At 36.4% G+C, this 57,671-nt stretch carries 54 protein-coding genes, 5 tRNA genes and 1 pseudogene (1 of these 60 only partly in view); 37 read left to right on the top strand and 23 right to left on the bottom strand.

Annotation, left to right across the window (positions count from 1 at the left end; translation table 11 throughout):
- The 3 genes from H9N25_RS03025 to H9N25_RS03035 form a co-directional block, all read left to right on the top strand.
- Positions 1–2,067, top strand: the 3' portion of a protein-coding gene (locus H9N25_RS03025; RefSeq protein ID WP_190327904.1) for a TonB-dependent receptor. The gene continues 717 nt to the left of window position 1, outside the view; 2,067 of the gene's 2,784 nt are visible here — the last part of the coding sequence; its start codon lies off the left edge, out of view; it ends in the stop codon at positions 2,065–2,067.
- 103 nt (positions 2,068–2,170) lie between these two features.
- A complete protein-coding gene (locus H9N25_RS03030; protein ID WP_190327905.1) occupies positions 2,171–3,553 on the top strand; it encodes a hypothetical protein in 1,383 nt (460 codons plus the stop codon).
- A 320-nt stretch (positions 3,554–3,873) separates the two neighbouring features.
- The gene (locus tag H9N25_RS03035; RefSeq protein ID WP_190327906.1) at positions 3,874–5,052 is read left to right on the top strand and encodes a M57 family metalloprotease; all 1,179 of its coding nucleotides are present in this window, start codon (positions 3,874–3,876) and stop codon (positions 5,050–5,052) included.
- A 137-nt stretch (positions 5,053–5,189) separates the two neighbouring features.
- On the opposite strand, the gene H9N25_RS03040 is transcribed toward H9N25_RS03035, so the two are convergent.
- Entirely contained in the window at positions 5,190–5,495 is a 306-nt protein-coding gene (locus tag H9N25_RS03040; RefSeq protein WP_190327907.1) for a hypothetical protein, read from the bottom strand.
- Positions 5,496–5,644: 149 nt separating this feature from the next.
- On the opposite strand from H9N25_RS03040, the gene H9N25_RS03045 reads away from it, so the two are divergent.
- A complete protein-coding gene (locus H9N25_RS03045) occupies positions 5,645–5,797 on the top strand; it encodes a hypothetical protein (RefSeq protein ID WP_190327908.1) in 153 nt (50 codons plus the stop codon).
- Here the strand turns inward: H9N25_RS03045 and H9N25_RS03050 are convergent.
- From H9N25_RS03050 to H9N25_RS03060, 3 genes are all read right to left on the bottom strand, one after another.
- Positions 5,794–6,069 carry a hypothetical protein gene (locus tag H9N25_RS03050; RefSeq protein ID WP_167293268.1) on the bottom strand — a complete coding sequence of 92 codons (276 nt, stop codon included), beginning with the start codon at positions 6,067–6,069 and terminating at the stop codon, positions 5,794–5,796. The two genes, H9N25_RS03045 and H9N25_RS03050, sit on opposite strands and share 4 nt — an antisense overlap.
- Before the next feature lie 134 nt (positions 6,070–6,203).
- The gene (locus H9N25_RS03055; RefSeq protein ID WP_223833561.1) at positions 6,204–7,400 is read right to left on the bottom strand and encodes a hypothetical protein; all 1,197 of its coding nucleotides are present in this window, start codon (positions 7,398–7,400) and stop codon (positions 6,204–6,206) included.
- Positions 7,401–7,737: 337 nt separating this feature from the next.
- The gene (locus tag H9N25_RS03060; RefSeq protein WP_167293269.1) at positions 7,738–9,489 is read right to left on the bottom strand and encodes a lysophospholipid acyltransferase family protein; all 1,752 of its coding nucleotides are present in this window, start codon (positions 9,487–9,489) and stop codon (positions 7,738–7,740) included.
- A 95-nt stretch (positions 9,490–9,584) separates the two neighbouring features.
- Here H9N25_RS03060 and H9N25_RS03065 point away from each other — a divergent pair, with 95 nt between their 5' ends.
- The 3 genes from H9N25_RS03065 to H9N25_RS03075 all read left to right on the top strand — a co-directional run bounded on the left by H9N25_RS03065 (position 9,585) and on the right by H9N25_RS03075 (position 12,922).
- On the top strand, positions 9,585–10,484 hold the full coding sequence (locus H9N25_RS03065) for a ComEA family DNA-binding protein (RefSeq protein WP_190327909.1): 900 nt from the start codon (positions 9,585–9,587) through the stop codon (positions 10,482–10,484).
- A gap of 839 nt (positions 10,485–11,323) precedes the next feature.
- Positions 11,324–12,478, top strand: a complete 1,155-nt coding sequence (locus tag H9N25_RS03070; RefSeq protein WP_190327910.1) for an acyl-CoA dehydrogenase — start codon at positions 11,324–11,326, stop codon at positions 12,476–12,478.
- Between the two features lie 270 nt (positions 12,479–12,748).
- The gene (locus tag H9N25_RS03075) at positions 12,749–12,922 is read left to right on the top strand and encodes a DUF6496 domain-containing protein (RefSeq protein ID WP_167343677.1); all 174 of its coding nucleotides are present in this window, start codon (positions 12,749–12,751) and stop codon (positions 12,920–12,922) included.
- Between the two features lie 75 nt (positions 12,923–12,997).
- On the opposite strand, the gene H9N25_RS03080 is transcribed toward H9N25_RS03075, so the two are convergent.
- The gene (locus tag H9N25_RS03080) at positions 12,998–13,384 is read right to left on the bottom strand and encodes a hypothetical protein (protein WP_167293273.1); all 387 of its coding nucleotides are present in this window, start codon (positions 13,382–13,384) and stop codon (positions 12,998–13,000) included.
- A 168-nt stretch (positions 13,385–13,552) separates the two neighbouring features.
- Here H9N25_RS03080 and rpsU point away from each other — a divergent pair, with 168 nt between their 5' ends.
- The 17 genes from rpsU to rpoC all read left to right on the top strand — a co-directional run bounded on the left by rpsU (position 13,553) and on the right by rpoC (position 29,470).
- Complete coding sequence (rpsU, locus tag H9N25_RS03085) at positions 13,553–13,747, top strand: 30S ribosomal protein S21 (RefSeq protein WP_086549247.1); 195 nt, start codon at positions 13,553–13,555, stop codon at positions 13,745–13,747.
- Positions 13,748–13,904: 157 nt separating this feature from the next.
- The gene (locus tag H9N25_RS03090) at positions 13,905–14,786 is read left to right on the top strand and encodes a tyrosine-type recombinase/integrase (protein WP_190327911.1); all 882 of its coding nucleotides are present in this window, start codon (positions 13,905–13,907) and stop codon (positions 14,784–14,786) included.
- Between the two features lie 14 nt (positions 14,787–14,800).
- Complete coding sequence (gene hpf / locus H9N25_RS03095) at positions 14,801–15,148, top strand: ribosome hibernation-promoting factor, HPF/YfiA family (RefSeq protein WP_025143266.1); 348 nt, start codon at positions 14,801–14,803, stop codon at positions 15,146–15,148.
- Between the two features lie 662 nt (positions 15,149–15,810).
- Positions 15,811–15,883 (top strand) — tRNA-Thr (locus H9N25_RS03100).
- A 39-nt stretch (positions 15,884–15,922) separates the two neighbouring features.
- Positions 15,923–16,005, top strand: a tRNA-Tyr gene (locus H9N25_RS03105).
- A gap of 81 nt (positions 16,006–16,086) precedes the next feature.
- A tRNA-Gly gene (locus H9N25_RS03110) sits at positions 16,087–16,162 on the top strand.
- Between the two features lie 81 nt (positions 16,163–16,243).
- A tRNA-Thr gene (locus H9N25_RS03115) sits at positions 16,244–16,315 on the top strand.
- 120 nt (positions 16,316–16,435) lie between these two features.
- Positions 16,436–17,623, top strand: coding sequence for an elongation factor Tu (gene tuf / locus H9N25_RS03120; RefSeq protein WP_086545150.1), 1,188 nt, complete (start codon positions 16,436–16,438; stop codon positions 17,621–17,623).
- Positions 17,624–17,708: 85 nt separating this feature from the next.
- Positions 17,709–17,779 (top strand) — tRNA-Trp (locus H9N25_RS03125).
- A 109-nt stretch (positions 17,780–17,888) separates the two neighbouring features.
- The gene (gene secE / locus H9N25_RS03130) at positions 17,889–18,086 is read left to right on the top strand and encodes a preprotein translocase subunit SecE (RefSeq protein ID WP_029279332.1); all 198 of its coding nucleotides are present in this window, start codon (positions 17,889–17,891) and stop codon (positions 18,084–18,086) included.
- Positions 18,087–18,095: 9 nt separating this feature from the next.
- Positions 18,096–18,635 (top strand): transcription termination/antitermination protein NusG, encoded by a 540-nt coding sequence (gene nusG / locus H9N25_RS03135; RefSeq protein WP_025143263.1) that lies wholly within the window; start codon positions 18,096–18,098, stop codon positions 18,633–18,635.
- A 369-nt stretch (positions 18,636–19,004) separates the two neighbouring features.
- Complete coding sequence (gene rplK, locus H9N25_RS03140) at positions 19,005–19,448, top strand: 50S ribosomal protein L11 (RefSeq protein ID WP_010601094.1); 444 nt, start codon at positions 19,005–19,007, stop codon at positions 19,446–19,448.
- A 20-nt stretch (positions 19,449–19,468) separates the two neighbouring features.
- Positions 19,469–20,167 (top strand): 50S ribosomal protein L1, encoded by a 699-nt coding sequence (gene rplA / locus H9N25_RS03145; RefSeq protein ID WP_025143259.1) that lies wholly within the window; start codon positions 19,469–19,471, stop codon positions 20,165–20,167.
- A gap of 49 nt (positions 20,168–20,216) precedes the next feature.
- Positions 20,217–20,690 carry a 50S ribosomal protein L10 gene (rplJ, locus tag H9N25_RS03150; RefSeq protein WP_190327912.1) on the top strand — a complete coding sequence of 158 codons (474 nt, stop codon included), beginning with the start codon at positions 20,217–20,219 and terminating at the stop codon, positions 20,688–20,690.
- Positions 20,691–20,756: 66 nt separating this feature from the next.
- A complete protein-coding gene (gene rplL / locus H9N25_RS03155) occupies positions 20,757–21,134 on the top strand; it encodes a 50S ribosomal protein L7/L12 (RefSeq protein ID WP_010601097.1) in 378 nt (125 codons plus the stop codon).
- Between the two features lie 157 nt (positions 21,135–21,291).
- Complete coding sequence (rpoB, locus tag H9N25_RS03160) at positions 21,292–25,095, top strand: DNA-directed RNA polymerase subunit beta (RefSeq protein ID WP_190327913.1); 3,804 nt, start codon at positions 21,292–21,294, stop codon at positions 25,093–25,095.
- 88 nt (positions 25,096–25,183) lie between these two features.
- On the top strand, positions 25,184–29,470 hold the full coding sequence (rpoC, locus tag H9N25_RS03165; protein ID WP_167293279.1) for a DNA-directed RNA polymerase subunit beta': 4,287 nt from the start codon (positions 25,184–25,186) through the stop codon (positions 29,468–29,470).
- 48 nt (positions 29,471–29,518) lie between these two features.
- Here rpoC and H9N25_RS03170 read toward each other — a convergent pair whose 3' ends face one another.
- Positions 29,519–30,430 (bottom strand): hypothetical protein, encoded by a 912-nt coding sequence (locus H9N25_RS03170; RefSeq protein ID WP_190327914.1) that lies wholly within the window; start codon positions 30,428–30,430, stop codon positions 29,519–29,521.
- Positions 30,431–30,564: 134 nt separating this feature from the next.
- Between H9N25_RS03170 and H9N25_RS03175 the strand changes: the two genes are divergently transcribed.
- From H9N25_RS03175 to H9N25_RS03190, 5 genes are all read left to right on the top strand, one after another.
- Positions 30,565–32,169 (top strand): sulfatase family protein, encoded by a 1,605-nt coding sequence (locus H9N25_RS03175; RefSeq protein ID WP_190327915.1) that lies wholly within the window; start codon positions 30,565–30,567, stop codon positions 32,167–32,169.
- A gap of 344 nt (positions 32,170–32,513) precedes the next feature.
- Positions 32,514–32,825 carry a DUF3467 domain-containing protein gene (locus H9N25_RS03180; RefSeq protein WP_167293280.1) on the top strand — a complete coding sequence of 104 codons (312 nt, stop codon included), beginning with the start codon at positions 32,514–32,516 and terminating at the stop codon, positions 32,823–32,825.
- 76 nt (positions 32,826–32,901) lie between these two features.
- On the top strand, positions 32,902–33,264 hold the full coding sequence (locus tag H9N25_RS24300) for an outer membrane protein transport protein (RefSeq protein WP_223833562.1): 363 nt from the start codon (positions 32,902–32,904) through the stop codon (positions 33,262–33,264).
- On the top strand, positions 33,198–34,124 hold the full coding sequence (locus H9N25_RS03185) for an OmpP1/FadL family transporter (RefSeq protein ID WP_223833563.1): 927 nt from the start codon (positions 33,198–33,200) through the stop codon (positions 34,122–34,124). Before H9N25_RS24300 ends, H9N25_RS03185 begins: the two co-directional genes overlap by 67 nt.
- An 11-nt stretch (positions 34,125–34,135) precedes the next feature.
- On the top strand, positions 34,136–35,428 hold the full coding sequence (locus H9N25_RS03190) for an SGNH/GDSL hydrolase family protein (RefSeq protein WP_190327916.1): 1,293 nt from the start codon (positions 34,136–34,138) through the stop codon (positions 35,426–35,428).
- A gap of 51 nt (positions 35,429–35,479) precedes the next feature.
- Here the strand turns inward: H9N25_RS03190 and miaA are convergent, their stop codons facing one another.
- The 4 genes from miaA to H9N25_RS03210 form a co-directional block, all read right to left on the bottom strand.
- A complete protein-coding gene (gene miaA / locus H9N25_RS03195) occupies positions 35,480–36,394 on the bottom strand; it encodes a tRNA (adenosine(37)-N6)-dimethylallyltransferase MiaA (RefSeq protein WP_190327917.1) in 915 nt (304 codons plus the stop codon).
- Between the two features lie 73 nt (positions 36,395–36,467).
- The gene (locus H9N25_RS03200; RefSeq protein WP_167293284.1) at positions 36,468–37,115 is read right to left on the bottom strand and encodes a plasmid pRiA4b ORF-3 family protein; all 648 of its coding nucleotides are present in this window, start codon (positions 37,113–37,115) and stop codon (positions 36,468–36,470) included.
- A 99-nt stretch (positions 37,116–37,214) separates the two neighbouring features.
- A complete protein-coding gene (locus tag H9N25_RS03205) occupies positions 37,215–38,669 on the bottom strand; it encodes a CCA tRNA nucleotidyltransferase (protein ID WP_190327918.1) in 1,455 nt (484 codons plus the stop codon).
- 91 nt (positions 38,670–38,760) lie between these two features.
- A complete protein-coding gene (locus H9N25_RS03210; protein ID WP_190327919.1) occupies positions 38,761–39,327 on the bottom strand; it encodes an L-threonylcarbamoyladenylate synthase in 567 nt (188 codons plus the stop codon).
- A gap of 208 nt (positions 39,328–39,535) precedes the next feature.
- Here H9N25_RS03210 and H9N25_RS03215 point away from each other — a divergent pair, with 208 nt between their 5' ends.
- Positions 39,536–39,907 carry a DUF4136 domain-containing protein gene (locus tag H9N25_RS03215; protein ID WP_190327920.1) on the top strand — a complete coding sequence of 124 codons (372 nt, stop codon included), beginning with the start codon at positions 39,536–39,538 and terminating at the stop codon, positions 39,905–39,907.
- Entirely contained in the window at positions 39,847–40,089 is a 243-nt protein-coding gene (locus H9N25_RS25400; protein ID WP_407947453.1) for a DUF4136 domain-containing protein, read from the top strand. Before H9N25_RS03215 ends, H9N25_RS25400 begins: the two co-directional genes overlap by 61 nt.
- Before the next feature lie 249 nt (positions 40,090–40,338).
- On the opposite strand, the gene H9N25_RS03220 is transcribed toward H9N25_RS25400, so the two are convergent.
- Together H9N25_RS03220 and H9N25_RS03225 are read right to left on the bottom strand one after the other, a co-directional pair.
- A complete protein-coding gene (locus H9N25_RS03220) occupies positions 40,339–41,448 on the bottom strand; it encodes a glycosyltransferase family 4 protein (RefSeq protein WP_190327921.1) in 1,110 nt (369 codons plus the stop codon).
- A 97-nt stretch (positions 41,449–41,545) separates the two neighbouring features.
- Complete coding sequence (locus H9N25_RS03225) at positions 41,546–42,364, bottom strand: 2,3,4,5-tetrahydropyridine-2,6-dicarboxylate N-succinyltransferase (RefSeq protein WP_184469604.1); 819 nt, start codon at positions 42,362–42,364, stop codon at positions 41,546–41,548.
- Positions 42,365–42,547: 183 nt separating this feature from the next.
- Between H9N25_RS03225 and H9N25_RS03230 the strand changes: the two genes are divergently transcribed.
- A complete protein-coding gene (locus H9N25_RS03230; RefSeq protein ID WP_167293289.1) occupies positions 42,548–42,949 on the top strand; it encodes an RNA-binding S4 domain-containing protein in 402 nt (133 codons plus the stop codon).
- On the opposite strand, the gene H9N25_RS03235 is transcribed toward H9N25_RS03230, so the two are convergent.
- Positions 42,950–43,723, bottom strand: a complete 774-nt coding sequence (locus H9N25_RS03235; protein ID WP_190327922.1) for an EcsC family protein — start codon at positions 43,721–43,723, stop codon at positions 42,950–42,952.
- Between the two features lie 109 nt (positions 43,724–43,832).
- On the opposite strand from H9N25_RS03235, the gene H9N25_RS03240 reads away from it, so the two are divergent.
- On the top strand, positions 43,833–45,758 hold the full coding sequence (locus tag H9N25_RS03240; protein WP_190327923.1) for a redoxin domain-containing protein: 1,926 nt from the start codon (positions 43,833–43,835) through the stop codon (positions 45,756–45,758).
- Between the two features lie 56 nt (positions 45,759–45,814).
- Here H9N25_RS03240 and H9N25_RS03245 read toward each other — a convergent pair whose 3' ends face one another.
- From H9N25_RS03245 to H9N25_RS03255, 3 genes are all read right to left on the bottom strand, one after another.
- Positions 45,815–46,297 carry a nucleoside deaminase gene (locus tag H9N25_RS03245; RefSeq protein ID WP_167295455.1) on the bottom strand — a complete coding sequence of 161 codons (483 nt, stop codon included), beginning with the start codon at positions 46,295–46,297 and terminating at the stop codon, positions 45,815–45,817.
- A 42-nt stretch (positions 46,298–46,339) separates the two neighbouring features.
- Positions 46,340–46,846, bottom strand: a complete 507-nt coding sequence (locus H9N25_RS03250; protein WP_190327924.1) for a hypothetical protein — start codon at positions 46,844–46,846, stop codon at positions 46,340–46,342.
- A gap of 110 nt (positions 46,847–46,956) precedes the next feature.
- Positions 46,957–47,556 carry an OmpH family outer membrane protein gene (locus tag H9N25_RS03255; RefSeq protein WP_167293293.1) on the bottom strand — a complete coding sequence of 200 codons (600 nt, stop codon included), beginning with the start codon at positions 47,554–47,556 and terminating at the stop codon, positions 46,957–46,959.
- A 718-nt stretch (positions 47,557–48,274) separates the two neighbouring features.
- On the opposite strand from H9N25_RS03255, the pseudogene gyrB reads away from it, so the two are divergent.
- From gyrB to H9N25_RS03275, 4 genes and pseudogenes are all read left to right on the top strand, one after another.
- A pseudogene (gene gyrB, locus H9N25_RS03260) lies at positions 48,275–50,232 on the top strand (DNA topoisomerase (ATP-hydrolyzing) subunit B).
- Between the two features lie 156 nt (positions 50,233–50,388).
- Entirely contained in the window at positions 50,389–50,727 is a 339-nt protein-coding gene (locus H9N25_RS03265) for a PadR family transcriptional regulator (RefSeq protein WP_167293295.1), read from the top strand.
- Complete coding sequence (locus H9N25_RS03270) at positions 50,727–50,972, top strand: hypothetical protein (RefSeq protein WP_190327925.1); 246 nt, start codon at positions 50,727–50,729, stop codon at positions 50,970–50,972. Before H9N25_RS03265 ends, H9N25_RS03270 begins: the two co-directional genes overlap by 1 nt.
- Positions 50,973–51,390: 418 nt before the next feature.
- Positions 51,391–52,071 (top strand): hypothetical protein, encoded by a 681-nt coding sequence (locus H9N25_RS03275; RefSeq protein ID WP_190327926.1) that lies wholly within the window; start codon positions 51,391–51,393, stop codon positions 52,069–52,071.
- Between the two features lie 220 nt (positions 52,072–52,291).
- On the opposite strand, the gene H9N25_RS03280 is transcribed toward H9N25_RS03275, so the two are convergent.
- From H9N25_RS03280 to H9N25_RS03310, 7 genes are all read right to left on the bottom strand, one after another.
- A complete protein-coding gene (locus H9N25_RS03280; protein ID WP_190327927.1) occupies positions 52,292–53,218 on the bottom strand; it encodes a bestrophin family protein in 927 nt (308 codons plus the stop codon).
- A gap of 24 nt (positions 53,219–53,242) precedes the next feature.
- The gene (locus H9N25_RS03285; RefSeq protein ID WP_190327928.1) at positions 53,243–53,740 is read right to left on the bottom strand and encodes a hypothetical protein; all 498 of its coding nucleotides are present in this window, start codon (positions 53,738–53,740) and stop codon (positions 53,243–53,245) included.
- 160 nt (positions 53,741–53,900) lie between these two features.
- Entirely contained in the window at positions 53,901–55,253 is a 1,353-nt protein-coding gene (locus tag H9N25_RS03290) for a sensor histidine kinase (protein ID WP_190327929.1), read from the bottom strand.
- The gene (locus H9N25_RS03295; protein ID WP_190327930.1) at positions 55,254–55,931 is read right to left on the bottom strand and encodes a response regulator transcription factor; all 678 of its coding nucleotides are present in this window, start codon (positions 55,929–55,931) and stop codon (positions 55,254–55,256) included.
- A 262-nt stretch (positions 55,932–56,193) separates the two neighbouring features.
- Entirely contained in the window at positions 56,194–56,730 is a 537-nt protein-coding gene (locus H9N25_RS03300) for an SRPBCC family protein (protein WP_190327931.1), read from the bottom strand.
- A 63-nt stretch (positions 56,731–56,793) separates the two neighbouring features.
- Complete coding sequence (locus H9N25_RS03305) at positions 56,794–57,189, bottom strand: group III truncated hemoglobin (RefSeq protein WP_190327932.1); 396 nt, start codon at positions 57,187–57,189, stop codon at positions 56,794–56,796.
- On the bottom strand, positions 57,170–57,613 hold the full coding sequence (locus H9N25_RS03310; RefSeq protein ID WP_190327933.1) for a hypothetical protein: 444 nt from the start codon (positions 57,611–57,613) through the stop codon (positions 57,170–57,172). Before H9N25_RS03310 ends, H9N25_RS03305 begins: the two co-directional genes overlap by 20 nt.
- Between the last annotated feature and the right edge of the window lie 58 nt (positions 57,614–57,671).

Consider the following 57,671-nt stretch of genomic DNA (forward strand, 5'->3'; position numbering starts at 1 on the left):
ACCACAAAAGATTTCCCTGTTAACACTTTTTTAAATGTCTCTCTAGGGACTTCTTATAACACACAGTCTACTTTTAAAGACTTTCTGTCATCCCCAAAAAGCGGCAATGAGGTTTTTGGATTCTATAATAAAGATCGGGATATCCCATCTGGATTTCCTTCAGCAAAGGGCTATCAGGCATTGGCTAATGGTGCTAACGAAACTTTTACCCTGTCCAGACTGTTCAAAAACAACTGGGGATATAAATCGGCTAAATCAACATTGGGCCCTAATTTTCAGTTAAATTACGGAACAAGTAAGGTTTTTGAGGATCAGTCTAAATTTGGTGCCGTTTTATCATTAACGTATAGGTACGATGAACGTTTAAAAACTAGCGATCAAAAAGCTTATGTTGGTCAGGCACTGGGAGATGTGTTTCATGATGATATGTATAATTTTAACACCAATATAGGTGCACTTGCTAATTTTGCGTATTCATGGGGCAATAATAAGATTTCATTTAAAAACTTATATAACAGGGTTTTAGAAAATCAGTTTACTTACCGTGTTGGTAAGGATGATGCTGGTGGTGAATTTATTAGAACGGGTGATTATTTACTCCAGAGATCATTAATGTCAAATCAGCTTACAGGTGAACATTTATTATCTACAGAAAGCAAGATTAAAATAGATTGGAACTTAAATTACGCTAATACGGATAGAAAAGAACCTGGATATAAACGAATGGATTATTCGAAAGACGGAATAGCTTCTGTTCAAACTGGTTCTGCTGTTGCAGGATTAGCAGGTAATTTTTCATCGGTACTTAATGAAAATGCATATGGTGGCGCTGTTAATTTAACTTTTCCTGTTAAGTTATTTAGAGATAATAATAAAATCAAGGCAGGTTATTTTGGTCAATACCGCGAACGCGACTTTAGTGCAAGGGTAATTGGTTTTATTAGAAATGGAAATTTCGATACATCGCTGTTGTCTCTGCCGCAAGATCAAATATTTTCTCCTGAGAACATCCGGGCCAATGGCTTTGTATTAAATGAAATTACAAATGGAAGTGATCAGTATCAAGCGAATTCTTTTTTAAATGCTGGATATGTAATGTTTGACGGTTATTTAACTGAGAAATTAAGATTAGGCATTGGTGCAAGATTAGAATCGTATAAGTTATCCTTAACAAGTGAGGATAATGGGAAACCTGTAAATATCGATTCAACTGCAACCAATTTACTACCTTCAGCAAATTTAATTTATAATTTAAATGATAAGCAAAACATCCGTTTATCTGGTTCTCAGACTATTGGTAGAGCCGAATTTAGAGAATTGGCACCATTTCCTTTTTATGATTTCAATAAAAATGTTAATGTTAGAGGGAATGCAGGACTAAAACAGTCTAAAACTACAAACATCGATTTAGGCTACGCTATATATCCTTCATCTGGCGAAACCTTTTCTATATCCACCTTTTATAAATATTTCGATTCTCCTATAGAGCAAACACTTCAATTGGGTACTTCTGGAAGATCTTTAAGTTATGCAAACTCTGCTTCAGCTACAGTTTATGGTGCAGAACTTGAAGTAAGGAAATCATTAAAATTTATAGGAGAAGGCTTTAAAAACTTCACCTTTAATGCAAATGGTTCATATATCAAATCAAAGGTGCAGGTATCTAGGTTAGTTAACGCACAAGGTACAAGACCTTTGCAGGGGCAATCACCTTATCTAATTAATGGAGGTATATCTTATGCATCAGCAGTAGAAAACTCTACTGGCGTAACCATATTATACAATAGGGTAGGACCAAGAATTTGGGCAATTGGAAACGTAGAAGATCCTGATATCTATGAATATTCGAGAAATATCCTAGATCTGCAAGTTTCACAAAAATTCGCAAAATCAAGAGGTGAAGTAAAGGTTAACTACAGCGATATTTTTAATAATAAAGCCTATTTCTATCAAAAAGTTAAAGGTTCTGATCCTAACGCTAGCTTCGATAAGAAAACTGATAATATTAATATAGCTGATCGATTTGGATCTACTATATCACTAACACTATCATATAAATTTAAATAGTTTAATAATTTTTTAACATTAAAGCTCTGTTTATTTAATGCTGAGTTGATTTTAGCGTAACCTACAGGGGATATATTTGTACAATTAATAAAAGATAAGGAAAATGAAAAACAAATTAAACTTGAGCTTATTAGCAATCTTAGTTGCAGGTGCTTCAGTAGTTTCTGGTTGTAAAAAAGATGGTACTCCTACCGAGGAACCACCAAAAACAGATTCTAACGAATCATTAGCAGATGCATTTTTTGATAAAGTATCATACAAAGGCGCATTTGGCTCTACAGATTGGACTGCAAGTTGGACTAATTTTACACCTAAAGTAACAGTATATGCAGAAGCAACTGAAACTTTACAAGGAACAATTGATGCGAACAGGACATTAGATGCGACTAAGGTTTATAAACTGGTTGGATTTGTTTACATTAAAGATGGTGTTACATTAACTATTCCTGCCGGAACAGTTATTCGTGGAGATAAAGATTCTAAAGGCACTCTAGTAGTAACCCGTGGTGGTAAATTAATTGCAGAAGGAACTGCCGCAAAACCAATTGTATTTACTTCAAATCAGGCAGTTGGTTCAAGAGCCCCTGGTGATTGGGGTGGAATTATTATTTTAGGTAAATCAACCAACAATATCCCTGGCGGTACAGGTTTAATTGAAGGTGGATTAACGTTGCCTGAAGGAAACCATGGTGGTAATATTCCTACTGATAACTCTGGTGTGCTTAAATATGTACGTGTAGAGTTCCCAGGTATTGCTTATGCAACCAACAACGAAATCAACGGTATTACTTTTGGATCGGTTGGTTCTGGTACCACCGTGGATTACGTACAGGTTTCATATTCAGGTGATGATTCATTCGAATGGTTTGGTGGTACTGTAAATGCTAAACATTTGGTTTCTATTGCAAACGTTGATGATGTTTTCGATTTTGATAACGGTTTCTCTGGTAAATTACAATTTTTAGTTGCTCAAAGAGATCCGGCTTTAGCTGATCAGGCTGGTCAATCTAACGGTATTGAATCAGACAACTCAGAAAAAGTATTCGATTCTAGTCCACGTACACGCCCTGTTATTTCAAACCTGACCTTAATTGGCCCAGGAAGCGTAGCTGTTGATGCTAAGCATGAGTATGCTAATTTATGGAGAAGAGGTTCGAAAATGATTTTGGCCAACTCAATCTTCATCGGCTTCAAATTTGGAATTGATATCCGTGATAAAGAAACTGGTGATGCTTTAACAGATGGAACTTCATTAATTAAAAACAATATTTATCAATCGTTTACTGCTGGTAAAGATGTTGTTGCTGATGGTGCTACACCTTCATTCGCAAGTTCAGATATATTAAAAACTTATTTAACAGGTAAAGGAAATACGATTATTGATGAAACTGCTGCTGCAGCTTTGTTAAATGCTCCTTTCAGTTTAACTGCTCCGAACTTCACAGTTAAAAGTGGTTCTTCAGCTGCTACTGGCGCAAGTTTTTAACAATCTATTTAATGATGGACTTATTTGAGTAAGCTATCATCATAAATTATAAAAGCCTCTATTAGTTTTTTACTAACAGAGGCTTTTTGGCTTTACCACATTTTAGGCTATGTTCAGAATTAAATTATTATAAGTTTCTTGTTAATAATGGCTGCTTCGAATTGACTTTTTTTAATTTATTTTATGTGTTTTTTTGTGTTTTTTAGTTTTTTAATATGACTTCTTTTTGCATTTTTTTTGTCTGTTTTATAGTATAAAAGTTGATGATTTGTTTATGTTGACTTAATAATTAGTTAGTTAAATTACATAAAAAACATCTCATGAAAAAAACATCTATTTTAATCTCATTATCAAGGATGATGTGTTTAACACTTGTACTGTTTACATTAACCATCTACTCATGTAAAAAATCAGAAAGCCCTGTAGTTGCGCCGGAAGCCAAAGTGGATATCGATCCTACTGCTGTTGCCAGAATAAAAGAAATGGGCTTTCAAACAGATGGCATTAAAGAATTTGGATCATATTATATCGTAGAAGGAGATATTCTGATTGCTAAGGAATCATTGGCTGCAACTAAAACTTCTGCAAAACTGACAGGTTCAGGTGGTAAAATAGCGCAGGCAAATACAAATAATTTACTTCAGGGAAATTTAACCAATGTGATCATTACAACGGAAGATTACGATATCAGATGGCACTATGCAATCAGGGAAGCAGTTGCTGCCTGGAATGCAGTTAGCAACTGTCGGATCAACCTTATCCATTCCTATAGTCAATTTTATCCTCCGTATACAAATTCGGTGACGCCTACAATTACTATAAAAAAATCGAATTTAGGAACTGGTGCTTTTGGACAGGGGCAATTTCCTACCACATCTGGTACTGCTGGAGCAATTCTGCTGGTAAACCCTTTTACAAATAATGTTAATAGTAATGGGCAAGATAATGGTATTCCTAGAAGCCACGAGCAAGATGTTTATATGTTAGTACACGAAATTGGCCACTGCCTTGGTTTTAGACATACAGATTGGAAGGCGGAAGGTACTGGTGGAAGTGCTGTAGGTGCAAATCCGATCCCAGGTACACCTAATAATGGAGATCCCGGCAACGACCCTAACTCAGTAATGAATTCAGGTAGGTTAGGTACATCAAACACGTGGTCGAGCTTCTCTTCTTATGATGTAATTGCTGCCCAATATTTATATCCACCAGTAACCACGCCATTTGTGAGCACATTTAAAAATGTAATCAATGGTCCATCTTCCAATTCAGCAGGTAGCGAAATGATCAGTACCGCCGGCGCCATGTACAATGGTGGTTATTATGAATGGAGAATGTTAGACCAAAGTTTAAATGTTGTATTGCCTGTAAGCAGTTTTAGTAATTCGGCACAACAGGAATGGTCGCACGGTACTCCTGGAACTTATTATTTAGAGTGCCGTTTGGTTGGTTTGGAATGTGTTGGAGAGTGGGCAAGACAAACCGTTACTTTTAATTAAGTACCAGCTGATCAAAATAGATCTGTTGAAAAAAAAGCAGGGTAATTTCCATTAGAAAATTATCCTGCTTTTTTATTTAAAACTGGTTATGCGCTAAAAAGCGATCTATTACCGTATGCAGTTAACTAAATTTTAATTTACTCAGTAACTGGCTCTTTTTTTACTGCCTTCTTTGCGGCAACAGGTTTTACTGTTTTTGTTTTTGGTGCAGTAATTGGTGTTTTTTCTTCTTTAATATATGGCGTTATAGAATCATCTTGAGTAGCGAAAGTAACTTTTTTGGTTAATTGCTTGGCAAATTTTTCGATTACTTTATCTGTTTTTTTGGCTTTGCCGTATTGGATAACCAATTCGTTAAATGCAAGGGCTAATTTCGATTCTAATTCTTTACGTAATTTTTTGCTTGTCGAATGATTTTTCGACTTGGATTTATTCTTTTTCATCTAGAACTTATGGGATTTTTTCAAAGATAAAAAAACAGGAAGTTAAATTAATATTATGATTATGTTAACAAAATGTTTCGTGCTTAACATATAAAATATTTCCTATAACTTAGTTTAAATCAAATAGGTTAGCATTTAATCCAACGAATATGAACTATCCAATATTGATCGGCGTTGCGGTTCTGGTTATTATTTTAATTGTTTACCTGATTAAAAGAAATCAAAAGGATAAAAAAACGTTTGAAGAAGAGGTAATCCAGTCAGAACTTCCACCTGAGAAAGACGATAAAGAAAACCTTTAAAAAGTATTTCCTGGGGCAATGTCGCCACCTAGATCTAACGTATTCTGGAAACCTTCCAGATATTGAAGTAAATGCCGCTCAGCATTTGCATAAGAGGTAAATGTAGATGCTGGTTCATGGGCATCAGCATCAGTTTTACTTTTGTAAAATGAACTGATTTTGAAAACGAAAACTTTGCTATCATTAATGGGCGACATAATTCTAGCCTTTATGGCGTGGCCGTTTACCTCAACAAAAAATTCTTTTAAAACGGTATAGATAAGGGCAGACATAAACAAGGTTTTAGATAAACTCAATATAAGAAATCTAAATTAACTTAAATAGCTCATGAATCAACTTGTTATTGATAAAATAATGATTTTTTAACATTAAATTAATGTGTGTTTTCCTGTTGAATTTGAAGTGACTATTTCTTAGCAGGCTCGTAAGCATAAACCACTTCGTATTTACTGTTCTTGAAATTTGAAGAAAGTTGTCCGATTTTTAGATTCTGAGCCTGGGGGGTAGGCTCACAATAAGAATATTTCTTGCCTTTATAAGTAACTGGTTCTCCGATTGGTTTATCAAACTGTACGGCAATTGTTAAATGTTTAGGGTAAAGCAGGGCAATCATCGGCAGGTTATATATTTCTTTTACCAGGTAAAAAAATAATGCAGCCCGGTCATCGCAATCGCTGTAGGTACTTAATAATGTCTGTTCTGGGGAGAAACGTTTTTCCATCCCGAAATTTTCACCGTCATCTTCATATAAAAAGCCATAACGGGTAAACCTCATCAGGTAATCAACACCTTTTTTCTGATCCATGCGTTTCAGGTTTTCTTTTAAGGTGGGAATAAGAGAGCTGTATGTTTCCCTGCTCAAAGGAATGTTAAAATAACTCTCAAAATCTACTACCGGATAGTTTTTGAAAATGGTTTGCACATCTTTATTAACTTTTAGCTTAAAATGATGGATTTTCTGACGGTAACTAAATTCGATATCTTTTTCCTGATAACTTTCCGGTTTGAAATCGGGCATTCTCGTTACCTTATAAGAAAATGGATTTTTAGCTTCTGGTATTATAATTTTAACGGGTTTGTAAGCATCGGCCTGTTTAAATAGTTTGCCATAATCGTGGTAATTTAAGCACATAAATTTTTTACCGTCAACCGTAAAAAACGGAATGTCGCTGATATCCTCTTCATTTCTCACATAAAAGATTACCTGATCATTGCCTACCGCTAACCTTGCATCGTAACCACATTTACTTAGTAAAAACCATTTGTATAAGGTATAGGCGAAATAATTATCTGCTTTTGGGCTAATCTGTTCGGCTGTTTTGCGGATTAATTGGTAATAAATCCAGTCGTTTAGATTATATTTTCTCTGGTATTTCTCTAAAGACGAAATAAGTGGTGTGTAATTGCCAGATGAGATACGATAGTAAAAGTTTGAAACAGCTGGTGTAGTTGCGGTTTTGGGTATAGGAAAAACGACTGAAGAATCGACACTAAAATTAAAGGTCCCATCATAAAAATCGAAAGAATAATTCTGTCCCTTCGAGATGACGGTATTCATCATCAGGCAAACGAACAAAATGGTCCTTAAAATATATGTGTACATCCCTCTTTTCAAACCGCGCTATATTTGGTTATATTAAATTTACTTATTATTAATATAAAAGCAACAATTTCTTTATGTGAACAATTTTTGCAGTGCTTAACCTAATGTTAATATTAAGGCCGATTCGCGGAGGTTAAAATTGTTTCATCATAGAAAATTATGGTGTTAGAAATTTCCTTCCATTGTATTAATAAATTCTATAAATAACATTTCAGTAATACCAATTTAACATAGTGGCTCTACTTTTGTGACATAAATATTTGGTTAGTATTTATAAAGTTTAGGTTAGTTGATAATAAAAAACCCAGATGGATGTCTGGGTTTTTTTTGCTTTTATTTATAGATTCTTGCCGAGCTTTTCGAGCATTTCTGGTGGGATATTATGCGTATCAACCACTAAGAAACCATCTAAACAATCAGAAAACTTAGGATCGATATTAAAAGAAATGATCTTTGCATTTAAGTTCATATACTGCCTTAGCAATACAGGGATTTTAATGTGTGAATTTTCAATATCGCCAATAATACTATCTAAATCTTTAAACGATTCGCTGCTATCAACCAGGGTATCGGTAGCAATAGGCAGTAAATCGGCTTTGAATTTATTTCGGGGTTTAACATATTTCGCCATTTCATAATCGAAATGGTTTTTGGTAATGTAATCAACTATTAAAGCTTTGCTAAATTTAGAAAAATTGTTGCTAATGCTCACCGGTCCGAACATATAACGGTACTGAGGATTATCGATCAGGTATTTTAAAATGCCTTTCCAAAGCAAAAACAATGGGAGCGGTTTACCCTGGTATTCTTTTCTGATCCACGATCTGCCCAGCTCGATCCCCTGCCTTAACATCGGGTAGAACTGATCTTTCATTTTAAACAGTTCTGACAGGTAGAAGCCACGGCGGCCCATGCTTTCTAAAATTTCATCTCCTTTACCAATCCGGTAAGCCCCCACAATATTTTCTAAATCTTTATCCCATATAAACAAGTGGTTATAGTAGATGTCGTAATTGTCGAGATCGATTTTTTTGTTGGTGCCTTCACCAACCTCACGGAAAGTAATTTCACGCAATCGGCCAATTTCTCTTAAAATATTCGGGATTTTTAAAGTCGGAACAATGTATACTTCGTAATTTTTCTCTGTCCAGACCCTGAAATCTTCCAGAACCGCCACCTCATTTTTAATTAAAAGCCTCGAAGTTTCTTCAATTACCTCAACAGGTTTCTTTTTGATCTTAAATAAGTTTAATGGGTTAAAGAGTTTTTTCTCTGTATCTAAACCAACACCAAGCGCATATGTACGGGCTCTTAAAAAGTCCATCAGTTTATTGCTGCTGTTCATATGCGAAATTTCAGACACGGCTATTGGTTTGCCAATCCGTACCTTAATGGTGCGCCCGTGTTTATTTAAAAACTCTGAAGGTAGCTTTGCTGTGCGCAGTGTAGGGTGTATGAAGCTTAAAATGTTAAAGAAAACACCGTTATTACCATGGAAATAAATAGGTACAACAGGTACTTTTGCTTTTGCAATCAGTTTTCCAACAACAGGGTGCCACATCCTATCGGTTACCTGTTGAGCATCTAATTTAAAGGTAGAAACCTCACCTGCAGGGAAAATACCAATTGGTGTTCCATTTCTAAGCAAATCAAATGTAGTTTTTAATCCACTGATGCTTGAAGAATGCTGCACATTTTCGAAAGGATTTACGGCAACAAAAAATTCATCAAGATTTGGTATTTTTTTCAAAATGAAATTTACCATTACCTTGGCATCAGGCCTAACCGTGCATAAAAGTTTAACTAAAGCCAAACCTTCTACACCACCATAAGGGTGATTTGCAATGGCAATAAAAGGGCCTGTTTTTGGAATACTGTTTAAATCATCATCATCAAATTCTATAGAAACACCAATGGTTTCTAATATCTTGTCTACAAATTCTAAGCCTTTAAAGTGTTGATTTTGAGCGAATACGTCGTTGATGTCGTTCAGTTTCATGATCTCCATCATCAAACCTGCTAAACCTGGTACACCTAGCTTATCTATCTTTGTTGCTTTCGCAAACTCAGATGTAGTTATGATCTTCATATAAAATTCTTAGATTGTTGATAGGCAAAACCTATTCTGTTTTGCAATCCCAAAAATAAGATTTATATTTATAATCCACATGTCATATCGCATCAATGAGAATTTGGTTCAACAAAAATTTTGGTGTTAGCAAAAGTGAATTCAACGGGCTATTGGTTCTAGTCTCTATTATTATTGTAATTAGGGCTACACCAGTTATATATGGTTATTATCAGCCAAATTTGAAAGATGATCCCAATCTTTTAGCACAAATTCAGAAAATAAGCATTACCGATCAGGTATATGCCAATACTATTCGGGATCGGATTGAAAATACAAATCCTAAAAAAACGGTTAAACTTTTCAAATTCAATCCCAACACTTTAGATGTAGAAGGTTGGCAAACTTTAGGTCTATCAGCAAAACAGGCGCAATCTATTATAAATTATACCGCTAAAGGCGGCAAATTTTACAAACCAGAAGATCTTCAGAAAATGTATACTATTTCGCCAGAAATGTATAAAAAGATACTGCCTTATGCCAACATACCCGATCAGCCCATCAATGCCTCAAAAAAGTATATGCCTTTTGAAAAAAAGGAATATGCTAAAAAAGTTTCAGTAATTGTTGATATTAATCAGGCAGACTCGACACAATTGGATGAAATTAAAGGCATTGGCGGAACTTTTGCGCTCAGGATTATTAAATACCGCGAACGTTTAGGTGGTTTTTACAAAAAAGAACAACTTCTTGAAGTTTATGGCTTAGACTCCAATAAATATGCAGAAATCAAAGATCAGATTGAAATCAGTAATATCCCGTTAAAAACAATAAATATAAACACAGCAACTTTTAACGATTTAAAGCGTAATCCATATCTTTCTTTCAAACAGATCAATGCCATTATTCAATACCGCAAGCAGCATGGCAATTATTCCGGCATAGCCGATCTGAAAAAGATTGTGCTCTTAAACCAGCAGGTAATCGATAAAATTACGCCTTACATTTCTTTTTAGAAGCAATATTTATTTTTGGTTTTGGAAAGCAAAACCCGTATTCCATAGGAAAGTTTCTTCCTGCTCTTCGCTTTACTCCGTTGCACTCCGTGTTCGCTGCGATCAGGTTTAGATACGCAGGACAGTGTGCTGCAAGCTTTTGCAAATAATTTAAAGGCACGTTGTTTCTGTACCTTGCAACCCCAAATCTTATTACCGGCCGCGCCACCTAAACCCAATGGGAGCGACACCAAGTAAAGCGGACAGTGGGGCTGAATAATGCCAAATGCTTCCGGCTAGCTTTCCTAAAAAACAAACCGTATTAAAGATTCCATTGTTTTGGAAAGCAAAACCTGTATTCCATAGGGAAATTTCTCCCTGCTCTTCGCTTTACTCCATTGTACTCCGTGTTCGCTGCGATCAGGTTTAGATACGCAGGATAGTACTGCAACCCTTTACACCAATTAAAGGCATGTTGTTTCTGCGCCCTGCAACCCCAAATCTGATTACTGGCCGTGCCACCTAAACCCAATGGAAGCGTGCACGAAGTAAAGCGTACAGTGGGACTGCATTATCCTAAACGCTTCGAGCTTGCTTTCCTAAAAAAGCAAACCGTATTTAAAGATTTTAAGCTGTTAATATTTTGTCCTTATTCAATTGAAACTTATTTTCTAAAATATTCGGTCAAAGTTGTAAATAAATAATAAAAACTTTCTACGTTAATTTCAAGCTTTAAAATTAACCGATAAACTTATTGAACCGAATACCATTTCATTCTGTAATTGCACAAATATTTAATGGTAACTAACTATCAAATAATTGTTTATAATTGCCATAACTAACTACAAAATATAAATTTAATGAGCGTAAGCTTCAATTTTTCAGAAACAGAAACTCAGCAGAGTGTAAAGGCCATGGTCCGCGATTTTGCAGAGAAAAACATTCGTCCACATATAATGGAATGGGATGAGGCACAGTATTTTCCTGTTGAATTGTTTAAACAGCTCGGGGAACTAGGTTTAATGGGCGTTTTAGTTCCCGAAGAATATGGTGGCTCCGGACTGGGCTATCAAGAGTATGTTGATATAATTGTAGAAGTAGCCCGGGTTTGTGGTTCAATCGGTTTATCATTAGCTGCACACAATTCTTTATGTACTGGCCATATTCTGGCATTTGCCAATGAAGAACAGAAACAAAAGTGGCTGCCGAAGCTCGCAACAGCCGAGTGGATTGGTGCCTGGGGATTAACTGAAGCCAATACAGGTTCGGATGCCTTAAGAATGATGACCACTGCGGTTGAAGATGGCGACGATTACATTATTAATGGGGCAAAAAATTGGATTACCCATGGCAAAAGCAGCGATATTGCGGTTGTTATGGTAAGAACAGGAGAGCAGGGGAGCTCGAAAGGGATTTCGGCCATTGTGGTAGAACGTGGTACACCTGGTTTTACCGCTGGGAAAAAAGAAAATAAACTGGGCATGCGGGCATCAGAAACCACAGAAATGATTTTTGATAATTGTCGCGTACCAAAAGCTAATTTGTTGGGCAATGTTGGCGAAGGCTTTAAACAGGCCATGAAGGTTTTAGACGGCGGAAGAATTTCTATTGCTGCATTGGCCTTAGGAATTGCAAAAGGTGCTTTTGATGCTGCTGTTGCCTATTCGAAACAACGCCAGCAGTTTGGTCAGCCAATCTCCAGCTTCCAGGCCATTAGTTTCAAACTTGCTGATATGGCTACAGAGATTGAAGCAGCAGAGTTATTGATCAGGCAGGCGGCAGATTTAAAGAACAGGCATTTGCCTATGACAAAAGAATCGGCAATGGCGAAATATTTTGCCTCAGAAGTTTCGGTAAGGGTAGCTACAGATGCCGTTCAGATATTTGGTGGTTATGGTTATACTAAAGACTTTCCGGTTGAGAAATTTTATCGGGATAGTAAGTTATGTACAATAGGAGAGGGAACATCAGAAATACAAAAAATTGTAATTGCCAGAGAAGTATTGTCGAGGTAGAGGGTTTGGGCTTAATGTCGATCACCTTAAACTTTACACTCTAAGCCTCAAACCTTATTAAAAACCAAATATATTATGAGTAATCCGGACGGTTTAACCACCTCCGGATTTTTTTTGTTTTAAAATTTTCAAAACCAAGCTGATTAAAACTATGTTTTTACTAAAGACTAAAGTTGTTTGGCGCTTAGCGGTAGGCGTTTGGAGCAGTTAAACAATTAACCGAATTAACCATTCTTGAAATATTGAACTAATGACTAATAAATAAAGAAAATGGCAAAGTATTCAGAAAAAGCAGGTGAGAAAGTAGAAAAAACCATGCATGAGATGAAAGAAGGTAAGCTTAAAAGCGGATCAGGTAAAAAAGTGACTTCCAAAAAGCAGGCTATTGCTATCGGCTTATCGGAAGCCAGGAAAGAAGGGGCGAAGGTGCCTAAAAAAGGTTAGAGGGTGAAAATTTATGGTATAGGGTTTTAAAGCTAATCTTCAGAATAATTGCCCCTAAACCCTAAACCATTTGCCTTATTGCGTTATATCTTTCGTGGTTAAAATGCTATCCACAACATAAACACTAAATCCACGCCATGGCAGGGTGTGTTTATATTCTTTGTAGTGTAATTCGAAAAATTTGCCACTATTGGCCATCATTTTTTCAGCAATTTCCTGATTAGCGATAGAAAATTCGAATTCGTTGTTCTGTAGCGTTCCTGTTTGCCTAGATTTTATTCCGCTCTGGATCAATTTCCCTTCGTAGGTTTTAAATATGTAGCCCTTTTTCACTACATAATTTAATTCGCCGGCTTTTACGCCTTCGCCAAAAACAAAGAAATAACGATAATAGCAAATTGCTACGAGTAAAATAACGACTATAACTGCGATAATTGAGCCTACTTTTTTGCCTGTTGTCATATGATATAATGTATATATAAATGTAGGTAAACAACAGTTTAGTTTAATGAATGATTTAAATAAAAATTTCTTTTTATAAATCTTTCTCATTTTCAATATTTTGCTTACATTTGCAGCCCCGATAACAAGGGAAAATTTAAAAACCACGAGAGGAGGTATTTCAGCGTTATGATCATTATCAACATTAAAGACGGCGAATCATTAGATAAAGCCCTTAAACGTTTCAAGAAAAAGTTTGAAAAAACTGGTGTATTGAGAGAACTACGTAGTCGCCAAGCATACGAGAAAAAATCCGTTGCTCGCCGTACTGAAATTAAACATGCTGTTTACATTCAGAATATGAATCAAGATACAACTGCATAGTTGTTTAAGATATAATATATTAAAGTCCCAATCGTTTGATTGGGACTTTTTTGTTTTAAAAAGAAATGAAAAACTTTACAATAAACAATTAATTAATGATTTCTTTATATCAAAACTATTTGTAACTTCATATCAATACCCCGCAAAAAGTTATTGAATGTTGCTAAAAAGTTTTATCACCTATTTAACTCACGAGAAGCGCTATTCTCCGCATACCGTTACTTCTTATCAAGCAGATTTGAATCAATTTGAAGAATTTGTTAAGCGATCGGAACTGGATTTTCTTGAGGTAAAACATACCCACCTGCGCAGTTATCTGGTTGAGCTGATGGAGGAAAAAATATCGGAACAGACCATTAATAGAAAACTTTCAGCTTTGCGGAGCTTTTATAAATTTTTGCATAGAGCCGGAAATATTGATCAAAATCCTACTGCTTTAATTAAAGCCCCAAAAATCCCTAAAAGGCTGCCTGTTTTTGTCGATGCACAAAAAATGGATCATTTATTAGATTCGGGGCAATATTTCGATGAAAGTTTTCCTTCCGTACGAGATCATTTGGTCATCGAACTGCTTTTTGGAACTGGTATGCGTTTAACAGAACTGCTGCAGTTAAAAGATACTGATATTGATATTTATTCAGGAACGATAAAAGTATTGGGTAAAAGGAATAAAGAAAGAATTATTCCTGTAAATAAACAGCTTATCAATCAGGTAAATACCTATATTGACCTAAAAAAGTTGCAAAACTTTAATAACAATTTGCTTATCTTAATCGTTACCAATACAGGTGCAGCGGCATATCCAAAATTAATATACCGTATTGTTACCTCATACCTAAACCACGTATCAACCAATGAGAAGAAAAGTCCCCACGTGCTCCGGCACAGTTATGCAACAAGCCTGTTAAATGCAGGAGCAGATCTGAATGCAATTAAAGAACTTTTGGGCCATGCCAGTTTAGCAGCAACCCAGGTTTACACCCATAATTCGATCGAAAGATTAAAAACAATTTATAAACAAGCCCATCCAAAGGCATAAAAAAAGGAGGAAAAATGAAAATCGGAGTTCAATCAATCCACTTCAGTGCAGACAGTAAGTTGTTAGATTTTATACAAAAAAAAGCAAATAAGCTAGATCAGTTTTTCGACCAGATTATTAGCGGGGAAGTGTATTTAAAGTTAGAGAATGTAGAGGACGAGGCCAATAAGATCAGTGAGATTAAACTCATTGTACCTGGAGGTACCCTCTTCGCTAAAGAACAATGTAAATCATTTGAAGAAGCCACAGATCTGGCAATCGAATCGTTAAGAAAGCAGATTACGAAACATAAAGATAAAACACGGGCGAAATTAAGTGAGCATAAAGCAATTTTAAGTGAAAGCGAAGCTGCTGACTATTAATAAGCCACAAAAATTATATAAGCGAAAGAGCGGTACAGTTAAATGTGCCGCTCTTTTTGTTTTTGATGATAACGCTCTTTGGTGTCGCCATCTCGAGCGAAGTGAAGCGTAGTCGAGAGACCTATCTTGAGTATACTTTTGATGTTTCGCTGCGCTTCAGTCGGGATGACGGCATTTCTTTATATCAGTTTTATATCAGTTTTCTCAAATAATTAAAGAAAACCGAGCGCTATTCGCGTATGTTGCTATCAACTAATTCTAATTTTTTAAACAATTCTCCATAAAGAAAGCCTGTCTTGCTACCTAAATTTCAACTTTATTGAAATTAATTCGTTCGTTATTTGTTGTTGATTATTGTGATTACGCATTATAATCACGTTTAAGAGGACAATAGCCGAAAAAAAAGGAAAAAAAATATTCAATTTTAAGCGATTGATTATTAAGCTTCTTCAGGCATATAATGAGCACTAACTAAAATAACTTCATTATTTTTTTCAAATTTATTTTGAAGTGAAATATAAGTGTGTATATTTGCATTCCCTTTCGGAAACGGTGTTAGGCCAAGAAGAAAAGGCTTGTTCTTTAAAAAGATAAAAGTTTTAAAAAAACACGTTAATAGTATGAAAAATGAAGATTTTTCGTATCATTGCACAAAATTTAAAGCCTCCTTAGCTCAGCTGGTAGAGCAACTGACTTGTAATCAGTAGGTCATTGGTTCGATTCCGATAGGAGGCTCTTTTTATTTTAAAGTGTTAGCATTTTAAAGTAAAAGATGGGGAGATTCCAGAGCGGCCAAATGGGACAGACTGTAACTCTGTTATCGCAAGATTTCGAAGGTTCGAATCCTTCTCTCCCCACACTTTAAATGAATGACCAAATGTTTTAATGATAGAATAATTCTCTCATTCTTTCATTCAATCAATCACTGGTTTTTAAAAGCGGAAGTAGCTCAGTTGGTAGAGCGATAGCCTTCCAAGCTATAGGTCGCGAGTTCGAACCTCGTCTTCCGCTCCAATAAAAATTAGAAAGTGGGCAGTTATCGGTAACAGTTTTAACATAGTTAAAACTAAATAAGCTGGAACTGGAAACTAAAAAGCCGACTTAGCTCAGCGGTAGAGCACTTCCTTGGTAAGGAAGAGGTCGTGGGTTCAATTCCCATAGTTGGCTCAGGTATAATAAAGCTTTGTTAAATCTGTTTAATAAGCAGAGTAGACAAGGTTTTTTGTGTTGAAATAACAATAAATAAAAAATAATAAAAAGTTAACCTACTAATTAGTTATAAATAAAATGGCAAAAGAAAAATTTGACCGCAGTAAACCGCACTTAAACATCGGTACAATCGGTCACGTCGATCACGGTAAAACAACTTTAACAGCAGCTATTACAAAAGTTTTGGCTGATGCTGGTTTAACTGAGGCACGTTCATTCGATTCAATTGACTCTGCTCCAGAGGAAAAAGAAAGAGGTATTACAATCAATACAGCTCACGTTGAGTATTCAACAGCTAACCGTCACTATGCACACGTTGACTGTCCAGGTCACGCGGATTACGTGAAAAACATGGTTACTGGTGCTGCTCAGATGGACGGTGCAATTATCGTTGTTGCTGCTACTGATGGTCCAATGCCACAAACTCGCGAGCACATCCTATTAGCTCGTCAGGTTGGTGTACCTTCATTAGTTGTATTCATGAATAAAGTGGATATGGTTGATGATCCTGAATTATTAGAATTAGTAGAAATGGAAGTTCGTGAATTATTATCATTCTACGAATTCCCAGGTGATGATATTCCTGTAATCCAAGGTTCTGCATTAGGTGGATTAAACGGCGATCCTAAATGGGTTGGTAAAATTATGGAATTAATGGATGCTGTTGATAGCTACATTCCAATTCCTCCACGTTTAACTGATCTTCCATTCTTAATGCCTGTTGAAGACGTATTCTCAATTACTGGTCGTGGTACTGTTGCTACTGGTCGTATTGAGCGTGGTGTAATCAACTCTGGAGATCCAGTTGAGATCTTAGGTATGGGTGCTGAGAACTTAAAATCTACAGTAACTGGTGTTGAGATGTTCCGTAAAATCTTAGATTACGGTGAAGCTGGTGATAACGTAGGTTTATTGTTACGTGGTATTGAGAAAACTGATATCCGTCGTGGTATGGTAATCTGTAAACCAGGTTCAGTAACTCCTCACACTGATTTCAAAGCTGAGATCTATGTATTATCAAAAGCAGAAGGTGGTCGTCACACACCATTCTTTAACAAATACCGTCCTCAATTCTATTTCCGTACAACAGACGTTACTGGTGAGATTTCATTAGCTGAAGGTACTGAGATGGTAATGCCAGGTGATAACGTTACAATCACTGTAAAGTTGATCAACGCTATCGCAATGGAAAAAGGTCTACGTTTCGCTATCCGTGAAGGTGGTAGAACAGTAGGTGCTGGTCAGGTAACTGAAATTTTAAAATAAATCCTAAATCCCGGTTTACCGGGACTTAAGAAAAAATAAGAAAAGCGAAGTGTTTGGGTACACTTAAACACTTCGCTTTCTAAATACGGGAATAGTTCAACGGTAGAATAGAGGTCTCCAAAACCTTTGATCAGGGTTCGAATCCTTGTTCCCGTGCTCAAAACAGTGGTTGAGTAATTGAATGAGTGAATGATTGAATTTGAAAGTTAGCTTTCGAATATTATCATTCACTCATTTAGTCATTCTGTCATTCAATAAATTAAATATGGCTAAAGTAGTTGAGTTTATAAAAGAATCGTACGATGAAATGACCCAGAAGGTTACATGGCCTACCTGGGGCGAACTGCAAAGTTCTGCAATTCTTGTATTAGTGGCTTCTTTAATTATTGCATTGGTTATTTTTGCAATGGATAAAGGATCAACATTTGTGTTAGATACTTTTTATAAATCACTTTCTAATTAATATTTACTAATGAGCGATCTAAAGTGGTACGTTGTAAGGGCTGTTAGCGGTAAAGAAAAGAAAGTAAAGCAGTACATTGATGCTGAGATCAGCCGTTTAGGTTTCTCTCATTTGGTTCCGCAGGTTTTAATACCAATGGAAAAATACTACCAAATGAAAGATGGTAAAAAAATTGCCAAAGAACGTAACTTTTATCCAGGCTATGTTTTAATCGAAGCTACATTAGATGGAGAATTAGAACATATCATTAAAGGAATTAATAGTGTGATTGGTTTCTTAGGTGATAAAGCTGGTAATCCTATCCCAATGCGCCAGGCAGAAGTTAACCGTATTTTAGGTGTGGTTGATGAAATGAGCGAGCAAGGCGAAACCATGAATGTACCTTACTATGTTGGCGAAGGTATTAAAGTGATGGACGGACCTTTCAATGGTTTCTCAGGTATTATCGAAGAGGTAAACGAAGAGAAGAAAAAACTGAAAGTAATGGTTAAAATCTTCGGTCGTAAAACTCCACTTGAGCTTAACTACATGCAGGTAGAAAAAGAATAAGAAATTTTTTAAAATAAAATAAGACCGCAAGATTTACTTTTTGCGGTTTTTTCTTTTTAATGTTTTTTTAAATTGCTTACAAAAACCTAAGTTTTAAGCTGTAAGAACAAAGGAGTTATCTTTATTTGAGATTGAAAAGATTGCATATCCTATAATTGTATAGTCGGTAGAATGGTTGTTCTTAACCGTTATATCAGGTATATTCCTAATATGTTATACATTTAAAAATATATTTCGCTGTATCTATTGCAGTAATGTAAGATTATCCATATCTTTGCAGTCCTTTAAGCTTTATAGGAGCTATAAGGAATTAAATGTTACATGCTTCCAATATTTAACATTGAGTTTTAAATAAACAAAAAACACAAAATGGCAAAAGAAGTCAGTGCAATGATCAAATTACAGATCAAAGGCGGAGCGGCAAATCCATCGCCACCAGTAGGACCTGCATTAGGTGCTAAAGGGGTGAATATCATGGAGTTTTGCAAACAGTACAACGCTCGTACCCAAGATAAAGCAGGTAAAGTATTGCCAGTTGTAATTACTGTTTATGCTGATAAGTCATTCGATTTCATCATCAAAACCCCTCCGGTAGCTATTCAGTTAAAAGATGCTACTAAATTACAGAGTGGTTCTGCTGAGCCTAACCGTAAGAAAGTTGGGTCGGTGACCTGGGACCAGATTAAAGTTATTGCTGAGGATAAAATGCCTGATTTAAATGCATTTACAATCGAATCAGCAATGAGTATGGTTGCTGGAACAGCACGCAGTATGGGAATCACCGTTTCTGGTGACGCACCCTGGAACAATTAATTAAAAAACAGTTTACAACAGTGGCGAAATTAACTAAAAATCAAAAAAAGGCACATGCTAAAATAGAAGCTGGTAAAGCTTATACTTTGAAGGATGCTGCTGCTTTGGTAAAAGAAATCACTACTACTAAATTCGATGCTTCAGTTGATATTGATGTATCTTTAGGAGTAGATCCGCGTAAAGCCAATCAAATGGTACGTGGTATTGCTACTTTACCACACGGAACAGGTAAAACTGTACGTGTTTTAGCTTTAGTAACTCCTGATAAGGAAGAAGAAGCGAAAGCAGCTGGCGCAGACTTCGTAGGTTTAGACGAGTATGTAGCTAAAATTGAAGGTGGTTGGACCGATGTAGACATTATTATCACTACACCAGCTTGTATGGCTAAGGTAGGTAAATTGGGCCGTGTTTTAGGTCCAAGAAACTTAATGCCTAATCCAAAATCTGGAACAGTAACTAACGAAGTTGGTAAAGCTGTAACAGAAGTTAAAGCAGGTAAAATTGATTTTAAAGTAGACAAAACGGGTATCATACACGCCTCGATAGGAAAAGTATCATTCCCAGCAGATAAAATTTATGAGAATGCACTTGAGATTATTCAAGTAATTTCTAAATTAAAACCATCTGCTGCAAAAGGAACTTATTTTAAGAGCATTCACGTGTCTTCTACAATGAGTCCTGGGATTGCAATTGAAACAAAATCAGTAGCGGGGATCTAATCATGAACAGAGAAGAAAAAACGAAGTAGTTTTAGAACTACAAGGACAAATGCAAGAGTTTGGCAATTTCTATATTGCTGATACATCTAGCCTTTCTGTAGAGCAGATCAATAACATCCGCCGCAAATGTTTCGAAGGTGATATCGTAATGAAGGTTGCTAAAAACTCTTTAATCCGCAAAGCGATTGAAGGTTTAGATGGCGATGCTTCTGAGATATACGAAGCGCTTAAAGGTTCATCATCATTATTATTCTCAAAAACAGCAAACGCTCCGGCTAAGTTGATTAAAACTTTGAGAAAAACTTCTGATAAACCTGTGCTTAAAGCAGCATATATAGATTCATCAGTATACGTTGGCGACGATCAATTGAATAACTTAGTAAGCTTAAAATCAAGAGAAGAGCTTATTGGCGATATCATTGGATTATTACAGTCACCAGCTAAAAATGTTCTATCTGCACTTCAATCAGGCGGTAGCAAAATTGCAGGAATTGTTAAAACTCTTCAAGAAAGAGAAGGTTAACGAACACCTTAAGTTCGCAAATTAAACAAAATTATTACACACGTAAATTTTTAAAATCTTAATAAAATGGCAGATTTAAAAGCGTTTGCTGAGCAATTAGTAAACTTAACAGTAAAAGAAGTTAATGAATTAGCTCAAATCTTAAAAGATGAGTATGGTATTGAGCCTGCAGCTGCTGCTGTAGTTGCTGGTCCTGCTGCTGGTGGTGATGCACCTGCTGCTGCTGCAGAAAAAACATCTTTTGATGTAATCTTAAAAGAAGCTGGTGGTCAGAAATTAGCAGTTGTAAAACTTGTTAAAGACTTAACTGGTTTAGGTTTGAAAGAAGCTAAAGACTTAGTGGACGGAGCACCAAAAGAATTAAAAGCTGGTGTTGCTAAAGACGAAGCAGAAGCTCTTAAAAAACAATTAGAAGAAGCTGGAGCAGTAGTTGAGATTAAGTAATCACTTAACTTAGCTAAGCTAAAAATGTATTAGACACCGACTGAAAATGTCGGTGTCTTTACCTGTTTATAAACATCTCATTTTGTTTGGTTAATGAGCCTGTTTAAAATCTGAACCAAACAAATAGTTTATTCTTAAACTAAAATCTTTTAGTCCATTGGCAAAGACAGTCGAACAAAGAGTAAATTTTGCAACTAGTAAGCACATTATAGACTATCCGGATTTTCTGGATGTGCAATTGCAATCATTCAGAGAATTTTTCCAGATAGATACCACATCAGACGACCGCTCAAGCGAGGGTTTGTTTAAAGTGTTTGCTGAAAACTTTCCAATAACAGATTCAAGAAATATCTTCGTATTGGAGTTTCTTGATTATTTTGTTGATCCGCCACGTTACGATATACACGAGTGTATTGAGCGTGGATTAACCTACAATGTTCCATTAAAAGCAAAGCTTAAGCTTTCTTGTAATGATGTAGAACATGAAGATTTTGAAACCATTATCCAGGATGTGTACTTAGGTACTATCCCGTATATGACACCAAAAGGTACGTTTGTTATCAACGGTGCAGAACGTGTTATCGTTTCGCAATTACACCGTTCTCCAGGAGTGTTCTTCGGCCAAAGCCGCCACACTAACGGAACCAAATTGTACTCTGCACGTGTAATTCCTTTCAAAGGTTCATGGATCGAGTTTGCTACAGACGTTAATAACGTGATGTATGCTTATATCGATCGTAAGAAAAAATTCCCGGTTACCACTTTATTACGTGCTATCGGTTACGATTCTGATAAAGACATCTTGGAACTTTTTGATCTTGCTGACGAAGTAAAAGTTAGTAAATCTGGTTTAAAGAAATATATCGGTCGTAAACTTGCGGCAAGGGTATTGAAAAAATGGGTTGAAGATTTTGTTGATGAAGATACCGGTGAGGTAGTTTGTATCGACCGTAATGAAGTGATTCTTGAAAGAGAAACCGTTTTAGAAGACGAACACATTGATATGGTTATCGAAGCTGGCGTAAAAAGCATTATCTTATCGAAAGAGGATGGCGCAAGTCAGGCTGATTATACCATTATATATAATACATTACAAAAAGATACCTCAAACTCAGAAAAAGAAGCTGTAGAAAACATCTATCGTGCTTTGCGTAACGCAGAACCACCTGATGAGGAAACAGCGCGTGGTATCATTGATCGTTTATTCTTTTCTGATAAACGTTATGATTTAGGAGATGTTGGTCGTTACCGCATCAACCGTAAATTAAAAATGAATACCCCTGATGAGGTTAAAGTTTTAACAAAGGCAGATATTATTGCAATTGTTAAATATCTGATCAAATTGATCAACTCAAAAGAGGAAGTGGATGATATCGATCACTTGTCTAACCGTCGTGTACGTACGGTAGGTGAACAATTGTACGCACAATTTGGTGTTGGTTTAGCCCGTATGGCCAGAACAATCCGTGAGCGTATGAACATTCGCGATAACGAGGTGTTTACACCAACTGATTTGATTAACGCCCGTACGTTATCATCTGTTATCAACTCTTTCTTTGGTACCAACCAGTTATCGCAGTTCATGGATCAAACCAATCCATTAGCAGAGATTACTCACAAACGCCGTTTATCGGCATTAGGTCCAGGTGGTTTATCACGTGAGCGTGCCGGTTTCGAGGTGCGTGACGTTCACTATACCCACTATGGTCGTTTATGTACGATTGAAACGCCAGAGGGACCAAATATTGGTTTGATTTCATCACTTTGTGTGCATGCAAAAATCAATAATTTAGGTTTCATTGAAACACCATACAAACGTGTTGAAGATGGTAAAGTAGTTGTTGATTCAGACGTTATTTATTTATCAGCAGAAGATGAAGATGGTAAAACCATCGCTCAGGCAAATGCAGAGTACGATGATAAAGGTAACTTTACCACACCACGTGTTAAAGCACGTTACGAGGGTGACTTCCCGATTATTGAGCCTGAGAAATTAGACTTAATGGACGTTGCGCCTAACCAGATTACTTCAATTGCTGCTTCGTTAATTCCATTCTTGGAACATGATGATGCGAACAGGGCTTTGATGGGATCAAACATGCAACGTCAGGCCGTGCCATTGTTACGTCCTGAAGCACCAATTGTTGGTACAGGTTTAGAAGGTCGCGTTGCACGTGACTCGAGAACGCTGATCAACGCAGAAGGTGACGGTGTTGTAGAGTATGTTGATGCTAACGAAATCACTATTAAATATGAACGTAACGAAGATGATCGTTTAGTTTCATTTGAAGGCGATAGCAAAACTTACCGTTTAATTAAATTCAAAAAAACCAACCAGAATACTTGTATCAACTTAAAACCAATCGTTAAGAAAGGTCAGAAAGTTACCAAAGGACAAGTGCTTTGCGAAGGTTATGCAACTGAAAATGGTGAATTGGCATTAGGTAGAAACTTGAAAGTGGCGTTTATGCCTTGGCAAGGTTTCAACTTTGAGGATGCGATTGTAATCAACGAGCGTATTGTTCGTGATGACGTTTTCACTTCATTGCATATTGAAGAGTTTGAATTAGAAGTACGTGATACTAAACGTGGAGAAGAGGAATTAACACCAGATATCCCGAACGTTTCTGAAGAGGCTACTAAAGACCTTGATGAAAACGGTATTATCCGTATCGGTGCTGATGTAAAAGAAGGCGATATTTTAATTGGTAAGATTACGCCAAAAGGAGAATCTGATCCTTCGCCGGAAGAGAAATTACTACGCGCTATTTTTGGTGATAAAGCAGGTGATGTTAAAGATGCGTCTTTAAAAACTCCTCCTTCAATCCAAGGTGTGGTAATTGATACTAAATTATTCAGCCGTGCTAAGAAAACTACAAAAGCTGAAGAAAAATCAGCAATTGAGAAATTAGACAAAGGATATAACAATATCACTGAGAAATTAAAAGCTGAATTAGTTGACAAATTATTCACCATTGTAAATGGAAAAACATCGCAAGGTGTATACAACATTTACAAGGAACTATTGGTTGCTAAAGGAGCTAAGTTTACGCAGAAAATTTTAGCCGAACTTAATTATGATCACATTAGCCCTAACAAATGGACTACTGATGATGATAAAAATGAGCTGATTAAAATGTTGCTGCATAACTATGGTATCCGTGTTAATGAAGAACTTGGTGCTTACAAACGCGATAAATTCGCAATTAGTGTAGGTGATGAGCTTCCATCGGGTATTGTACAAATGGCAAAAGTTTATGTTGCTAAAAAACGTAAGTTAAAAGTAGGTGATAAAATGGCGGGTCGCCACGGTAACAAAGGTATTGTTGCACGTATTGTACGTGATGAAGATATGCCTTTCTTAGCTGATGGTAGCCCGGTTGATATCGTGTTGAACCCACTAGGTGTACCTTCACGTATGAACCTTGGTCAGATCTACGAAACCGTATTGGCATGGGCTGGTAAAGAATTGGGTGTTAAATTTGCCACTCCGATTTTTGATGGTGCTACGCACGATGAGGTGGAAGAATGGATTGCTAAAGCAGGTGTTCCAGCTTCAGGAAAAACCTACTTATACAATGGTTTAACAGGTGAGCGTTTCGATCAGACTACAACTGTAGGTATTATCTACATGTTGAAATTAGGTCACATGGTTGATGATAAGATGCACGCCCGTTCAATCGGACCATACTCATTAATTACACAACAACCACTGGGTGGTAAAGCCCAGTTTGGTGGTCAGCGTTTTGGTGAGATGGAGGTTTGGGCATTAGAGGCATTCGGTGCAGCTAATATTCTTCAAGAGATCTTAACCGTTAAGTCGGATGATGTAATCGGAAGGGCCAAAACTTACGAAGCCATTGTTAAAGGTGAAAACCTACCAACACCAGGTGTACCAGAATCGTTCAACGTATTGGTACATGAGTTACGTGGATTAGGTTTAGATATTACGTTAGACTAAGTATTAAGTATTAAAGTATCAAGTATCAAGACGGGTAATCCGATCTTGATACTTGATGCGAAATACTTGCTACTCAAAACAAAAAGATATGTCTTACAAAAAGGATAATAAATTAAAAAGCAATTTCACATCAATCACGATTAGCTTATCGTCTCCAGAAATTATTTTGGAACGTTCAAGCGGTGAGGTGTTGAAACCAGAAACCATTAACTACCGTACTTACAAACCTGAGCGTGATGGTTTGTTCTGTGAGCGTATTTTTGGTCCGGTAAAAGATTACGAATGTCATTGCGGTAAATACAAACGTATCCGTTATAAAGGTATTGTTTGCGATCGTTGTGGTGTTGAAGTAACTGAAAAGAAAGTACGTCGTGAGCGTATGGGCCACATTGCTTTAGTGGTTCCTGTTGCACACATCTGGTACTTCCGCTCTTTACCAAACAAAATCGGTTATTTATTAGGTTTACCTACTAAAAAATTAGATTTAATTATCTATTACGAGCGTTATGTAGTTATCCAGTCGGGCTTAATGGCCGAGGAAGGTATCAACTATATGGACTTCTTAACAGAGGAAGAATATTTAGATATCTTAGATAAATTACCTAAAGAAAACCAATATTTAGACGATAAAGATCCTAATAAATTCATCGCCAAAATGGGTGCTGAAGCATTAGAAGATTTATTAAAACGTATTGATTTAGATACTTTATCTTACGACTTACGTCACCAGGCAGCTAACGAAACTTCTCAACAGCGTAAAAATGAGGCTTTAAAACGCCTTCAGGTTGTTGAAGCTTTCCGTGGTGCCAATACACGTATCGAGAATCGCCCTGAGTGGATGATTGTTAAAATCGTTCCGGTTATTCCACCAGAATTACGTCCGTTGGTTCCATTAGAAGGTGGTCGTTTCGCTACTTCCGATTTAAATGATTTATACCGTCGTGTAATTATCCGTAACAACCGTTTAAAACGTTTGATCGAGATTAAAGCACCAGAGGTAATTTTACGTAACGAAAAACGTATGTTGCAGGAAGCTGTAGATTCGTTGTTCGATAACTCACGTAAGGTTAACGCGGTAAAAACTGAAGGTAACCGTGCCTTAAAATCACTTTCAGATATTTTGAAAGGTAAACAAGGTCGTTTCCGTCAGAACTTATTAGGTAAACGTGTGGATTATTCAGCTCGTTCGGTAATTGTTGTAGGGCCTAGCCTTAAATTACACGAGTGCGGTATTCCTAAAGATATGGCTGCTGAGCTTTACAAACCGTTCATTATTCGTAAGATGATTGAGCGTGGTGTAGTAAAAACAGTTAAATCTGCTAAGAAAATCGTTGATAGAAAAGATCCATTAGTTTGGGATATTTTAGAAAATGTATTAAAAGGTCACCCGGTATTATTAAACCGTGCACCTACGCTACACAGATTAGGTATCCAGGCTTTCCAGCCAAAATTAATTGAAGGAAAAGCAATCCAGTTACACCCATTAGTTTGTACCGCATTCAACGCCGATTTTGATGGTGACCAGATGGCTGTTCACTTACCGTTAGGTAATGCAGCAATTTTGGAAGCCCAGGTATTAATGTTGGCTGCACACAACATCTTAAACCCTGCAAATGGTACGCCAATTACAGTACCTTCTCAGGATATGGTTTTGGGTCTTTATTACATTACTAAAGGCCGCAGAACAGATGAAACTAGAGTTGTAAAAGGACAGGATTCTGCTTTCTATTCTCCAGAAGAAGTTATTATTGCTTATAACGAGAAAGAATTAGACTTGCATGCATTTATCAAAGTAAGGGTAAATGTTAAACAAGCAGATGGTTCTATCGTTAATAAATTAACTGAAACTACGGTAGGTAGGGTATTGTTCAACCAAATGGTTCCTGAAGAGGTTGGTTATATCAATGAATTATTAACCAAAAAATCTTTAAGGGATATTATTGGTGAAGTAGTGAAAATGACTGGTATGGCCCGTGCTTCTCAATTCTTAGATGATATCAAAGAATTAGGTTTCAAAATGGCATTCCAAGGAGGTTTATCGTTCAACCTACAAGACGTAAACATCCCGGTAGAAAAACATACTTTATTAGAACAGGCAGCAGCTGAGGTTGAAGAGGTAAGAAACAACTATAACATGGGTTTCATTACCAACAACGAGCGTTACAACCAGATTATCGATATCTGGACCCGTATCAACAACAGGTTAACTACTTTCGTTATGACTCAGTTATCATCAGATAACCAAGGTTTTAACTCAGTTTACATGATGCTTGATTCAGGTGCACGTGGATCTAAAGAGCAGATTCGTCAGCTTTGCGGAATGCGTGGTTTGATGGCGAAACCTCAAAAATCAGGTTCAGGTGGCGATATCATTGAAAACCCGATCTTATCAAACTTTAAAGAAGGTTTATCGGTATTAGAGTACTTTATCTCTACTCACGGTGCGCGTAAAGGTTTGGCGGATACGGCGTTAAAAACGGCGGATGCGGGTTACTTAACCCGTCGTTTACATGATGTGGCACAGGATATGATTGTTAACGATAACGATTGTGGTACCTTAAGAGGTATGTATACCACTGCGTTAAAAGATAACGAAGATATTGTTGAACCATTATACGATAGGATTTTAGGTCGTACTTCATTACATGATGTGTACAATCCATTGGATAACACTTTATTGGTAGGTGCGGGCGAAGATATTAACGAAGATGTAGCTAAATTGATCGAAGAATCTCCATTAGAAGGTATCGAGATCCGTTCAGTATTAACTTGCGAATCTAAACGTGGAGTTTGTGCATTATGTTATGGCCGTAACCTGGCATCTGGTAAACGTGTTCAAAGAGGTGAGGCAGTTGGTGTAATTGCAGCACAGTCAATCGGTGAGCCGGGTACACAGTTAACACTTCGTACTTTCCACGTGGGTGGTACTGCATCAAACATTGCTGCAGAATCTAACATCGTAGCTAAGTTTGATGGTGTTGTTGAGTTCGAAAATATCCGTACAGTAGATACACAAACAGAAGATGGAACAGTACAGGTTGTATTGGGCCGTTCAGGTGAGTTTAGAATTGTTGAGCCAGGAAGCGGTAGAGTTATCGTAACCAACAACATTCCGTACGGAGCTTTCTTATTCGTTAAAGAGGGTGATAAAGTAACTAAAGGCGATAAAATTTGTTCGTGGGATCCGTACAACGCGGTTATCCTTTCAGAGTTTGCTGGTAAAGCACAATTCGATGCCATTATTGATGGTGTAACTTACCGCGAAGAATCTGATGAGCAAACTGGTCACCGCGAAAAAGTGATTATCGATACCCGTGATAAAACGAAAAACCCTTCAGTTCAGATCGTTGACAAAAAAGGAGAGTTTATCAAAGGTTATAACATCCCGGTAGGTGCACACGTTTCAGTTGATGAAGGTGAAACGATCCAAACAGGTCAGATTATCGCTAAGATTCCTCGTGCAACTGGTAAAACCCGGGATATTACGGGTGGTTTACCTCGTGTAACGGAATTATTCGAAGCACGTAACCCATCTAACCCAGCTGTAGTAACTGAAATTGATGGTGTGGTAACTTTAGGTGGTGTTAAACGTGGTAACCGTGAGATCACAATCGAATCTAAAGATGGTGAAGTTAAAAAATACCTGGTTCCATTATCGAAACACATCCTTGTACAGGATAACGACTTTGTGAAAGCAGGTATGCCATTATCTGATGGTTCAATTTCTCCTGCTGATATCCTTGCAATTAAAGGACCTGCTGCAGTTCAGGAATATTTAGTAAATGGTATTCAAGAGGTTTATCGTTTACAAGGTGTGAAAATTAATGATAAACATTTCGAGGTGATTGTTCACCAGATGATGCAGAAAGTTCACATCGAAGATCCGGGAGATACTATTTTCTTAGAAAACAATGCAGTAGATCGTTGGGACTTCTCAGAAGAAAACGATGCCATGTACGACAAGAAAGTTGTTGAAGATGCAGGCGATTCGACTGAATTCAAACCAGGTCAGATTGTTTCATTACGTAAATTAAGAGATGAAAATTCTCAGTTAAAACGTAAAGATTTAAAACAGATTACGGTGAGAGATGCAAGACCGGCAACTGCGAGTTCTATCTTACAAGGTATTACACGTGCATCATTAGGTACTAAATCGTTCATTTCTGCGGCTTCGTTCCAGGAAACTACGAAAGTATTAAATGAGGCAGCAATTGCAGGTAAACGCGATAATATGTTAGGCTTGAAAGAAAACGTGATCGTAGGTCACTTAATCCCTTCAGGTACTGGTGTACGTGGTTACGAAAGAATCATTGTTGGTTCTCAAGAAGAATACGATAAATTATTAGCTTCGAAACAAGAAGAAGTAGAAGCTTAATATTTAAACGCATGATAATTGAAACCCCGGCATTTTGCCGGGGTTTTTTTATGATTTTATAAGGTCTAAGTATTCCTTGAATTCCTGATTGGAAAACATGCGTCTGAAACTTGGTTTTTTTTCAAATGAAATTTCCAATTTATTCAGTTCATAATTAAAACCACCTGAAAAATACATTAGCTGGTTTTGCTTAATGTAATCTGTTTTATTTTCATAGCGTCTTGTATACCGTTCCGTCATGCTTTCCCAAGAGTAATTGTGGCAAATGCTACATTTATGAAATTCATAATTACTTATGGCCTTAAATCCACATATATCACAAAAATAAAATGACTTTAACAGCTCTTTTATATAATTGTTTAGATCCTGCTTTTTCTTTAAGCATTCACTAGGTATATTCTTCAAGAAATTGATCCAATTTAAATCATCGTGATGTAGCGATACTAATGCTATTTCTTTTAAATATTGTGAAGAGAAATTTGGTTTAAGTTCTATATAAATACTCGAAAGCATTTCAGACTTTTTGCTAAATTCTACATGCCCGCGATAATCTGCAAAACCATTTAGTTCTAAAATATCTGACCAGTTAAATCTTTCCTCTTTGGTTGTAAAACCAAATTGATCTATATTAACTATTTTAGGGTATGCATCTATATAATGGGTTAAACAGAGTGTTTGATCCGAATATCCTGGAGTACATTGTTTTCCATTATCTCCGCAAATCATGCAAGATTGATTGATTTTTTCTTCAAATTCATTAAATGCTGAAATAAAAGTGGAGAACTTTTCATCAGCTATTACATAAACAAATTTTCCATACTTTTCTTTAGCGGTAAATATGATTGTTTCATCCCAGCCTTTACTTAAAAGTGTTGTTAGCAACTCCCTTAAAAGCGGCATCCAACCATCATAAGAAGGTAAATTATTAAATATATAATTATCTATTTGAGTGCTGGTCATAATATTTTAAGTTTATCCTTCATTACACTTTATACAATATTAAATATTATCGTAAGTTAAAATACATTGATTAGGAAAACTCTGTAAATTTATATCGTTTCACCGTAGTGGCAAAGCCCAATTATCCCATCTCTATGAAGAAAATTTTAGTCCTATTGTTCCTCTGCTTCCATGCAATTGCCTTTGGGCAGCATAAGCAGCCTAACATCATATTTATACTTTCTGATGATCATGCTTATCAAGCGATAAGTGCCTACGGAAATAAATTAATTAAGACACCAAATATTGATAGACTTGCAAAGTCTGGCACTTTGTTTAACAATGCAATTGTATCAAATGCCATTTGTGGACCAAGCCGTGCGGCATTTATTACCGGGCAGTACAGTCATAAAAATGGCTATAAGGTTAATGATGGTGTGTTAGATACCAACCAGCGGTTTTTACCACAGATATTGAGCGAAAATGGCTATCAAACTGCCTGGATTGGGAAATGGCATTTAGGAAGTCTTCCAAAGGGTTTTGATTATTGGAATGTAATGCCGGTTCAGGGACATTATTTTAATCCTGATTTTATAAACCAAAAAAATGATACTTTATTGTACCATGGTTATGTAACAGAGGTTATAACCGAATTGACAAAAGATTATTTAAACAAAAGAAACCCTGATAAGCCTTTTTTCCTGGTGGTAGGGGAAAAGGCCACGCACAGAGAGTGGTTACCCGATTTACAAGACCTTGGCGCTTACGATTCGATTAAGTTTCCTTTACCCACAACATTTTATGATGATTATAAAGGAAGAATAGCTGCATCTAAACAATTAATGAGTGTTGGTGATGCAATGACAATTAAGACAGATTTAAAAATCAATCAACCTTTTGGAGAAAAAGTGAATGTAAGTGGCAGGGCGGCAAAACCTGCAATAAAAGGAAAAGAGATTGAAGAGTCAATGATACGTTACTATCAACAAGGAGAGTATTCACGTATGGATAGTCTGCAAAGTAAAGCGTACCGTACATATTATGGCCAACTTTCGAAAGCGTTTCAAGAACTTCATTTAACGGGTAATGCACTAAAGGAGTGGAAGTTTCAACGATATATGAAGGATTACTATGCTACGGCAAAATCACTGGATAGAAATATTGGAGAAATACTAGATTATTTGGACCGTAATGGCTTGAGCGAAAATACTATTGTTGTTTACGCTTCAGATCAAGGATTTTACCTGGGCGAACACGGTTGGTTTGATAAACGTTTTATCTACGAGGAATCACTTCGTACACCATTCATAATCAGAGTGCCCAAGCTTTCGGCGATGAAAGATAAAAAATTAAATCAAATCATTTCAAATGTTGATTGGGCTCCAACAATCCTTGATTTTGCTGGTGTGGCAAAACCAGGTTTTATGCAAGGTAAATCTTTCTTGCCCATATTAGAAAATCCAGAAATAAAGAACTGGTCTAAAGAAGGTGCTTATTATCACTATTATGAATACCCGGGACCGCATTATGTTTCTCCACATTTTGGTATTCGGACTGATAGGTATGTTCTGGCCCGTTTTTATACAGGCACAGAAGCTTGGGAATTGTATGATTTGAAAAAAGATCCTAAGGAATTGAAAAACATAATTGAGGACAAAAACTATAGCGCCATTAAAAATGATCTTAAAAAGAAACTTAAAGCATTAATTATTGCCTATGATGATAAAGAAGCTTTAAAAGTTTTTAATCAGAATTTATAGCGTTTTGCCGAGGTTTTGAGTATTCGTTTTGTTAGCATTTATTAATCGTCTGCGTAGTTCGGCCTACCAGCCCATTAATGAACGACAGTAAAATTACCAAATCCGAGGATTTGGTAATTTAATTAACAATCGAACCTGATAGATATATAATTAAAAAAGTAATTTCAGCAAAATATAGGGCAAGTAAAGCAGCAACTATTATGACAATAAAAGAGTATTAGTTATTGCGGAGTTAGATTTTTAGAAAAATAACTTTTTAAAACGCTGTAAAATTTAATTTTATTTAAAACAATATGCTTTAAATTCCGCCATTAAGCAGCGGAATTTTCTATTTTTGAACTATTATGGAAGAACAACAAAACGATAATCAATTAAATATAGAGTTATCTGAAGAAATTGCTGAAGGAATTTTTTCTAACCTGGCTATTATTACCCATTCAAATACCGAATTTGTATTGGATTTTATCCGTGTAATGCCGGGTATACCAAAGGCAAAAGTTAAATCGAGGATTATTTTAACTCCTGAGCATGCAAAGCGGTTATTATCAGCATTAGAAGATAATATCCAAAAATTCGAAGCCGTAAACGGACGTATTAAAACTCAAGAAGAACCACCTTTTCCTATGGGCTTCGGCGGACCAACTGCCCAGGCGTAAGACAATCAAAATTCTTACGAACAAATACTTGTATACTATGTTAGCATAGTATATATTTGTGTATAACCATTTATAGATGAAAAAAATTTTATTGAGCGTATTACTTTCTGCCCCACTTTGGGTTTTGGGGCAGGGTTTCCAGGTTAATTTACAAGGACAGAAACAAATTGGTATGGCCGGTGCAGGTTCTGCATTGGCTTTAGATGAGGCTTCTGTATTTTACAATCCTGGTGCAGTAACTTTCTTAGAGAAAAACTCAGTTTCAGCAGGAGTAAACCCATTATTATTTAAATCAGCTTTCAAACAAAGCGGTTCTAACATCACAGAAAATGTAAAGAACAAAATTGCCCCACCTTTCGAGTTTTATGCTGTTTGGGGCCGAAATCAAATAAATGGAAGCTCGGTCTGGGGGTATATACTCCATTTGGTGGTTTGGTAGATTGGGGCGATAACTGGTCTGGTAAGTATACTTTAACCTCATTAAATTTAAAAGCAATCTATTTTCAGCCCACTTTAAGTATTAAAATTACCGATCGTATTGGTATCGGTGCTGGTTTTGTGTACAACCATGGGGATGTAAACCTTCAAAGGGCATTACCAGTAAATTATCCTGACGGGCGCTCTGGCCATGTTACCTTAGATGGTACGGGTAAAGGTTACGGATGGAATGCTGGTTTATATATTAAAACATTAAGCAATATCTCTTTTGCCCTGGTGCATAAATCGAAAGTAATTACGAAACTGGATGGGGGTACGGCAGACTTTACAGTTCCACAATCATTAACAGGATCTTTTCCTCCTGGAAATACATTCAATGCCGAATTGCCTTTGCCTGCAACAACTAGTTTAGGTGTTGGTATTCCGTTATCAAAAAGTACCGTTTTAGCATTTGATGCGAGTTGGGTACAATGGCATATTTACCAGGATTTATCATTTGATTATGCGACCAATACGCCAGCCTTGGCTGATACTAAATCTGCCCGCAACTATCGTGATGGTTCATCATTTAAATTGGGTATCAATCATCAGGCATCAGAAAAATTAGCTTTAAGAGCTGGTGTAGGTTATGCTTTCTCGCCGGTTCAGGATGGCTATGTAACACCAGAGGCACCAGATGCTGACCGTTATATTTTAAGCGCCGGTTTAGGTTATACGCCTACCCGCCATTTCGAAGTAAATGCATCGTTCTTTTTTGAGGATGTTAAATCGCGTAAACAAAAGAATATTGAAACAGGCCTGGATGGTACCTTTAAAACGCTGGTTTATGCACCTGGTATTTCATTAACTTATAAATGGTAGGAGGAATTTAAATGAAAAGATATATATTGAATAGTTTCGTTGCTGCTATCATCCTTTTTGCGGCAGCTTGTAAACCCGAAATAGAAACCCCAGCTGGTACTACTGCCGGCCAGGCTAATTTTAGCAAGTACATTGCTGTAGGAAACTCATTAACTTCAGGCTTTGCTGATGGCGGTCTGTATTTAGAAGGACAAAAGGTAGCTTATCCAAATTTAATTGCTGCTAAAATGGCTACAGTGGGTGGTAGCACATTTACTTCTCCATTTTTTACTGATGAACATTCAAATGGTTCAGGTTATCTTGCCTTATCCGCACTGGTTAATGGTACGCCAACGTTAACACAGGTAACTGATAAATTAGCATATAGAGATGCAGCCAAACATCTAGATAAATATAGCGGTGAAATCCAAAATTTAGGTATCCCAGGTATGCGTGTCGATTTATCTTTTGATCCTACGCTTACTTTTAGCGCTGCTAACCCATATTTTGAACGTTTATTAACTGATGCACAAGTGGGTAAAACCAATTATTTTCAGTTTATACAAGGTAGAAACCATACTTTTTTCTCACTTTGGTTAGGAAATAATGATGTATTGGGTTATGCAACTAATGGTGCAGTTACCGTTACCGGCGACCCAACCACTGTGTTAACGGATAAAGTAACATTTTCATCATTGTATGCTAATTTGTTAAATGCTTTAACCGCTGGCGGTCAAAAAGGCATTGTAGCAACCATTCCAGATGTAACAGCTATTCCGTATTTTAATACCGTTAAGCCATCTTTGCTGCTTGCTGCAGCGAAGGCAGCTAATCCAGCTGCTCAGGCAGTATTCATTCAAACTGGTACAGGAGCGGTAAGAGCAGCAACTGATGAAGATTTAATCCGTTTGCCTTTCCAATCAGCTGGTTTGTTCGGTCAAGGTGCCATTCCTTATGGTTTACACCCCTTAAATCCAATCGAAAATAAATGGGTATTGGATAAGGATGAAGTAATTAAAGTAAAAGACTATGTAAATAGCTACAACAGCAGCATTAAATCTTTAGCTACCAGTAAAGGCTTGGCGATTGCAGATACCTATAGTTATTTTAACCAGGTTAAAACAGGTTTGAATATTCAGGGGATAGGTATCAATGCTGCATTTATTAGCGGCGGTGCCTTTTCTTTAGACGGAATTCACTTAACCCCACGCGGAAATGCGGTAATTGCCAATGTATTTATCGATGCAATTAATGCTAAGTATGATTCTACCATACCTTCTGTTGATATTACACAATATAGAGGAGTAAAGTTTCCAGATAAATAAATCATCTTTTTTTTAACGGATAAATAAAAAAAGAGCATTTATGCTCTTTTTTTATTTATCCGTTATTTTGTCTTCTATAAAGTTTATAATTTCTGCACTTTGATAGGGTTCGAACCAGGTTAATTCATCATCTCTTCTAAACCAGGTTAATTGGCGCTTAGCAAAACGGCGGGTATTTTGTTTAATTGAAGCAACAGCATCAACAAGAGATAATTTTCCGTCCAGGTAATCGAAAAGCTCACTATAACCTACTGTGTTTAAAGCATTGTATTTTTTAAATGGGATTAGCGATTTTACTTCATCAACTAAACCATCGGCAATCATTTGATCAACTCTTCTGTTAATTCGGTCATAAAGAACGGCTCTATCAGTATTTAACCCGATTTTGATAATATTAAACGGTCTTTCCTTTTTTGTAGCCGAAAGCATTGAAGAAAGTTTTCGACCTGTTGATAAGAATACCTCCAAACCCCTGATCATTCTTTGTGGGTTTTGTTGATCTACCTTTGCAAAATATTCTGGATCCAATGTGGCCAGCTGTTTTTGGATACTGGATAATCCTTCTTCTTCAAATTGTTTATTCAGCCTTTCACGTATCGCTAAATCAATATCTGGCATTTCATCCAAGCCATTTATCAAAGCGTTTACATATAATCCGGAGCCCCCCACCATAATAGCGAGATCGTGGTTTTGGAAAATTTCTTCAAGTATTTTTAAACCTTCTACTTCAAAATCGCCAGTGCTAAACAATTGTGAAACAGCGTGAGAGTTAATAAAGTGATGTTTAGCCGCCGCTAATTCAGTAGCATCTGGTTTAGCCGTTCCAATTTCCATTTCCTTAAAAAACTGACGTGAATCTGCAGAAATAATTTCTGTACCAAAATATTGAGCCAGTTGAATAGCCATGGCTGTTTTTCCTATTGCAGTAGGGCCAACAATAGATATTAAGGTTTTTGGGTGAGGCATAAGATTTGTATAAAATAAAAGCTGCCAAATTTAAATATTTGGCAGCTTTTTGCATTTATTATTTTGATGCTAATTAATAGTCATCTTTATGGCCATCATCTTCGAAGTTATCGCTATCAGAAAATTCATCTCCGAATTCGTCTTCTTCACTTTCTTCATCTCCGTCTCTTTCTTCCTCGTTGATGCCCATTTCGCCCATGGCTTCTAATTCGTCAGTGTCTTCAGGTACAAAGTTCATTTCATTTAAGAAATCAAATTCGCTGGCAGTAGCAGCTGCACCTCTTGGATCAACGGATTGCGGACTGTTCTGCTCCATTATTTTGGGTGCCTCGCCAGTGCTTTTGGCTAAAAACGGGTACTCGATATTCGGATCGGCATCTAAAATTATTTTTACCAACTCTACATGGAAATCGTAAGGGCGATCGAAATTATAGATATAGTAAAACTTTTGATGCGGATCTTCAATAAAACCGCTCAATTTAGAATTCTCCATTAAAACTACACGGTCTTTTTTACGTTCGTTTGGCAAATAGGCAATTTCATCTCCCTTTAACCAATTGTCGGTGCTTACATAAAAAGAGGAAGATTTTTCGGCATTATAACCTGTAGATCTGTGAATAGCCTTATGCAGGTCTTCAAATGTTTGGTTTGATTTAATGTCGATCTCTCTCACAACATCATCAAAATCTTCGAAAGTAATTCTAAATTTATAAATAGCCATTATAGTGTTTTAGAGCCGTAAAAATAAAGTTAATTTATAATTACCACAAATATCAGGCGCCATAAAAGACATCCTAATTGTAGTGTTTTAGCAATTAAATTATTTATTAACAGGATTTAATCCCATTTGTTTTGCCTGATTGAGCATAAAATTAAATGCTTCCCGATAGTCGTTCGTAATCTCACCTTCCAGTATGGCCTCACGGATGGCATTTTTAATTATGCCAACTTCTCTTCCCGCTTCAAGACCAAAAGTTTCCATAATATCATTTCCTGAAATAGGAGGTTGCCAGTTTCTAATTTTATCGCGTTCTTCCACATCCTTAAGCTTTTGTTTAACCAGCTCAAAGTTGTTTCTATATTTTGTTTTTTTGTATTCGTTTTTCGTTGTTACATCGGCATTGCAGAGCAACATCAGGCTTTCAATTTCCTCTCCGGCATCAAAAAGTAATCGCCTTACAGCAGAATCTGTAACGGTTTCCTGTGCCAGCACAATCGGACGTAAATGAAGCTGCACCAATTTTTGCACATACTTCATCTTTTCGTTTAAAGGAAGTTTTAGCTGTGCAAATATTTTTGGAACCATTCTGGCGCCTCTGTCTTCATGGCCGTGGAATGTCCAGCCGTGGCCTTCTTCAAAACGTTTGGTAGCAGGTTTGGCAATATCGTGTAAAATAGCAGCCCAGCGCAACCATAAATCATCCGTATCTGCACAAATATTATCCAATACTTCTAAAGTATGGTAGAAATTGTCTTTATGGCCTTTTCCTTTAATAATCTCTACGCCATAGAGCTGCGCCATTTGAGGAAAAATAATATGTAATAATCCGGTATCAAAAAGATGTTTAAAACCTATTGAAGGTTTTTTAGAGAGAATAATTTTATTCATCTCATCTGTGATCCGTTCTTTTGAAACAATACCGATGCGCTGTTTTTGTGTTTTAATGGCATTTAGGGCAACCGGATCGATATTGAAATTAAGCTGGGAGGCAAAGCGGATTGCCCTCATCATGCGCAAAGGATCGTCAGAAAAAGTAATTTCAGGATCAAGTGGTGTGCGGATGAGCTTATTTTCCAGGTCTTTAATCCCGTCAAACGGATCTAGCAGTTCACCATAATGATCAGCATTTAAATTAATCGCCAAAGCATTGATGGTAAAATCTCTGCGCAGCTGGTCATCTTCCAGGCTGCCATCTTCAACAATGGGTTTACGCGAATCAGAGCGATAAGATTCTTTCCGGGCACCCACAAACTCTACTTCTAAATCCTGAAATTTAATATTTGCTGTACCAAAATTTTTAAAAACAGCAACTTTAGTGTTCAGTTTTCTGCCAACAGCTTCAGCATATGCTATTCCACTACCTACAACAACCACATCAATATCTTTTGAAGGTCGATCTAAAAATAAATCACGAACAAATCCTCCGATTACATACGCTTCAGTTTTATTCTTATCGGCGATTAATGATAAGGTTTTAAATATTGGGTTTTGCAGGTGAACTCCTAAATCCCCTGAAGGGGACTCGTTGTTCCCCTCGTTCAAATTAAATTGCATATGTAAGGGTAATTCATTTCCTCAAAATTAAGAAAAACATTTGGGGATAAAGACCGCTATGAATAAAAGCCCTTTAAGGGGTTGGGGGTGCTTACTTCCTAATAAACTCAAATTGTCCACCGGGAGAAAGTTTCATAATGGTTGATGGCTTTTTGCTGGTTCGATTTTCCTGTTCGAAATCTACTACGTAATCAACAGCATTGATAATTTCAGGATCAATGTCGTCAAAGAATTTTGGCGAAGGCTGTCCACTTAAATTTGCAGAGGTTGAAACAATAGGTTTTCTAAACCGTTGGATTAACGGTGTGCAAAAATCGTGTTTAACAATTCTGATGCCCACACTGCCATCGGCATTGATTACATTTTGAGCTAAGTTTTTTGCCCCGGAAAAGATAATGGTTAATGGATTTTCTGCATATTCAATTAAATCGTAAGCCACATCGGGGATTTCAGTTACGTAACTCTGCAGTTTGCTATCTACATCCAATAATACAATCAGGCTCTTTTCGGCAGGACGATTTTTTATTTTAAGTACTTTATCTACTGCTTCTGGATTTGTAGCATCGCAACCTATTCCCCAAATGGTGTCGGTAGGATACAAGATAACCCCGCCTGATTTTAAAACTTCTAAAGCCTTATTAATTTCATCTCTAAGCATGCAGCAAAGGTATTTATAAATAGGAAGTTAAATTATGTTAATGTTTATTTTTTTTAACGTTACAATATTTAGTTTTGCAGTCATTCTAGATTACAATCTTAGGCTGGTTCTATAGAAATCAAATGGATTTGTAAAATTTATATCAGTGCTAACCTTTTCATTATAAAATTGTTATATTTAATATAGGTTATTTACAAAAGCAACGCAAATGAAAACGACACAAAAATTATTAATGCTTTTTACAGTAGTATTGGCATTAGCAGGATGTACAACACTCCGTACCGCATCTGACTATGATAAAAATGTTGATTTAAGTGGTTATAAAACTTACAATTTTTACGATAAAGGCATAGCGAGGGTTAAACTTAATAATCTGGATAAGCGCAGATTAATAGCTGCTGTTGAATCTGAAATGAACGCTAAAGGATTTACAAAATCTGATCGCCCGGATTTATTAGTGAACCTGGTGGTGGTTGCCCGAGAAAAAACCGATGTATATGGCCCAGGTTATTATGGTGGCTGGGTTGGGGCTGGCGTGGCGGTTGGGGTAATCCATTCTGGGGCGGTGGAACCTATGTAAACCAATATATCGAAGGCACAATTATTATCGATTTCTTAGACCCTGCTAAAAAGATTTTATTCTGGCACGGACAAGGATCTGGTTTTAATCTCGATAGTTTCAATAAAAGAGAACAACGTTTATATACAGGAGTAAAAGAAATACTGGCACAATATCCGCCAACAGTTACAGCAGCTAGATAAGTTGTAAATCTTAATTAAGATAACAAAAGGGTTGTTGAATTTTTAAATAAATTCCAGCCCTTTTTTGTGTACAGGCTATTTCAACCTAAACCTAACATTCGCAGAAAGCCCGCAATCCGACCCTTCATCGGATGAGGACTTGTAGCATTGGCAGGACTAACGTTTAATAGTCTGCAGATTGATCCTGAAAATTACATATTCATTATCCTTTAAACCAAGGGCGTATAGATATACCAAAAGGATACCTTTTTAAAGAGATAGGTAGCAATCCATTAATTGCTGAGTAACAACAGGACTATTGAATTTTTGAACAAATTTCACCCCTTTTTCTTTCATCTCTTTTTGCAGCTGAGGGCTTTCTAGAATTTGATTAATGGCTTTTGTAAGTGCAGTGGCATCATTTGGCGAAACATATAAGCTATCTGGCCCACCGGCTTCTTCTAAGCATGAACCTGTTGCTGCAACCACCGGAACGCCTGAATACAAAGCCTCAATAATGGGAATACCAAAACCCTCGTAAAAGGAAGGATAAACAAAAACGCTTGCCATTTGATAAATGCCGGGTAGATCGGCAAAAGGAATGTTTTTTAGGAATAAGATCCTGTTTTTAAGACCAAGCTTTTCTATTTCTTTCTCAACAGTTGTAAAATAAGCAGTTTGTTTACCAATCACTACCAATTTATATTCTTCGTTTACTTCTTTTAAAGCCTGAACCGCCAATTTTAGATTTTTACGTTCTTCAATGGTGCCAACATTCAGAATATATTTATCAGGCAGTTTATAGGTTGCCCTAATCCTGCTTAACGTTTCTTTCGCGAAAGGTGTTTTAAAACTATCATCGCAGCTCTGGTAAATTACCTCAATCTTTTCGGGGTTAATTCCGTATAGATCGATAATGTCCTCTTTTGTTTTTTCGCTGATGGCGATAATCTTATTGGCTCGTTTACAAGCAGATTTACTTTTCCATTCGTATAATTTCCGGTCGATAAATTTATAATACCGAGGAAAGCGAAGAAAAATTAAATCATGAATGGTAACGATCGATTTAATCCTTGTATGCTGTATGGCCAATGGAATTTCATGACTGAGCCCATGAAAAATCTGACAGTCATCCTGACTTAAATCTTTTAAGATGTTTAAAGTCCTCCATAAAAACGGTCCGTTTTTAGGAAGCTTCAGTTCAATGTTTTCATTTTCAAAAAAAGCATCAATCTGTCTGGAGGATTTTACTTTTGGGGCGTACACCAAGTATTGGTGTTGAGGAAACTGATGTGCCAAATGCTCAATTAAAGAGCGGCTGTAATTACCCAGTCCTGTTAAATTATTGGCGGCACGCTTGCCATCGTATCCTATACGCATACTTCCCCCCAGCCCCTAAAGGGGGAGTAGTATGTGTAAATATTTTATTCGAGCTAAGCATTTTTGGTCTGCTAAAAGCCCCTTTAGGGGTTTGGGGTTATACCGCTACATTATTTTCTCTCAACGCATCGTTAAGCGAAGTCTTCTTATCTGTACTTTCTTTACGTTTACCAATAATTAAAGCACAAGGAACCTGAAATTCGCCAGCAGGGAATTTTTTAGTATAGCTGCCTGGTATTACAACCGAACGTGCAGGAACAATTCCTTTATATTCTACCGGGGTAGGGCCGGTTACATCAATAATTTTAGTTGATGCTGTTAACACTACGTTAGCACCTAAAACAGCTTCTCTTTCTACTTTAACACCTTCAACAACAATTGCTCTAGAACCTAAGAATGCATCATCTTCGATAATAACCGGAGCAGCTTGTACAGGCTCTAAAACACCACCAATACCTACACCACCGCTTAAGTGAACGCGTTTACCAATTTGTGCACAAGAACCAACAGTAGCCCAAGTATCAACCATGGTACCTTCATCAACATAAGCGCCAATGTTTACGTACGAGGGCATCATGATTACACCTTTTGCTAAAAACGCACCATAACGCGCACTTGCCATAGGCACAACACGTACACCAGTTGTTTTATAGTCGGTTTTTAAATCCATTTTATCATGGTAAACAAAAGGTCCGCTTTTAATTTCTTTCATCTCGCGAATCGGGAAATATAAAATTACAGCCTTCTTTACCCATTCATTAATGCCCCAAGAGTTTAAAACTGGTTCAGCAACACGGATTTCACCCTTATCAAGACCCATAATAACGGCTTCAATGGCTTCGCAATAGTTGCTGTATTTTAAAAGGGTTCTATCCTCCCAAGCGGCTTCAATTAATTTCTTTAAATCTGAATACATGATGTTTTTAAATTTTACGCAAAATAAATCAATTTTTGTTTATTAAATGGTTAATTGTTTAAATTGTTTTGCAGTTGGGTTAACTGGTTAATCGTTTAAACCGGTTAACTGTTTGAAGTCGCATATGCAAGTAACCAATAACCAATTTAAACAGTTAACCAAAATATGTATTTTTGAACCTTTATGACAGAGACTGAAAAACTTAGGATAGATAAGTATTTGTGGGCAATCAGGTTATTTAAAACCCGAAGCCTGGCTACCGATGCCTGTAAAGCAGGTAGGGTGAAACTCAAGGGGCAGAATATTAAACCTTCAGCAATTGTGAAAGTTGGCGATGTTTACCAGGTATCAAAAGGAATTGAAAAGAAAATTATAGAAGTTGTAGCACTCTCTTACAATAGAACAGATTCGCCAACAGCCTTAACAAAATATAAAGACTTAACGCCAGTTGAAGAAACACACGCTTTTAAATCGATGTTTCATGCGCCTAGTTTAAAACGCGATAGGGGAACAGGCCGACCTACGAAGAAAGATCGCCGTGAAACGGATGATCTGATTGGTGGAATGTTTGAAGAGGAGGATTAGTTAGTTTTCAGTTTCTAGTTTACGGTTTTCAGTTTCCTGCGAACTGTTAATTGCGTACTGCAAATTGAAATACCTCATCCGGTAGCTCATCATGGCTGTTTTACCCAGTTTTTCGATCAGTTTATAATTGGCAACTGCACCAACTGCTGCGCCCACAAAAGGAAGCATCTGCGCAAGTTTAGCTAAATCAATATAATCGCGGTACTGCTGTTGGAAGGTAAGCCAGTCAAATTCATCAATATTAGTAGGTAATTGATGTGCTTTATCATCCCAATCCTGCATTTTTATGAAAACATTCTGACTTTCTTCTTTACTTGAAAAGGCCAGTTGAAAGATGTGTAAAATAAATAAACGTTCGCGGTAATCTTTAACATCATATCCGTAAACTGCGGCTATATCAAAAAGCATTTTCATTTTTATGCCCAGCAACAACGGAAAATCAGCCAGACTCATTAAAAAACCACCTGCGCCTGTAATTCCACCTTCAGCAGCGCCTGTTTTTTTATAATTTTCTATCTTTTGCTTAATTAATGCTTCGCGGTGCATTAAAGTTAAATTGGTAATGGGTTTTGATGTGGTGAATGTTGAACCAAAAAGAACTGCCTTAACCATTTGTTTAATCGCAGTAGTAATGGCATTGTGAACTTTGTCTGGAATATAGCTGTTTATTTTTTTCTGCACTTTATCCGTCACCTTACTCAAAAGCGAAGGTTTCTGCAAGATTTTAAACTTCCAGAAACCCAGTTCACTCTTTATTTTTTGGTCGTATGTCATGTTTGATTACTACAATAACTATTCCTTAAAATTTAACAGAAAATAACTTTGAAGAATAAGGAATAAACTATATATTTAGTTTACCTAATAAGAACTTAATCCTTTCATTATGAAAACCTTAAAATTGTTGTGCTTGCTCATATTTGCTGCTGGAGTAGTGAATGCACAAGGAGTGAAATTTTCTGCTAATAAGCCTGCGGCAGGAAGTACAGTTAAATTTACTTACGAACCCAAGGGAACTAATCTCGAAAATCTGGCAGATGTAAAATGTACCGCTTATACCTTTTTCTCAAAATCCAACCCTAAAAATACCAAGATAGAACTGGTTAAGGAAGGTTCGGTTTATAAAGGAGAAATCTCTAGTCCGGATAGTGTTACGGTGGTTGGACTTGCTTTTTCGGTTGGCGATCAAAAAGATGAAGCGCCTGCCGGTTATGTTTTAGAATTCACTAAAGCCGGGAAAGTGCCAGCTGAAGCTTATCTTAACGAAGCTTTCTTGTATGGATTGGCAGGGAATTACTATTTAGGGCTTACCATCGACCCTGAAAAGGCCGCTTCGCTATATAAACAAGCATTTGCTTTAAAACCTGAATTGAAAAAGAAAAACTTACAACAATATTTGTCTGTTGAATACAAAGCAGATAAAGACAATGGAACCAAACTGATCAATGAAAATATTTCTGCGCTATCAACATTAAAAGAACCAAAAGAAGAAGATTTGAGCACCGAAATAAGTCTTTACTCTCTATTAAAGAAAAAAACTCAGGCAGATTCTGTTAAAGCCATCATAATTAAAAAATATCCTACAGGAAATTACGCCTGGAATGATGGGATGAATTCACTTTATAGCACAAAAGATTTCGCTGTACAAACGCAAAAGGCCGATGAAATGATTGCTAAGTTTAAACTTGATCCAGATAAAAAAGTAGATGTAAGTAGATTGAATTCAATTTATAGCATGCTGGCTAACAGCGCTGTAAAAGCTAAGGATCTGGGGAAATTTCAGGATTACGCTAAAAAGGTCACCGATAAAATGACCAGGGCAAGTTTGTATAACAATAGTTTTGCCTGGCCTTCTGCTGAGAAAAAAGAGAATATCGAACTTGCTGCTCAGCTTTCAAAACAGTCGCTCGAATTGATAGAAGCATCAAGAAATGATGAGATACCAAAATATTACAGCACTAAAGAAGAATACCTCAAATATTTAGACGGTGCTTATGGCATGTATGCTGACACTTATGGACTGTTGCTATATCATCAAGGAAAATTTAAAGAAGCTTTGGCTATGCAAGAGAAGGCCATTTCTTTATATGCAACAGTTCCGCCCGATGTATCATCTCGTTATGTAACTTATTTAATTAAGGATGGTCAAGATGGTAAAGCTTATAACGAGGCCGAAAAATTGATTAAAGAGGGTAAAGGCAATGATTCCTTAAAAAACGAATTTAAAATGCTTTATACCAAACTAAAGAAAGATGGAACTTATGAAACGTACTTGGCCAATTTAGAAAAAGCAGCATTAGAAAAAGAGCGGGCAGAATGGATAAAAAAAATGATTAATATTCCAGCTCCTTCGTTTTCGTTAACCAACCTTAAAGGCGAAACTGTAAGTCTGGCCAGTTTGAAAGGAAAGATCGTAATTTTAGATTATTGGGCGACCTGGTGTGGACCTTGCGTGTCTTCTTTCCCAGGGATGCAAAAAGCCCTAAACAAATACGCCAGTAATCCAAATATAGTATTCCTATTTGTAAATACCTGGCAAACAGAAGAAAACAGAGAAAAATTGGTGACTGATTTTATTACTGCAAAGAAATACAATTTTAATGTGCTTTACGATACCAAAAACGTAAAAGACCCTTCCAAATTTGATGTGGTAAGCGCCTACAAAGTTGATGGAATTCCAACCAAATTTGTGATAGATGGGGATGGTAATATCAGGTTTAAAGCAGTAGGTTTCTCTGGCTCTGATGATGGGGTGGTGAAAGAAATAGATTCGATGATCGGCTTGCTGGCTGGAAAAGAATCGAGCAAATAAACAATGATTTCCAAATAGAAAAGGTGCTGATTATTAATCGGCACCTTTTCTATCTATTAGTATTCTATCCTCATTGGCGATGTTTCCCATAGTTTAAAGGCTGCTAAGGCTTCATCGCGCATCAGCTGGATAACTGGCAAGCTTCTGTTTTCCATGGGCTTGTCTAACTCTTCATAGATGAACTTATCACTAAAACCAATATGTTCTGCATCAGCCTTGGTATTAGCATAATAAATCGTATCAATTCTTGCCCAATAAATTGCACCTAAACACATAGGGCAAGGCTCACAGCTGGTGTAAATTACACAGCCACTTAAATCGAAAGTATTTAATTCGGTACAGGCCAGTCTAATGGCTGAAACTTCTGCATGGGCGGTTGGGTCGTTGGTAGAAGTTACTTTATTTGCTGATTTGGCAATCAACTTCCCATCTTTTACCACTACAGCCCCAAAAGGTCCGCCAATGTTCTCGCTCACATTTTGCACAGATAACTCAATTGCCATCTTCATATACTCTTTATGTTGACTTTTATTTTCCATCATTATCTAACGTTAACTTAATTTATAAGTGCTTCCAGGTTTTTAATTAAATTTAATACCTTTTATCAGTTCGTTTATTAAATTTTCAGCATTCTTTTTATCTTCATTTACACCATTTGGGTATTCCATTTCAATAGTAACAAGTTTTTTATTTGCTTTATTGCTTACTTCAATCTTATAAAAAGCTTTTGGTTTTATACTATAATTTAAAATTAAGCAATCTTTGTTATCGATATGTTTTATCTCTAATTTATCATACTTGGGCATTTTTTCCTTTATATAATCATCGGGCCATTCACTTTTTCCTGCAAAAAACCTCACAATTACATTGTCTTTTTTATAAGCAAAATCAACTACCAATAACTTATAAGGTTCTGGTAAAACGCTGCCATTGAGTATCTTGTTTATTAATTCTTTATTCTCTTTATCGTCAAATGCATTTAGTCCTTTGGGTAGGACGATCGCAATTTTATGATTTAGCTTTATTTGTTTTTGTGCTAAAAGCGTTAGGGGTAAAATAAGTGCTATTATTGTTAATCTAATTTTCATAATGCAGTTAATGATTCAATATTTTTATCGTTCTGCTCCTTTACATAAAATCACGATCAAAAAAAATGCCCCGATTTATACGGGGCATCTATATTGTAACAGCTATTTACTTATTTTTTGCTGTATTCTGCGTTTAAGCCTTTAATTACTTCTGATGTTACATCTAAGCTTTCATCAGCAAATAAAATAGCACTATTACCTTTTGAGTAAGTTAAAACCATTTTATAACCTTTTTCTTTAGCGTAACCTTTTAAATATTCAGCTACTTTATCGTAAAGTTTTTCATTCTCAGCAGCTTGCTCATTCTGTAAAGCTCCACCAGCATTTTGTTGGTAAGTTTGTAGTTCTTGTTGTTTACGTGCTAAACGCTCTTCAGTACTTTTACGTTGATCGGCCGATAAAGTTTGTGCCGATTGCTGGTATTGTGCAACTTCTCTTTGAAAAGCCTGACCTTTAGCCTGCATATCTGCCTGAGCATTTTTGGTCTTACCTTCAAATTTCACTTTAAGATCTTTGAAGTATTCATATTTTGTAAGTAACGAGTCGGAGTTTACATACACAATTTTCTCAGTTGGAGAAACCGCTGCAGTAGTACCCTCTGTTTTTTTAGTTTCTGTAGTTTTAGTGTCTTTGTTCTGGCATGCAGAGAAAGCAGTTATCAAAGTTGCTGTTGCAAGTAAACCAAAGGTTTTAAAGGTTCTTCTTTCCATTCTTGTTTAATAAATTTTAGCAAACTTATATAAATTAGTTTTGATATGCAATTTAAAGAAAAGCCTATCGCAATACAAGTTGCTGTAAAACAGATTTGCCTTTGGCGGCAGTATGCTAAGCGTTTAATGTAATCAGCGCTAAACCACTAACGTTAACTGCTCAATCTGGTAGCAGTGATTTTGAAAAGCTAAGTCGGTATTTTAAACATTTGTTCGTCCCGCTGTCCGCTTTATTGCATGCCCGCTGCCATCGGGTTTAGATGGCAGCGTTGGTGTTACTATTTAGGGTTGCAGGGTGGCCATGGCAAATTTCAGAACATAACTCAACCACAGATAGAAAGGATGCGCACAGATATAAAAATCCGTGTTAATCTGTTGTTAAAAACCTTAACTTCATGAAATTGCTAGCGGGATGGTTTGGAAATTAAATAATCTTCTCTCGGCCCATCAATACGGCCCGTTGGTTGCCAATTGCATAATTGGCGTTTTCGTTCCATAGGAACGTTTGGTAAGTGACCAAAAAGATAGGGTTTTTATATCTCTGTTTGTAGCGCTTTGTTTGCTTTTCAAAAGCCTGTTTAAGCAGCCTTAACTAGGTTTATGCCTAATGTTTTAGTGCAGAGCGTTTATCGTTTTTTAATGCCCTAAAACTTATCCACATATTGGGTTAAATGCCAAAATTTCCGTATTTTTGATACTTATTGTTTTTAATTAAAATATGAGCGAAGAACAGGATTTAAAGTCAAATTATTCGGCAGATAATATACAGGTTTTAGAAGGTTTGGAAGCGGTGCGTAAGCGCCCTTCAATGTATATAGGTGATACTGGTGTAAAAGGTTTGCACCACTTGGTTTACGAGGTTGTAGATAACTCCATTGATGAGGCTTTAGCCGGTCATGCAGATACAATCGATGTTAGAATTTTAGAAGGTAACTCCATCAGGGTTGAAGATAATGGTCGTGGTATTCCGACCGGTATTAATACAAAAGAAAATAAATCGGCGCTTGAAATCGTAATGACGGTTTTACACGCGGGTGGTAAATTCGATAAAGATACCTACAAAGTATCAGGAGGTTTGCACGGTGTGGGGGTAAGTTGCGTTAACGCCCTGTCTACACATTTAAAAGCCGAGGTTCACCGTGAGGGTAAAATCTGGATGCAGGAATATAACATCGGTAAACCTTTATACGATGTTAAAGAAGTGGGCGAAACCGATAAACGCGGTACCATTGTAACTTTTAGTCCTGATGCAACCATTTTCACCCAAACTACTGAGTATAAATATGATACTTTGGCTGGCCGTTTGCGTGAGCTGTCTTTCTTGAATAAAGGGATTAAATTAACGCTAACCGATGAGCGTGAAAAACTTGATGATGGCACTTTCTTTTCAGAAACTTTCCATTCAGAAGGTGGTTTAAAAGAGTTTGTTGCCTTTTTGGATGATACCCGTACTTCAATTTTAGCAGAGCCGATTTATATCGAGGGGATCAAAAATGGTATTCCGGTTGAGCTAGCTTTCCAGTATAATGACAGTTATGCGGAAAATGTTCACTCTTATGTAAATAACATTAATACCCACGAGGGGGGTACACATATAGCTGGTTTCCGTAGGGGTTAACCCGTACTTTAAAAAATTATGCCGATAAGGAAGGTTTATTAAAGAACGTAAAAATGGAAATCACTGGTGATGACTTCAGAGAAGGTTTAACTGCGGTTGTTTCGGTAAAAGTGCAAGAGCCACAATTTGAAGGACAAACCAAAACCAAACTTGGAAACAGTGAGGTTATGGGTTCTGTTGATGTTGCGGTTGGAGAGGCTTTGGGTAATTACCTTGAAGAAAACCCTAAAGAAGCCAAAATGATTATCAATAAGGTAATCTTAGCGGCAACTGCACGTGCTGCGGCGCGTAAAGCACGCGAAATGGTGCAGCGTAAAAGCGTGATGGGTGGTTCGGGTTTACCAGGTAAATTAGCCGATTGCTCAGATAGTGACCCAGAAAGATGTGAGATTTTCTTAGTTGAGGGTGATTCTGCGGGTGGTACCGCTAAACAGGGTCGTGATCGTAACATCCAGGCAATTTTACCACTAAAAGGTAAAATTTTGAATGTTGAGAAAGCGATGGAGCATAAGATCTATGAAAACGATGAGATCAAAAATATGTTTACCGCAATCGGAGTTAGTATTGGTACGCCAGAAGACAATAAAGCGTTAAATTTAACTAAACTCCGTTACCATAAAATTGTAATCATGACGGATGCCGATATCGACGGGTCGCACATTACCACGTTGATTTTAACATTCTTCTACCGTTATATGAGGGCTTTGATCGAAGCTGGATATGTTTACATTGCATCTCCACCACTTTATCAGGTTAAAAAAGGTAAAGAATTCGAATACTGCTGGAATGATGTACAACGCGATGCAGCTGTACAACGTTTAAAAGGTGCAGGTAAAGAAGATAGCGTACACATCCAACGTTACAAAGGTTTGGGTGAGATGAACGCTGAGCAGCTTTGGGATACTACATTGAATCCTGCTACACGTACCTTAATGCAGGCTACAATCGAAAGTGCAGCAGAATGCGACCATACTTTCTCGATGTTAATGGGCGATGAAGTTGCTCCACGCAGAGAATTTATTGAGCGTAACGCAAAATATGCAAAAATTGATGCTTAAGTTGAGCCGAAAGCTTAAAAATTAAAGCTAAAAGCGAAATAGGTAAACCCTCTTTAAGTTAAAATCTTGAAGAGGGTTTTTTGTTTCTTAGGTTATTAACTTTAAATTTTATATACATAATTTTCTTATGTATGTGATTTTTTATATATTTGGAGTATGGCAGTTAATAATGAATTATTTAAAGGTACTTTGCAGACCATCATTTTAAATCTTTTATCAGAAAATGAGAAGATGTATGGTTATGAGATTACTCAAAAAGTAAAATCTATTACCCAGGGCGAGTTAATGTTAAAGGAGGGGGCATTATATCCTGCCTTACATAAATTAGAAGCCGAAGGTTTATTGGAAACAACAACAGAAGTGGTAGAAAACAGGGTGAGGAAATATTATTCCTTATCAAAAGATGGAGAGAAAGAAGTCGTAAATAAATTGCAGGAAGCGAAAGATTTTATTGCCCAGCTACAGTTATTATTAAACTTAAAACCTGCAATTTAATGAGACTAACAGCGCAACAGCACCAGGAAATTAAGGGTTATATTTTTGATGTACCAAAATACATAGAAACCTATAATGAGGTTTATGATCATGTTGTAAATGCCCTCGAAGATAAAGATGAGGCTTACAGTACCGAATTGGTTGCTAAAATTATCAATGATGATTTTGGAAGTTTTAATGAGATTAAACAACAGGAAGAACTTTACCAAAAACAGATCAATAAAAACAGGCAAACCTTTTTCTAAACGAACTTATAAATTCGTTTAAATGGCCCGGTTTACTAAGTAATATCGCGAATCTAATACTTTGCGTTTTTATTTATTGGGGTGGTACACGCTTAACCTTTAATACTAAACCAATAATGGGAGCGATTTTTATTTGTTTTATTCTGGTAACCCTTTTTATGTATACCAAAATATGGATCAGTAAAAGAAAAAATAAGAAATATTCGATTTTCGATAATGCTTTAGGTAGCTTATCTAGCTTTGGTTTGTTTGTTAGTGTTTTTACTTTCTATTGGTTCGTTAGCAAGGATAGTTTAATTTCCTTAGGCGAGCACAATAAAGTTATCATACTCCTCATATTATATTTTTTCTGTAGTCTTTATATAAGGTCATTTAGGAAATTTTATAACCAAAAAATTAAAATACTTATTGCATACAGATGAATTTAACAAAAGAACAACTTGACTACATCAGGTCTTTTATTCAGCAAAAAGGCTATAATTACATTGATGTTCAATTGGAGATTTTAGATCACGTAGCATCATCAGTTGAAGAAAAAATGGAAGAAAATCCATTGCTTGGTATTGATGCTGCAATAAATGATACGCAAGAAGCTTTTGGACCTGATGGTTTTGCTGTTATTCAAAAATCTGTGGTTAATGGATTGAAGAAAAAATACAGTAAATTTTTCTGGCAAAACTTTCTGGACTATTTTGGTTATAAATACATCCTGTTGGTTTTATTTCTAGGTTTTGTTGTTTACAAACTTCAGGAGATAGTAAGCAATGATGATTTTTATATGATATACATCGTTGGGATGTTTGGTGTTATTGGGCTTTTGCTCCTCTATAATATCAAAGATTCTATTTATAAAAAATACATGTCCTATAAATCATCTGTTTCCTTTTTAATGTTTTTAGGTCCATTTTTAGCTATTACCAATATAGCTATTAATAAAAGCGTTACAATAGTAAAAATTTTCTCATTAAACAGAAGTTTTCTTATTGTATCAGTACTGATAACTTTATTTGTAATTTATTTTATTGCTGCACTTAAAACGGCCAAGGTTGGAATGAGAGCGAGTAAGCATATAATGGATAAGTACAAACTTGTGTTGTAAGAATTAAGAATGGTGATGTGCCACTAGGCTTTAGCGTGCACATTAAGATAGTTTTGTACCTATCAATGACGATCATTTTATAAAAAAACAAAGCCATTCAAAAAAATGAATGGCTTTTGTATTATACACTATTGCAAATGGCCGCTCTTTATCCAAAGAGAAAGCCACCGCCCTTAACTAACCATCTCACAAGGAGATTTATTTTTAGGCTTTGGAGTTATTACAGGATGTAATATGATCCTACCGGAGCCAATTCTGTCTGAGGTTTGTCCTCATATATTTTATTATCGTCTAACATCTGGCAAAGATCGCGTTCAATAGTTCGGCAAATTGTGGTAGTTGGCGTATCTGTAGGTTTGTTTTCGAAGGGATCCTGAAGATGAACGGCCATTTTTTCTACCAATAAAAAGAATGCGGCAATAGCAACCACTAAAGGGACTTCCATGTAACCAAAGTATTCGATTAAACCAAAAGGCAGTAAGACGATGAACAAATGGATAGACATGTTAATATATTTGCTATAAGTAACCGGAAAAACGGTGTTTTTAATTCTTTCCGATCCCCCCATGTGATTACATAAACCTGTTATTGTTTTGTCTATTTCTATCTGCTGGTATTTATTGATCCAGCCTTCCTGCAGTGCCCTTTTTAAATCCATGGCATGTAACTCCAATATAGTGGCGGTTACATTTTTGCGTTTCTTGATGAAGGCCACTTCTTCTGCAGAAAGGTATTCTTCCAAACCTTTTCTTGGATTAAAACCACGCAATGATTGACTTAAGGCATAACACCATGCAATCTGCCTTTTAACAAACCTGGCCTTAAATTCCTCAATTTCGTCTAAAACATAAGGATTCTCAACGAATGATAATATCTGGCGGGAGAGGGTTCTCGAATCGTTAACTATGGCACCCCAAAGAATTCTGGCTTCCCACCATCTATCGTAGGCCTGGTTAGACCGAAATGCCAATAGAAGCGAAATGATTGTTCCTAGTAAAGCTGGTACAGCAACAGGAATGGAAATGCGTGTAACATGAAAGTTTTCATACAGTACCACAATGCCTATGGAGTAACCAATCACAAACAGGAGCTCTTTTTTGATCTTTCCGAATATATAAGTGAGCGGAATATTATTTCGTAACAGCATGATATAAAGTTTAAAATGTGATAATTAAGCGTTAGTTTCTTGTAACTGTGTTTCGTGTATTTTGGTGTCAATTAAATTTTCGCTGGTATGAAGGGTCAAAGTGTTTAATTGAATTACTTCACAACCTGCACGTTCTGTCAATATCTTAGGGTCGATGCTATATTTGTTGATTGGCGTAAAATTGTACTCTTTTAAGTAGGCAATGCGTTCTATATCAAAAGCTTCGATAAAATTTTTGAAAGCCGCTACTGTACTTCCATAAAAATATTCTATCCCAATAGTATTGATCTGTGTAGGGTACTTTGCCTTGGCTTGATTTAGTTGTTGGTAAAATTCGTCGCTAACATTTTCGTAATCGCGGCTGCGGCGACTCAACATTAACATATCGGTTATCGAATCTGATAATTTAAAGGCATGTACAAAAATGATGTTTAAGCTTTCATTTTTTTGATGTTGAACAAGCGCATCAATAATTTTAATGCTTTCTAATTTAAAATCGGTTGGTACTAATACTGTTTTCATCGCTATATCTTGTTTAAATGAATTGAAAAATTATTTATACAAGTTTAGCGCGATGTTATTACAGCAAAATAAGAGCAAGATTAGAATAAGATTAGAACGTACTCTTTTTTGGAGTGACCGTTTTATTCATTATTAGTTCATTTATGCGATAACCAATGAACTAACTTTTCGTAGGCAATAAAACCTTTATCTCTGAACCAATTCCTTCTTGCGATTTAATGGCAATACTACCTCGGTGCAAACGGATGATATTTAGTGAAAGTGGTAAGCCAACACCATAACCTTTAAAATCATTGGTGTTAGATGCACGATAAAAGGGTTCAAATATATGCTGTATATCTGTTTGTGGTATTCCAATTCCTTTATCGGTTACCGCAATCGAAAGCATATTGGCATTGCTTTCGATACTAATGTTTACCAGATTCTCATTTGAGTATTTACAGGCATTATTTACAATATTACTGATGGCAAGTTTCATTAAGTTTTTGTTTGCCCTCAGTGTGAGTAATTCTTCATCATCAGGAAGTTTGGTAAAGTCGATTTCTATTTTACTGTTGGGGTGTACCTGATTAACTGATTCTTTAATTTCCCATAACAGCTCGTCCATCCGTACCTCTTCCCAGGGTTGGTTTTTTCCATTAAAGCCAGATTGTGCCAGGCCCAGTAAACTGGTTAAGATATGTTCTAATCTTTCTGCCTCATCTTTAATTTTCGCTAAAGCTTTTTCCTGTTTTGCTGTATCCTCGGTGCTTTTCATCGCCAGTTCAACCTCAGCACTAATAATGGTTAATGGTGTTCTCAATTCGTGCGAAGCATTACTGATGAAGTTATTCTGTGTTTCGAAAGCTGTTTCTAAGCGGTTAAGCATGTTATTAAAGGTTTGGGCCAATTGCGACATCTCATCGTTACCTTTTTTTACATCCAACCTTAAATGTAAATTTTCTGCCTTTATTTTTTTTACGCTTTTAATTATATTTCTTAATGGCATTAACATGTAATTGGAGAATTTCCAGCCAACAACAAAAGATAAAATAACTGAAAGGAAAAAACCGATTATCAAGATTCTTTGAAGATCTTTTAACTCCCGAAAACCAAATGGATCGTTTGCAGAAACAATTACTATATAGCCATTATCGTTATACTTAAAGTATTTTCCGGCGTAGAAATGGTTTTCTACTCTGTAACGGGCCATATAGCCTGCCTTAATCCGGTCATAAAAAGTAGGCGGTAATTCGCGGTCAACCTTACCCGGTGTTTTGCCAGCCTCGATAATATATTCCTTCTCAGAAGGCAACCGCTCCAGGTATTGATTTCGCATTCTTGCGTAAACCTTATTGTTTCCATCTTCGTAGAGTTTAATCTGGGCAGCAATATTAACCCTGGCCTCTAGGCGTTTATAAAAATCTTCAAAGGCGAAGTCGTTAGAAAAATACCAAACAAAACCACTTAATAAGGAGATAATAATTGCCGATAAAATTGCAAAAAGTAAAGTGATTTTCTTTGCTATCTCCATTTATTTTTCCTTTAATATATAACCTAAACCTACTGCGGTATGGATGAGCTTTTGATCGGCATTTTTATCTATTTTTTTGCGGAGATAATTAACATAAACATCAACCACGTTGGTGCCAAGGTTAAAATCGATATCCCAAACATTTTCTAAAATATCTATTCGGGATAAAATTTTAGATTTGTTTTTGGCCATGTATTCGATTAACCGATATTCTGTTGCCGTAAGTACAATTTCCTGTTGATTTCGTTTTACTGTTTTTGCGCTTAAATTAATCTGGAGGTCTGCCACGGAAATAATCTGATCTTGCGAAGCCACTCCACGGTACCGCCTCAATAGCATTCTGATCCTCGCAAAAAGTTCAGCAAATTTGAATGGCTTTATTAAATAATCATCAGCACCATTATCCAGTCCGTTTACCACGTTTTCGGTAGTACCCAAAGCCGTAAGCATAATAATGGGGGTATTTGGTTTTTGTTCTTTAATGATTTTGCAAAGCTCCAATCCGTTTATTCCAGGTAGCATGATATCGAGAATAATCAGGTCGAATTGATTTTCTAAAGCCATCTGTTTTCCGATTAAACCATCTGGAGAAATACTCACGGTAAATCCCTCGTCAGTTAAACCCCTCGAAATTACAGATACAACGCTCGGTTCATCTTCTACAAGTAATAAATTCATTTGCTGGCAAGTAATCTAAAAAATAGGGAATTACAAAATATTAATTGATTGTTAGCTGGTTTTAATGCTTTTTTAACGCAAAACCGACACAATTGTTTGGATTTGTTAAAATTGAAGCATAAAAAAACCTCTCAAACGAGAGGTCTTTTTATGCCATCGTCAACTTTAAAAGATTCTGAGCGCAGCGAAGAATGACAATGGGACTCCGTGCTTCAGTATCTCTTGGCAAATCTTTCGACAATGCTCAAACTGACACCGTATTCTAGATCCCTTTTTCTGATTTTTCTTTCAAGAATTTTAGTCCGTCTTCAAAATCTTTACCGATCATTTTATCCATGCTTACAAATACACACATCCATTTACTGATCAGGTTATTTTCTCCACTCATTGTCCAGGTTACCTTATTGCTACTTCCTTCTGGTTGGATATCGAATTTGGTATCTGCCAAACTTTCAAAAGGTTCGATAAATTTTAATTCAATATCTACCTGTTTGTTCGGTGTTACACTTTTTATTTTCATATAACCACTTCCTGTCTCCTTACCTTTCCATTCGTATATATGACCTGGCTCACCTGCTACGCCACCATAAGTACTTTTTGCTGAAGGTTCCATTTTTGCCCACGGATTCCATTTGTAGAATTCTTTAAAGTCTACAACGTTTTTGTAAATGGTGCTGTCTGGAGCATTGATTACAGTAGACCTGCTTACGGTATAATTTTTTGGCAAGAAGAAGCCGCCTACAACAATGATTATTGCCAATACGACAATAATGCCAAGTAAGATTTTGAGGAATTTCATGTTTGATTTTAGTTTGGTTAATTAAATTTATAAAGAAAGCAGTTTAAATCAAAGTAAAAAAACTTAAACGATTTTGATCTTCGATTGCGGCAAATTTATTTTAAAGTGCATCAAATCTGCGATAGATTGTGCTTTTTGTTTAATCAAATCTGCATTAGGTCCCACAAAGAAATCGTCTACAGTTTGGAAAAATAGTTTTTTCCAAGCTTCGAAGGCTTCAGTTTGCAGGGGTATCTGTTCGTTCAAGGCAAAATGGCTAAGCATAGGATTTCCTTTATAAATTGCTTTTCCGAAAAGAATACTTTCCCAGAAATCGTACATTTTTGGAAGGTGATGCGACCAGTCTACTTTGGCAACATCGGTAAATATTGGACCTATCTGTTGGTTAAGCGCAACATTTTTGTAAAATGAATCCACTAAAAGCATAATATCTTCTCTATTATGAATATCTTTTTTCATGGTACAGCGATTTTAAACTTAAAAACCCCAGTGCAATTAATGACAGGAATTTTATAGTGTCGATAATGATGTATAAAATATGGTGATAACTTTTGATTGGAGCATTGCCTGCCAAAACCTGTTTTGCCCTTTCATCGAGTACTGGCAGTAACCAAAAAGTGTCTACCATTAAAAGGATTGTAATTGAGAAAAGTAAAATACTGCGGCTGTTTTTTAAAGGTGCTGGTAAGGAGCAGGCTAAAATGATGATAACCAATACAATCTCTATTTTATTGAGTGCCTGAAAAACTAGTTGCCCAATGCCTAAGCCAAGTGGGATGGTAATTCCTGGAGCCTGGAATTTTAATGGGGCTTCTAAAAAACTAATTCCACCTATTAAGCCTGCCCAGAAAATAACACAAAAGATTGTGATTAACTTTTTCATCAGGATCAAATATCATTTAAAATACCTTAATAAAAATGATCAAAGTCATAAAACTAAA

This window comes from Pedobacter riviphilus, from assembly GCF_014692875.1.
Lineage (GTDB): Bacteria > Bacteroidota > Bacteroidia > Sphingobacteriales > Sphingobacteriaceae > Pedobacter > Pedobacter riviphilus.

What these genes read in the sequence shown, in the direction of transcription:
- tuf (WP_086545150.1), top strand. Translation starts at nt 16,436, where the DNA reads ATGGCAAAAGAAAAATTTGACCGCAGTAAACCGCACTTAAACATCGGT.
- H9N25_RS03280 (WP_190327927.1), bottom strand. Translation starts at nt 53,218, where the DNA reads ATGCTGTTACGAAATAATATTCCGCTCACTTATATATTCGGAAAGATC.
- H9N25_RS03045 (WP_190327908.1), top strand. Translation starts at nt 5,645, where the DNA reads ATGAACTATCCAATATTGATCGGCGTTGCGGTTCTGGTTATTATTTTA.
- rpsU (WP_086549247.1), top strand. Translation starts at nt 13,553, where the DNA reads ATGATCATTATCAACATTAAAGACGGCGAATCATTAGATAAAGCCCTT.
- rplJ (WP_190327912.1), top strand. Translation starts at nt 20,217, where the DNA reads ATGCAAGAGTTTGGCAATTTCTATATTGCTGATACATCTAGCCTTTCT.
- H9N25_RS03080 (WP_167293273.1), bottom strand. Translation starts at nt 13,384, where the DNA reads ATGACAACAGGCAAAAAAGTAGGCTCAATTATCGCAGTTATAGTCGTT.
- H9N25_RS03300 (WP_190327931.1), bottom strand. Translation starts at nt 56,730, where the DNA reads ATGAAATTCCTCAAAATCTTACTTGGCATTATTGTCGTATTGGCAATA.
- H9N25_RS03290 (WP_190327929.1), bottom strand. Translation starts at nt 55,253, where the DNA reads ATGGAGATAGCAAAGAAAATCACTTTACTTTTTGCAATTTTATCGGCA.
- rplL (WP_010601097.1), top strand. Translation starts at nt 20,757, where the DNA reads ATGGCAGATTTAAAAGCGTTTGCTGAGCAATTAGTAAACTTAACAGTA.
- H9N25_RS03245 (WP_167295455.1), bottom strand. Translation starts at nt 46,297, where the DNA reads ATGGAAAATAAAAGTCAACATAAAGAGTATATGAAGATGGCAATTGAG.
- H9N25_RS03065 (WP_190327909.1), top strand. Translation starts at nt 9,585, where the DNA reads ATGAGAATTTGGTTCAACAAAAATTTTGGTGTTAGCAAAAGTGAATTC.
- H9N25_RS03230 (WP_167293289.1), top strand. Translation starts at nt 42,548, where the DNA reads ATGACAGAGACTGAAAAACTTAGGATAGATAAGTATTTGTGGGCAATC.
- rpoC (WP_167293279.1), top strand. Translation starts at nt 25,184, where the DNA reads ATGTCTTACAAAAAGGATAATAAATTAAAAAGCAATTTCACATCAATC.
- H9N25_RS03225 (WP_184469604.1), bottom strand. Translation starts at nt 42,364, where the DNA reads ATGTATTCAGATTTAAAGAAATTAATTGAAGCCGCTTGGGAGGATAGA.
- H9N25_RS03190 (WP_190327916.1), top strand. Translation starts at nt 34,136, where the DNA reads ATGAAAAGATATATATTGAATAGTTTCGTTGCTGCTATCATCCTTTTT.
- H9N25_RS03240 (WP_190327923.1), top strand. Translation starts at nt 43,833, where the DNA reads ATGAAAACCTTAAAATTGTTGTGCTTGCTCATATTTGCTGCTGGAGTA.
- H9N25_RS03175 (WP_190327915.1), top strand. Translation starts at nt 30,565, where the DNA reads ATGAAGAAAATTTTAGTCCTATTGTTCCTCTGCTTCCATGCAATTGCC.
- H9N25_RS03075 (WP_167343677.1), top strand. Translation starts at nt 12,749, where the DNA reads ATGGCAAAGTATTCAGAAAAAGCAGGTGAGAAAGTAGAAAAAACCATG.
- H9N25_RS03170 (WP_190327914.1), bottom strand. Translation starts at nt 30,430, where the DNA reads ATGACCAGCACTCAAATAGATAATTATATATTTAATAATTTACCTTCT.
- H9N25_RS03060 (WP_167293269.1), bottom strand. Translation starts at nt 9,489, where the DNA reads ATGAAGATCATAACTACATCTGAGTTTGCGAAAGCAACAAAGATAGAT.
- H9N25_RS03070 (WP_190327910.1), top strand. Translation starts at nt 11,324, where the DNA reads ATGAGCGTAAGCTTCAATTTTTCAGAAACAGAAACTCAGCAGAGTGTA.
- H9N25_RS03040 (WP_190327907.1), bottom strand. Translation starts at nt 5,495, where the DNA reads ATGAAAAAGAATAAATCCAAGTCGAAAAATCATTCGACAAGCAAAAAA.
- H9N25_RS03295 (WP_190327930.1), bottom strand. Translation starts at nt 55,931, where the DNA reads ATGAATTTATTACTTGTAGAAGATGAACCGAGCGTTGTATCTGTAATT.
- H9N25_RS03215 (WP_190327920.1), top strand. Translation starts at nt 39,536, where the DNA reads ATGAAAACGACACAAAAATTATTAATGCTTTTTACAGTAGTATTGGCA.
- H9N25_RS03310 (WP_190327933.1), bottom strand. Translation starts at nt 57,613, where the DNA reads ATGAAAAAGTTAATCACAATCTTTTGTGTTATTTTCTGGGCAGGCTTA.
- nusG (WP_025143263.1), top strand. Translation starts at nt 18,096, where the DNA reads ATGAGCGATCTAAAGTGGTACGTTGTAAGGGCTGTTAGCGGTAAAGAA.
- secE (WP_029279332.1), top strand. Translation starts at nt 17,889, where the DNA reads ATGGCTAAAGTAGTTGAGTTTATAAAAGAATCGTACGATGAAATGACC.
- H9N25_RS03305 (WP_190327932.1), bottom strand. Translation starts at nt 57,189, where the DNA reads ATGAAAAAAGATATTCATAATAGAGAAGATATTATGCTTTTAGTGGAT.
- H9N25_RS03285 (WP_190327928.1), bottom strand. Translation starts at nt 53,740, where the DNA reads ATGAAAACAGTATTAGTACCAACCGATTTTAAATTAGAAAGCATTAAA.
- H9N25_RS03235 (WP_190327922.1), bottom strand. Translation starts at nt 43,723, where the DNA reads ATGACATACGACCAAAAAATAAAGAGTGAACTGGGTTTCTGGAAGTTT.
- rplK (WP_010601094.1), top strand. Translation starts at nt 19,005, where the DNA reads ATGGCAAAAGAAGTCAGTGCAATGATCAAATTACAGATCAAAGGCGGA.
- H9N25_RS03220 (WP_190327921.1), bottom strand. Translation starts at nt 41,448, where the DNA reads ATGCGTATAGGATACGATGGCAAGCGTGCCGCCAATAATTTAACAGGA.
- hpf (WP_025143266.1), top strand. Translation starts at nt 14,801, where the DNA reads ATGAAAATCGGAGTTCAATCAATCCACTTCAGTGCAGACAGTAAGTTG.
- miaA (WP_190327917.1), bottom strand. Translation starts at nt 36,394, where the DNA reads ATGCCTCACCCAAAAACCTTAATATCTATTGTTGGCCCTACTGCAATA.
- H9N25_RS03180 (WP_167293280.1), top strand. Translation starts at nt 32,514, where the DNA reads ATGGAAGAACAACAAAACGATAATCAATTAAATATAGAGTTATCTGAA.
- H9N25_RS24300 (WP_223833562.1), top strand. Translation starts at nt 32,902, where the DNA reads ATGAAAAAAATTTTATTGAGCGTATTACTTTCTGCCCCACTTTGGGTT.
- H9N25_RS03250 (WP_190327924.1), bottom strand. Translation starts at nt 46,846, where the DNA reads ATGAAAATTAGATTAACAATAATAGCACTTATTTTACCCCTAACGCTT.
- H9N25_RS03265 (WP_167293295.1), top strand. Translation starts at nt 50,389, where the DNA reads ATGGCAGTTAATAATGAATTATTTAAAGGTACTTTGCAGACCATCATT.
- H9N25_RS03050 (WP_167293268.1), bottom strand. Translation starts at nt 6,069, where the DNA reads ATGTCTGCCCTTATCTATACCGTTTTAAAAGAATTTTTTGTTGAGGTA.
- H9N25_RS03090 (WP_190327911.1), top strand. Translation starts at nt 13,905, where the DNA reads ATGTTGCTAAAAAGTTTTATCACCTATTTAACTCACGAGAAGCGCTAT.
- H9N25_RS03205 (WP_190327918.1), bottom strand. Translation starts at nt 38,669, where the DNA reads ATGCAATTTAATTTGAACGAGGGGAACAACGAGTCCCCTTCAGGGGAT.
- H9N25_RS03275 (WP_190327926.1), top strand. Translation starts at nt 51,391, where the DNA reads ATGAATTTAACAAAAGAACAACTTGACTACATCAGGTCTTTTATTCAG.
- H9N25_RS03030 (WP_190327905.1), top strand. Translation starts at nt 2,171, where the DNA reads ATGAAAAACAAATTAAACTTGAGCTTATTAGCAATCTTAGTTGCAGGT.
- H9N25_RS03255 (WP_167293293.1), bottom strand. Translation starts at nt 47,556, where the DNA reads ATGGAAAGAAGAACCTTTAAAACCTTTGGTTTACTTGCAACAGCAACT.
- H9N25_RS03270 (WP_190327925.1), top strand. Translation starts at nt 50,727, where the DNA reads ATGAGACTAACAGCGCAACAGCACCAGGAAATTAAGGGTTATATTTTT.
- H9N25_RS03200 (WP_167293284.1), bottom strand. Translation starts at nt 37,115, where the DNA reads ATGGCTATTTATAAATTTAGAATTACTTTCGAAGATTTTGATGATGTT.
- H9N25_RS03210 (WP_190327919.1), bottom strand. Translation starts at nt 39,327, where the DNA reads ATGCTTAGAGATGAAATTAATAAGGCTTTAGAAGTTTTAAAATCAGGC.
- H9N25_RS03055 (WP_223833561.1), bottom strand. Translation starts at nt 7,400, where the DNA reads ATGTACACATATATTTTAAGGACCATTTTGTTCGTTTGCCTGATGATG.
- H9N25_RS03035 (WP_190327906.1), top strand. Translation starts at nt 3,874, where the DNA reads ATGAAAAAAACATCTATTTTAATCTCATTATCAAGGATGATGTGTTTA.